This is a genomic window from Pseudomonas sp. PGPPP1, from assembly GCF_002255865.1.
In the GTDB taxonomy this organism is placed as follows: Bacteria; Pseudomonadota; Gammaproteobacteria; order Pseudomonadales; family Pseudomonadaceae; genus Aquipseudomonas; species Aquipseudomonas cremoris.
Map to the genome: position 1 here is coordinate 1 of NZ_NKIG01000036.1, position 57,372 is coordinate 57,372.

General features: G+C 59.3%; 47 protein-coding genes, 4 tRNA genes, 1 pseudogene and 1 riboswitch. Of the genes and pseudogenes, 38 read left to right on the forward strand and 14 right to left on the reverse strand.

The window, feature by feature from the left end:
* A pseudogene (locus CFE47_RS27385) lies at positions 1-326 on the reverse strand (ribonucleotide-diphosphate reductase subunit beta); the annotation flags it as partial.
* A gap of 485 nt (positions 327-811) precedes the next feature.
* A complete protein-coding gene (locus CFE47_RS27390; protein WP_026136438.1) occupies positions 812-1,081 on the reverse strand; it encodes a DUF2790 domain-containing protein in 270 nt (89 codons plus the stop codon).
* Positions 1,082-1,478: 397 nt separating this feature from the next.
* Between CFE47_RS27390 and acs the strand changes: the two genes are divergently transcribed.
* The 7 genes from acs (at position 1,479) to argR (ending at position 9,478) form a co-directional block, all read left to right on the forward strand.
* Complete coding sequence (acs, locus tag CFE47_RS27395; RefSeq protein ID WP_017734150.1) at positions 1,479-3,434, forward strand: acetate--CoA ligase; 1,956 nt, start codon at positions 1,479-1,481, stop codon at positions 3,432-3,434.
* A gap of 648 nt (positions 3,435-4,082) precedes the next feature.
* Positions 4,083-4,868, forward strand: coding sequence for an L-arginine-binding protein AotJ (aotJ, locus tag CFE47_RS27400; protein ID WP_185703161.1), 786 nt, complete (start codon positions 4,083-4,085; stop codon positions 4,866-4,868).
* Positions 4,869-4,959: 91 nt separating this feature from the next.
* A complete protein-coding gene (locus CFE47_RS27405; protein ID WP_010208305.1) occupies positions 4,960-5,649 on the forward strand; it encodes an ABC transporter permease in 690 nt (229 codons plus the stop codon).
* Complete coding sequence (locus tag CFE47_RS27410; RefSeq protein ID WP_141155841.1) at positions 5,646-6,344, forward strand: ABC transporter permease; 699 nt, start codon at positions 5,646-5,648, stop codon at positions 6,342-6,344. Before CFE47_RS27405 ends, CFE47_RS27410 begins: the two co-directional genes overlap by 4 nt.
* Position 6,345: 1 nt before the next feature.
* A complete protein-coding gene (locus CFE47_RS27415; protein ID WP_286841840.1) occupies positions 6,346-7,458 on the forward strand; it encodes a succinylglutamate desuccinylase/aspartoacylase family protein in 1,113 nt (370 codons plus the stop codon).
* 27 nt (positions 7,459-7,485) lie between these two features.
* The gene (locus CFE47_RS27420) at positions 7,486-8,250 is read left to right on the forward strand and encodes an ABC transporter ATP-binding protein (protein ID WP_005790637.1); all 765 of its coding nucleotides are present in this window, start codon (positions 7,486-7,488) and stop codon (positions 8,248-8,250) included.
* Between the two features lie 247 nt (positions 8,251-8,497).
* On the forward strand, positions 8,498-9,478 hold the full coding sequence (gene argR / locus CFE47_RS27425) for a transcriptional regulator ArgR (RefSeq protein WP_185703167.1): 981 nt from the start codon (positions 8,498-8,500) through the stop codon (positions 9,476-9,478).
* Positions 9,479-9,484: 6 nt separating this feature from the next.
* On the opposite strand, the gene CFE47_RS27430 is transcribed toward argR, so the two are convergent.
* On the reverse strand, positions 9,485-15,349 hold the full coding sequence (locus CFE47_RS27430; RefSeq protein WP_286841843.1) for a leucine-rich repeat domain-containing protein: 5,865 nt from the start codon (positions 15,347-15,349) through the stop codon (positions 9,485-9,487).
* Between the two features lie 280 nt (positions 15,350-15,629).
* Here CFE47_RS27430 and CFE47_RS27435 point away from each other — a divergent pair, with 280 nt between their 5' ends.
* The 7 genes from CFE47_RS27435 to astE all read left to right on the forward strand — a co-directional run bounded on the left by CFE47_RS27435 (position 15,630) and on the right by astE (position 23,454).
* Entirely contained in the window at positions 15,630-16,850 is a 1,221-nt protein-coding gene (locus CFE47_RS27435) for an aspartate aminotransferase family protein (protein WP_286841845.1), read from the forward strand.
* A gap of 184 nt (positions 16,851-17,034) precedes the next feature.
* Entirely contained in the window at positions 17,035-18,054 is a 1,020-nt protein-coding gene (gene aruF / locus CFE47_RS27440) for an arginine/ornithine succinyltransferase subunit alpha (RefSeq protein WP_027607766.1), read from the forward strand.
* A 53-nt stretch (positions 18,055-18,107) separates the two neighbouring features.
* Positions 18,108-19,133 carry an arginine N-succinyltransferase gene (astA, locus tag CFE47_RS27445; RefSeq protein ID WP_101272600.1) on the forward strand — a complete coding sequence of 342 codons (1,026 nt, stop codon included), beginning with the start codon at positions 18,108-18,110 and terminating at the stop codon, positions 19,131-19,133.
* Entirely contained in the window at positions 19,133-20,599 is a 1,467-nt protein-coding gene (gene astD / locus CFE47_RS27450) for a succinylglutamate-semialdehyde dehydrogenase (protein ID WP_286841849.1), read from the forward strand. Before astA ends, astD begins: the two co-directional genes overlap by 1 nt.
* A gap of 174 nt (positions 20,600-20,773) precedes the next feature.
* Positions 20,774-22,120 (forward strand): N-succinylarginine dihydrolase, encoded by a 1,347-nt coding sequence (gene astB, locus CFE47_RS27455; protein WP_286841851.1) that lies wholly within the window; start codon positions 20,774-20,776, stop codon positions 22,118-22,120.
* Positions 22,121-22,147: 27 nt separating this feature from the next.
* Positions 22,148-22,438: a hypothetical protein gene (locus tag CFE47_RS27460; protein ID WP_003214319.1), complete on the forward strand. Its 291-nt coding sequence runs from the start codon at positions 22,148-22,150 to the stop codon at positions 22,436-22,438.
* An 11-nt stretch (positions 22,439-22,449) separates the two neighbouring features.
* A complete protein-coding gene (gene astE, locus CFE47_RS27465; RefSeq protein WP_286841853.1) occupies positions 22,450-23,454 on the forward strand; it encodes a succinylglutamate desuccinylase in 1,005 nt (334 codons plus the stop codon).
* A gap of 132 nt (positions 23,455-23,586) precedes the next feature.
* Here astE and CFE47_RS27470 read toward each other — a convergent pair whose 3' ends face one another.
* Positions 23,587-24,096, reverse strand: coding sequence for a 6,7-dimethyl-8-ribityllumazine synthase (locus tag CFE47_RS27470; protein WP_101272595.1), 510 nt, complete (start codon positions 24,094-24,096; stop codon positions 23,587-23,589).
* 97 nt (positions 24,097-24,193) lie between these two features.
* A riboswitch (FMN riboswitch) is annotated at positions 24,194-24,363 on the reverse strand.
* A 190-nt stretch (positions 24,364-24,553) separates the two neighbouring features.
* Here CFE47_RS27470 and ltaE point away from each other — a divergent pair.
* The 8 genes from ltaE to mgtE all read left to right on the forward strand — a co-directional run bounded on the left by ltaE (position 24,554) and on the right by mgtE (position 32,295).
* On the forward strand, positions 24,554-25,558 hold the full coding sequence (gene ltaE / locus CFE47_RS27475; RefSeq protein ID WP_185703179.1) for a low-specificity L-threonine aldolase: 1,005 nt from the start codon (positions 24,554-24,556) through the stop codon (positions 25,556-25,558).
* Between the two features lie 146 nt (positions 25,559-25,704).
* Positions 25,705-28,338, forward strand: a complete 2,634-nt coding sequence (alaS, locus tag CFE47_RS27480; RefSeq protein ID WP_286841856.1) for an alanine--tRNA ligase — start codon at positions 25,705-25,707, stop codon at positions 28,336-28,338.
* Positions 28,339-28,433: 95 nt separating this feature from the next.
* The gene (locus tag CFE47_RS27485; protein WP_185703184.1) at positions 28,434-29,675 is read left to right on the forward strand and encodes an aspartate kinase; all 1,242 of its coding nucleotides are present in this window, start codon (positions 28,434-28,436) and stop codon (positions 29,673-29,675) included.
* A 175-nt stretch (positions 29,676-29,850) separates the two neighbouring features.
* Positions 29,851-30,039 (forward strand): carbon storage regulator CsrA, encoded by a 189-nt coding sequence (gene csrA / locus CFE47_RS27490; protein WP_009399024.1) that lies wholly within the window; start codon positions 29,851-29,853, stop codon positions 30,037-30,039.
* 62 nt (positions 30,040-30,101) lie between these two features.
* Positions 30,102-30,192 (forward strand) — tRNA-Ser (locus tag CFE47_RS27495).
* Between the two features lie 108 nt (positions 30,193-30,300).
* Positions 30,301-30,377, forward strand: a tRNA-Arg gene (locus tag CFE47_RS27500).
* Positions 30,378-30,449: 72 nt separating this feature from the next.
* Positions 30,450-30,526, forward strand: a tRNA-Arg gene (locus CFE47_RS27505).
* A gap of 326 nt (positions 30,527-30,852) precedes the next feature.
* Positions 30,853-32,295 carry a magnesium transporter gene (gene mgtE / locus CFE47_RS27510; RefSeq protein WP_135291620.1) on the forward strand — a complete coding sequence of 481 codons (1,443 nt, stop codon included), beginning with the start codon at positions 30,853-30,855 and terminating at the stop codon, positions 32,293-32,295.
* Positions 32,296-32,402: 107 nt separating this feature from the next.
* Here mgtE and CFE47_RS27515 read toward each other — a convergent pair whose 3' ends face one another.
* From CFE47_RS27515 to CFE47_RS27525, 3 genes are all read right to left on the reverse strand, one after another.
* Positions 32,403-32,729 carry an Arc family DNA-binding protein gene (locus tag CFE47_RS27515; protein ID WP_003193592.1) on the reverse strand — a complete coding sequence of 109 codons (327 nt, stop codon included), beginning with the start codon at positions 32,727-32,729 and terminating at the stop codon, positions 32,403-32,405.
* Between the two features lie 383 nt (positions 32,730-33,112).
* The gene (locus CFE47_RS27520; protein ID WP_286841863.1) at positions 33,113-33,292 is read right to left on the reverse strand and encodes a PA3371 family protein; all 180 of its coding nucleotides are present in this window, start codon (positions 33,290-33,292) and stop codon (positions 33,113-33,115) included.
* A gap of 11 nt (positions 33,293-33,303) precedes the next feature.
* Positions 33,304-33,531, reverse strand: coding sequence for a hypothetical protein (locus tag CFE47_RS27525; protein WP_185703188.1), 228 nt, complete (start codon positions 33,529-33,531; stop codon positions 33,304-33,306).
* 326 nt (positions 33,532-33,857) lie between these two features.
* Between CFE47_RS27525 and CFE47_RS27530 the strand changes: the two genes are divergently transcribed.
* Together CFE47_RS27530 and CFE47_RS27535 are read left to right on the forward strand one after the other, a co-directional pair.
* Positions 33,858-33,934 (forward strand) — tRNA-Arg (locus CFE47_RS27530).
* 268 nt (positions 33,935-34,202) lie between these two features.
* Entirely contained in the window at positions 34,203-35,591 is a 1,389-nt protein-coding gene (locus CFE47_RS27535) for an MFS transporter (protein WP_286841865.1), read from the forward strand.
* A 60-nt stretch (positions 35,592-35,651) separates the two neighbouring features.
* Here CFE47_RS27535 and CFE47_RS27540 read toward each other — a convergent pair whose 3' ends face one another.
* From CFE47_RS27540 to flgA, 4 genes are all read right to left on the reverse strand, one after another.
* Complete coding sequence (locus tag CFE47_RS27540) at positions 35,652-36,401, reverse strand: flagellar brake protein (protein WP_185703192.1); 750 nt, start codon at positions 36,399-36,401, stop codon at positions 35,652-35,654.
* A gap of 96 nt (positions 36,402-36,497) precedes the next feature.
* The gene (locus tag CFE47_RS27545) at positions 36,498-36,968 is read right to left on the reverse strand and encodes a flagella synthesis protein FlgN (protein ID WP_185703194.1); all 471 of its coding nucleotides are present in this window, start codon (positions 36,966-36,968) and stop codon (positions 36,498-36,500) included.
* 48 nt (positions 36,969-37,016) lie between these two features.
* On the reverse strand, positions 37,017-37,340 hold the full coding sequence (flgM, locus tag CFE47_RS27550; protein ID WP_286841869.1) for a flagellar biosynthesis anti-sigma factor FlgM: 324 nt from the start codon (positions 37,338-37,340) through the stop codon (positions 37,017-37,019).
* Positions 37,341-37,480: 140 nt separating this feature from the next.
* On the reverse strand, positions 37,481-38,245 hold the full coding sequence (gene flgA, locus CFE47_RS27555) for a flagellar basal body P-ring formation chaperone FlgA (RefSeq protein ID WP_286841871.1): 765 nt from the start codon (positions 38,243-38,245) through the stop codon (positions 37,481-37,483).
* A 90-nt stretch (positions 38,246-38,335) separates the two neighbouring features.
* Here flgA and CFE47_RS27560 point away from each other — a divergent pair, with 90 nt between their 5' ends.
* The 6 genes from CFE47_RS27560 to flgE all read left to right on the forward strand — a co-directional run bounded on the left by CFE47_RS27560 (position 38,336) and on the right by flgE (position 43,336).
* Positions 38,336-39,268, forward strand: a complete 933-nt coding sequence (locus CFE47_RS27560) for a chemotaxis protein CheV (protein WP_185703200.1) — start codon at positions 38,336-38,338, stop codon at positions 39,266-39,268.
* A gap of 43 nt (positions 39,269-39,311) precedes the next feature.
* Positions 39,312-40,139 (forward strand): protein-glutamate O-methyltransferase CheR, encoded by an 828-nt coding sequence (gene cheR / locus CFE47_RS27565; RefSeq protein WP_016979774.1) that lies wholly within the window; start codon positions 39,312-39,314, stop codon positions 40,137-40,139.
* A gap of 252 nt (positions 40,140-40,391) precedes the next feature.
* Positions 40,392-40,799 (forward strand): flagellar basal body rod protein FlgB, encoded by a 408-nt coding sequence (flgB, locus tag CFE47_RS27570; protein WP_010208346.1) that lies wholly within the window; start codon positions 40,392-40,394, stop codon positions 40,797-40,799.
* Between the two features lie 3 nt (positions 40,800-40,802).
* Complete coding sequence (gene flgC / locus CFE47_RS27575; protein WP_185703202.1) at positions 40,803-41,246, forward strand: flagellar basal body rod protein FlgC; 444 nt, start codon at positions 40,803-40,805, stop codon at positions 41,244-41,246.
* A 16-nt stretch (positions 41,247-41,262) separates the two neighbouring features.
* A complete protein-coding gene (flgD, locus tag CFE47_RS27580; protein ID WP_185703205.1) occupies positions 41,263-41,985 on the forward strand; it encodes a flagellar hook assembly protein FlgD in 723 nt (240 codons plus the stop codon).
* Positions 41,986-42,016: 31 nt separating this feature from the next.
* Positions 42,017-43,336: a flagellar hook protein FlgE gene (gene flgE, locus CFE47_RS27585; protein ID WP_286841876.1), complete on the forward strand. Its 1,320-nt coding sequence runs from the start codon at positions 42,017-42,019 to the stop codon at positions 43,334-43,336.
* Between the two features lie 251 nt (positions 43,337-43,587).
* On the opposite strand, the gene CFE47_RS27590 is transcribed toward flgE, so the two are convergent.
* Positions 43,588-46,485, reverse strand: coding sequence for a ribonucleoside-diphosphate reductase subunit alpha (locus CFE47_RS27590; protein WP_185703209.1), 2,898 nt, complete (start codon positions 46,483-46,485; stop codon positions 43,588-43,590).
* A 695-nt stretch (positions 46,486-47,180) separates the two neighbouring features.
* Between CFE47_RS27590 and CFE47_RS27595 the strand changes: the two genes are divergently transcribed.
* Together CFE47_RS27595 and CFE47_RS27600 are read left to right on the forward strand one after the other, a co-directional pair.
* Positions 47,181-47,906 (forward strand): response regulator, encoded by a 726-nt coding sequence (locus tag CFE47_RS27595; protein WP_286841878.1) that lies wholly within the window; start codon positions 47,181-47,183, stop codon positions 47,904-47,906.
* Positions 47,903-49,513 carry an ATP-binding protein gene (locus CFE47_RS27600; protein WP_286841880.1) on the forward strand — a complete coding sequence of 537 codons (1,611 nt, stop codon included), beginning with the start codon at positions 47,903-47,905 and terminating at the stop codon, positions 49,511-49,513. Before CFE47_RS27595 ends, CFE47_RS27600 begins: the two co-directional genes overlap by 4 nt.
* Positions 49,514-49,601: 88 nt before the next feature.
* Here the strand turns inward: CFE47_RS27600 and CFE47_RS27605 are convergent, their stop codons facing one another.
* A complete protein-coding gene (locus CFE47_RS27605) occupies positions 49,602-50,318 on the reverse strand; it encodes a 4'-phosphopantetheinyl transferase family protein (RefSeq protein ID WP_286841882.1) in 717 nt (238 codons plus the stop codon).
* 136 nt (positions 50,319-50,454) lie between these two features.
* Here CFE47_RS27605 and CFE47_RS27610 point away from each other — a divergent pair, with 136 nt between their 5' ends.
* From CFE47_RS27610 to CFE47_RS27620, 3 genes are read left to right on the forward strand one after another with little or no spacing between them, the layout of a single operon-like run.
* Entirely contained in the window at positions 50,455-50,763 is a 309-nt protein-coding gene (locus CFE47_RS27610; protein ID WP_286841884.1) for a hypothetical protein, read from the forward strand.
* An 18-nt stretch (positions 50,764-50,781) separates the two neighbouring features.
* On the forward strand, positions 50,782-51,459 hold the full coding sequence (locus CFE47_RS27615) for a response regulator transcription factor (protein WP_016973689.1): 678 nt from the start codon (positions 50,782-50,784) through the stop codon (positions 51,457-51,459).
* Entirely contained in the window at positions 51,456-52,802 is a 1,347-nt protein-coding gene (locus tag CFE47_RS27620) for an ATP-binding protein (RefSeq protein ID WP_286841887.1), read from the forward strand. Before CFE47_RS27615 ends, CFE47_RS27620 begins: the two co-directional genes overlap by 4 nt.
* Positions 52,803-52,843: 41 nt before the next feature.
* Here the strand turns inward: CFE47_RS27620 and CFE47_RS27625 are convergent, their stop codons facing one another.
* A complete protein-coding gene (locus CFE47_RS27625) occupies positions 52,844-53,842 on the reverse strand; it encodes an AraC family transcriptional regulator (protein ID WP_286841889.1) in 999 nt (332 codons plus the stop codon).
* Between the two features lie 340 nt (positions 53,843-54,182).
* Here CFE47_RS27625 and CFE47_RS27630 point away from each other — a divergent pair, with 340 nt between their 5' ends.
* From CFE47_RS27630 to CFE47_RS27640, 3 genes are all read left to right on the forward strand, one after another.
* A complete protein-coding gene (locus tag CFE47_RS27630; protein ID WP_185703223.1) occupies positions 54,183-55,514 on the forward strand; it encodes a dicarboxylate/amino acid:cation symporter in 1,332 nt (443 codons plus the stop codon).
* A 147-nt stretch (positions 55,515-55,661) separates the two neighbouring features.
* Positions 55,662-56,648: an XdhC family protein gene (locus CFE47_RS27635; RefSeq protein WP_286841890.1), complete on the forward strand. Its 987-nt coding sequence runs from the start codon at positions 55,662-55,664 to the stop codon at positions 56,646-56,648.
* Entirely contained in the window at positions 56,645-57,235 is a 591-nt protein-coding gene (locus CFE47_RS27640) for a nucleotidyltransferase family protein (protein WP_286841891.1), read from the forward strand. The genes CFE47_RS27635 and CFE47_RS27640 overlap by 4 nt, the downstream gene beginning before the upstream one ends.
* Positions 57,236-57,372 lie beyond the last annotated feature (137 nt).

Sequence of the window (57,372 nt, forward strand, 5' to 3'; positions counted from 1 at the left end):
TTCTGCCAGGCCCAGTCGTACTTGAACGGCACGAGTTGGTTGAGGTCGGCGCGGCAGTTGATCATGCGCTTTTCGTCAACGGCGACGCGGGCGGCGGAGCCTTCCAGCTCGGCGAGGCCTTCGGCGATGTCGAGTTTGTCGAGGGCGGCCTTGGCGCGGATGATCGCGGCGGAGTCGTTGGCGGTCACATTACGCGCTTCCAGCGCGGCAGCAGCGCCAGCACCGTCGAGGCGGTCCATGTTGGCTTCGGTGGCGTGGCCGGCGTTGGCGCCTTTGGTGGCTACTTCGCCTTCTTCTTCTTTGTCGAATTCGTCCCAGCTCAGCATGACGTGTCGTCTCCTGCGTGAGGGCTCAAAGGTGCCCGTGTGAAACCGGATGGTTGGGTGTTCACACGGCCCTGAGGCCGCGGTGGATCTTAAGGAATCGTTTGTTGCAGCTAGCGCACGCATTAAACGGAATTGGGTGTTCGGGTGCTCTGCGTGAGGCTTGAGGTGCGGAGCGGTAGGTGCTTGCTCCAGCGGGAGGCCTCAGGTCTGGCTCTTCATCCCAGTGTAAAGGGATGTTGCAGGCCCGATTTACCCGCGCATTATAGGGAAAAAATCAGCTTTGTGTTGTGACGGATGGTCACGGATCGCAGACAAAAAGCCTGCTTTTCAAGCCAAGTCACGGGTTTGTTGGGGTTGGCTGGAGGGACGAGCGGCAGGATTTTTTTCGAGGGAGCGCAGCGAGGGCAGGGGAGGGCCGGTTCTTTGCCGCAAGAACGATTTCTTGCGGCGAGTAAGGTCGGGTGTGGTGTTAACTAACGAAGTTGTTATCCGTTAGAGCAACCATTGCCCATCACATGGTAATTAAGAATATGACGCTGACCTTGGGAGTCTTCATATTCCATTTTTACCGGTACCACTTCGCAGACTTCTGGAATGCTGCTCATCGACAATACTTTGGCGACGTCCAAGTGGGTGCTGTAAGTGTAGTCCTCGACAATCGGGGCGTTGCGGCTAGCTACGTCAGTCGGGGCTTCGTCGGCCAGGGCGGCGGTGGCGCACAAGCTGCTGAGGGCCATAACTACTAAAGCTTTCATTTCTCTGTTTACCTTATTTAGGTCGAGTGGGGTCACGGGGCCCTTGTGAGGCCGCGTGTGTAACTTAAGAGTTGGGAAGTTCGGATTAACGTTGCCTTCGTGGGGGCTGTTGCGTTGTTAATCACAGTGTCGTGTTGACGGAGTTGATTTTAGGCGTGCGGGTTATATTCATATACCCGTGCTTTTGATAAACACTATTGGCGGTTTTTGTAACAATCCCGTGGTAAAGCTTTTTTCACAAAGCTGCAAAGCGCCGCAGCCTGCGGGCTAGAGCCGCAAACGCGGATGTTAGGGCAATTTGTAGGGGCTTGTTACTACCATCGTCGAATGGTTCTATGGGGCAGCCCCGGCTACAACAGGGCATACAAAAACAACTATTGTCACCGAGGTAAGAAAGATGAGTGCGGCTTCCCTGTACCCCGTTCGCCCCGAAGTAGCAGCCAACACGCTGACTGACGAGGCGACCTACAAGGCCATGTACCAGCAGTCGGTGGTCAACCCCGATGGCTTCTGGCGTGAGCAAGCCAAGCGCCTTGACTGGGTCAAGCCTTTCACCGCGGTGAAGCAGACCTCGTTCGACGACCACCATGTCGACATCAAGTGGTTTGCCGACGGCACCTTGAACGTTTCCTACAACTGCCTGGACCGTCATCTCGCTGAGCGTGGCGACCAGGCAGCCATCATCTGGGAAGGCGATGACCCTTCCGAAAGCCGCACCATCACCTACCGCGAACTGCACGAAGAAGTCTGCAAGTTCGCCAACGCTTTGCGCGGCCAAGACGTGCATCGCGGCGACGTGGTGACTATCTATATGCCGATGATCCCCGAAGCCGTGGTCGCCATGCTGGCGTGTACCCGCATCGGTGCGATTCACTCCGTGGTGTTTGGCGGTTTTTCGCCGGAAGCCCTGGCCGGTCGCATCATCGACTGTAAGTCGAAGGTAGTGATCACTGCTGATGAAGGCATCCGTGCCGGTAAGAAGATTCCGCTCAAGGCCAACGTCGACGACGCCCTGACCAACCCGGAAACCAGCAGCATCCAGAAAGTCATCGTGTGCAAGCGCACCAATGGCGCGATCAAGTGGAACCAGCATCGCGACATCTGGTACGAAGACCTGATGAAAGTGGCGGGCACCGTGTGTGCGCCCAAAGAAATGGGCGCCGAAGAAGCGCTGTTCATTCTTTATACCTCCGGCTCCACTGGCAAGCCTAAAGGCGTGCAGCACACCACCGGCGGCTACCTGCTCTATGCAGCGCTGACCCACGAGCGCGTGTTCGACTACCGCCCGGGCGAGATCTACTGGTGCACCGCCGACGTCGGCTGGGTCACTGGCCACACCTATATTGTCTACGGCCCGCTGGCCAATGGCGCGACCACGCTGCTGTTCGAAGGCGTGCCGAACTACCCGGACATCACTCGGGTCGGCAAGATCGTCGACAAGCACAAGGTCAACATCCTCTACACCGCCCCGACCGCCATCCGCGCGATGATGGCTTCCGGCACCGCCGCCTGCGAAGGCGTTGATGGCAGCAGCTTGCGTCTACTGGGTTCGGTGGGTGAGCCGATCAACCCGGAAGCGTGGGACTGGTACTACAAGAACGTTGGCCAATCCCGTTGCCCGATCGTCGACACCTGGTGGCAGACCGAAACCGGCGCCACCTTGATGAGCCCGCTGCCGGGCGCCCATGCGCTCAAGCCGGGTTCGGCGGCACGGCCATTCTTCGGTGTGGTGCCGGCGTTGGTGGACAACCTGGGCAACATCATCGAAGGCGCTGCCGAAGGCAACCTGGTGATCCTCGATTCGTGGCCAGGCCAGGCCCGTACCCTGTACGGCGACCATGACCGTTTTGTCGATACCTACTTCAAGACCTTCCGTGGCATGTACTTCACCGGTGACGGCGCTCGTCGCGACGAAGACGGCTACTGGTGGATCACTGGGCGTGTGGATGACGTGTTGAACGTGTCGGGCCACCGCATGGGTACCGCCGAGATTGAAAGCGCCATGGTCGCCCACCCGAAAGTCGCCGAAGCGGCGGTGGTCGGTGTGCCGCATGACATCAAGGGGCAGGGCATCTATGTGTATGTCACCCTCAAGAATGGCGAAGAGCCGAACGAGGCGCTGCGCCTGGAGCTGAAAAACTGGGTGCGCAAAGAGATCGGGCCGATTGCTTCGCCGGACGTGATCCAGTGGGCACCGGGCTTGCCGAAGACACGCTCGGGGAAAATCATGCGGCGGATTTTGCGCAAGATTGCCACGGCTGAGTATGACGGGCTGGGGGATATCTCCACCCTGGCAGACCCGGGTGTAGTGGCGCATTTGATTGAGACGCACAAGACCATGAATGTGGCGTAAGGCGGGTTGGTGATACAGAGCCCCATTCGGTGTGAGCCGGATGGGGCTTTTTTGTGGGATCTTGCAAGCAGTGGAGATCCCCTGTGGGAGATTCTATGTTGCAGTGCAAGCAAGCCCGCTCCCACATTTGGACTGCATTTCATAGCGAGGGCGGTGGTGGTATGACGAGCCTGCATAACCTTCAGGCCAATAAATATCGGTTTCTCTCGTAGGGCATTTCTGAATGTTACCGTTGTTGCCAAATGTGTAACCCAGCGCCCAAACATGAGGCGATGTGCTACACCTGTGCCCCGAGAAACCCCATTCCAGACGCTCCCAGAAATAAGATTAAACGCCAGACTTGCCGTGCTAGAAGGGTTTGCGAATAATAGGCCCGCAATTTGCAGCATCAACAGGTTTAATATCTTTTGTCTCTGCATAAAATTCAGAGGCTGTCAATGTGCTGGACCCGCTTTCTCGGTGCTTCTGTAAATTGTTGTCGCATTGAGGAAATATCGGCTTCCGGCCTGTCGTTAGAATGCCGATCACTCGCTCGTCGTCGCAGGTTTAACTTGTGTAGGACGCAGCACCGCAATTCGGTTTCCCTTAAGTCGCATCGTGGGCCATGGCTCATACTGCTGTTTTGCCCTATACCGATGGAGTCCCAAGATGAAGAAACTCGTGCTGTTGGGCGCCCTGGCGCTGTCCGTGCTGTCCATGCAGGCTTTCGCTGATGAGAAGCCCCTGAAGATTGGTATCGAAGCGGCTTACCCTCCGTTTGCCTCGAAGGCGCCGGATGGCAGCATCGTGGGCTTTGACTACGACATCGGCAACGCCCTGTGCGAAGAGATGAAGGTCAAGTGTGTATGGGTTGAGCAAGAGTTCGACGGCCTGATCCCTGCGCTGAAAGTGCGCAAGATCGACGCGATCCTGTCGTCCATGTCCATCACTGACGACCGCAAGAAGTCGGTGGACTTCACCAACCGCTACTACCTGAGCCCAGCACAGCTGGTGATGAAGGAAGGCACCGCCGTCAGCGACAGCCTGGATGAATTGAAAGGCAAGAAAATTGGCGTGCAGCGCGGTTCGATCCACGATCGCTTCGCCAAGGAAGTCCTGGCTCCTAAAGGCGCCACGGTTGTTCCTTACAGCTCGCAGAACGAAATCTACCTGGACGTGGAAGCCGGTCGCCTTGACGGTACCGTGGCTGACGCCACCCTGCTGCAAGACGGTTTCCTGAAAACCCCGGCCGGTAAAGGCTACGCGTTCGTGGGCCCACAGTTCACCGACGCCAAGTACTTCGGTGACGGCATCGGTATCGCGGTACGTAAAGGCGACAAGGCCGAGCTGGACAAGATCAACGCGGCCATCGCAGCGATCCGTGCCAACGGCAAATACAAGCAAATCCAGGACAAATACTTCGACTTCGATATTTACGGCGCTGACCCTAAGTAACTCGTCGCAGCTGTCTGTCCGCAATGGCGCAAGCAACAGAATTCCTGAGGTTTGCGCCATTTTTTCATCCCCCTTTTCGAGGACCTGAATCATGTTGAAAGGCTACGGGGCCGTCATCCTCGATGGCGCATGGTTGACGCTTCAGCTCGCCTTGTCGTCCATGGCCTTGGCCATTGTTCTGGGTCTGATCGGGGTCGCGTTGCGCCTGTCGCCGGTGCGCTGGTTGGCCTGGCTGGGTGACTTGTACTCCACAGTGATCCGCGGGATCCCTGACCTGGTGCTGATCCTGCTGATTTTCTACGGCGGCCAGGACCTGCTTAACCGCGTCGCGCCGATGCTCGGCTATGACGACTATATCGACTTGAACCCCTTGGCCGCCGGTATCGGCACCCTGGGTTTCATCTTTGGCGCCTACCTCTCGGAAACCTTCCGTGGCGCCTTCATGGCCATTCCCAAGGGCCAGGCCGAGGCCGGCCTTGCGTATGGCATGAGCAGTTTCCAGGTGTTTTTCCGGGTGATGGTGCCGCAGATGATTCGTCTGGCGATCCCCGGCTTCACCAACAACTGGCTGGTACTCACCAAGGCCACCGCGCTGATCTCGGTGGTGGGTTTGCAAGACATGATGTTCAAGGCCAAGCAGGCGGCAGATGCCACCCGCGAGCCTTTTACCTTCTTCCTCGCAGTGGCGGCGATGTACCTGGTGATCACCAGCGTGTCGTTGCTGGCCCTGCGTCATCTTGAGAAGCGCTACTCGGTAGGCGTAAGGGCGGCTGATCTATGATCTTCGACTACAACGTCATCTGGGAGGCCATGCCGCTGTACCTTGGCGGCCTGCTGACCACCCTGAAACTGCTCGCCATCTCGTTGTTTTTCGGCCTGCTCGCCGCCTTGCCCCTGGGCTTGATGCGTGTGTCCAAGCAGCCGGTCGTCAACGGCGCGGCCTGGCTCTACACCTACGTGATCCGCGGCACGCCGATGCTGGTGCAGTTGTTCTTGATCTACTACGGGCTGGCCCAGTTCGAAGCCGTACGTGAAAGCTTCCTGTGGCCGCTGCTGTCCAGCGCCACGTTCTGTGCGTGCCTGGCGTTTGCGATCAACACCAGTGCCTACACCGCCGAGATCATTGCCGGTAGCCTCAAGGCCACCCCTAATGGCGAGATCGAAGCGGCCAAGGCCATGGGTATGTCGCGCTACAAGCTGTACCGCCGCATCCTGTTGCCATCGGCCTTGCGCCGCGCGCTGCCGCAGTACAGCAACGAAGTGATCATGATGCTGCAGACCACCAGCCTGGCCTCCATCGTCACCTTGATCGACATCACCGGTGCCGCGCGCACGGTGAACGCCCAGTTCTACCTGCCGTTCGAAGCCTATATCACCGCCGGTGTGTTCTACCTGTGCCTGACCTTCATCCTGGTGCGCCTGTTCAAGTTGGCCGAGCGCCGCTGGCTGAGCTACCTGGCTCCACGGAAGCACTGATATGCAACGTATCGATCACCTGTTGCCCTGGGGCCACCTGGGCTGCGAGCGCCAGCTGAGCGTATTCCGTTTTGGCAAGGGCGAGCGCAAGGCCTATATCCAAGCCAGCCTGCACGCCGATGAGTTGCCCGGCATGCGCGCCGCGTGGGAGCTGAAGAAGCGCCTCGCTGAACTTGAAGAGCAAGGCGCCCTCAACGGCGTGATCGAGTTGGTGCCGGTCGCCAACCCGATGGGCCTCGGCCAGTTGCTGCAAGGCAGCCATCAGGGGCGTTTCGAGATCGGCAGCGGCAAGAATTTCAACCGTGACTTCGTTGAGTTGAGCGAGCCGGTTGCAGCGTTGCTCGACGGCAAGCTGGGGGATGATCCCCACGCCAACGTGCGCCTGATTCGCCAGGCCATGAGCGATGCCCTTGACGCGTTGCCCGCGCCAAGCAGCCAGTTGCAAGGCATGCAACGCATCTTGCTGAGCCACGCCTGCACCGCCGACGTGGTCTTGGACCTGCACTGCGACGCCGAAGCTGCGCTGCACATGTACGCGTTGCCGCAGCATTGGCCGCAGTGGCGCTCGCTGTCAGCGCACTTGAATGTGAAAGTCGGGTTGCTGGCGGAAGACTCCGGCGGCAGCTCGTTTGACGAAGCCTGTTCGCTGCCGTGGCTGCGTTTGTCCCGCGCGTTCCCCGAGGCGCAGATCCCGTTGGCGTGCCTGGCGACCACCCTGGAGTTGGGCGGGCAAGCCGATACGGGCCGCGATGAGGCGATCTTCCATGCCGAAGGCATCCTCGCGTTCCTCGCCGAACAAGGCTTGATCAAGGGCGAATGGCCCGCGCCGCAACACGAGCCTTGCGAAGGCGTGCCCTTCGAAGGCACTGAATTGCTGTTTGCACCCCACGCCGGGGTGATCAGTTACCTGCGTAAAGCCGGTGACTGGGTTGAAGCCGGCGAACCGATTTTTGAAGTGATTGATCCCCTGGAAGACCGCGTGAGCACTGTTTGCGCGGGCACGACCGGGGTGTTGTTTGCCGTTGAACGGCTACGTTATGCCCAAGCGGGTTTCTGGCTGGCCAAGGTGGCGGGGCGCGAAGCGCTGCGTCACGGGCGCTTGCTCAACGACTGACCACCTGTTTTTGTGAGAACCGACCGCATGTACAAACTTGAAGTCCAAGACCTGCATAAACGCTATGGCAGTCATGAAGTGCTCAAAGGTGTATCCCTGGCCGCCGCTGCCGGTGATGTGATCAGCATCATCGGTTCCAGTGGCTCAGGCAAAAGTACCTTTTTGCGCTGCATCAACCTGCTGGAGCAACCCCATGCCGGCAAGATTCTGCTCAACAACGAAGAGCTGAAACTGGTGGCCAACAAGGACGGCGCCATGAAGGCAGCCGACCCTAAACAACTGCAACGCATGCGTTCGCGCCTGTCGATGGTGTTCCAGCATTTCAACTTGTGGTCGCACATGACTGCGCTTGAAAACGTGATGGAAGCACCGGTGCACGTGCTGGGCATGTCGAAAAAAGAAGCCCGTGAAAAGGCCGAGCATTACCTGGCCAAAGTGGGCGTGGGCCACCGCAAGGATGCGTTCCCCGGCCACATGTCCGGTGGCGAGCAGCAGCGTGTGGCAATCGCCCGTGCCCTGGCGATGGAGCCGGAGGTGATGCTGTTCGACGAACCTACCTCGGCCCTCGACCCGGAACTGGTTGGCGAAGTGCTCAAGGTCATGCAGGACCTGGCCCAGGAAGGCCGCACCATGGTGGTGGTGACCCACGAAATGGGCTTCGCCCGTGAAGTGTCGAACCAGTTGGTGTTCCTGCACAAAGGCATCGTGGAAGAACGTGGCAACCCGCGTGAAGTGCTGGTGAACCCGCAGTCCGAGCGTTTGCAGCAGTTCTTGTCCGGTAGCTTGAAATAATCAAGGCTGCTTTTGTGCACTGAATTAGTGCATGCTCCACAGTCTTGAAGTCGACCTCAATCCCCTGTGGGAGCGGGCTTGCTCGCGAATGCGATCTATCAAATACAGATGTATTGACTGACACGCCGCATTCGCGAGCAAGCCCGCTCCCACATTTGGATCTTCATCGACTTAAGGATTTGTGCTCGATTACGGGCTAGCATTGGCCTTTGTCTTCATTACTGTTACTGGCTTCGGATAGCACTCCATGACCGCCCACAAAATTGGTTTCCTGATTTGGCCCAGCACAAAAGCACTCACGCTTGCGCTGGCTGAGGAGGCCTTGCGCGTTGCCCAGCGGGTGCATCCGGACGTGGTCTACGAGTTGTCGTTCCTGCTCGCCGAACCTGCCACCGAGGGCGCCTGGCAACTGCCGGGTGAACCGTGGGCCGGCAAGCTGGAAGGTTTCCAGAAGCTGTTCCTGCTGGCGGACGAACCACCGACGGCTATTGCCTCCCAGCTCAGTACTGCCCTCAAGCAACTGGTGCGCGCCGGGTGTGTGATCGGCGGTTTGTCGGCGGGTGTGTACCCGCTGGCCCAACTCGGCTTGCTCGACGGCTACCGCGCCGCCGTGCATTGGCGCTGGCAGGACGATTTCGCCGAACGCTTCCCCAAGGTCATCGCCACCAGCCATCTGTTCGACTGGGACCGCGACCGCCTCACCGCCTGCGGTGGCATGTCGGTACTCGACCTGCTGTTGGCGGTGCTGGCCCGTGATCACGGCGCCGAACTGGCCGGTGCGGTCTCCGAAGAACTGGTCGTGGAGCGCATCCGCGAAGGCGGCGAACGCCAGCGCATTCCCCTGCAAAACCGCCTGGGCTCCAGCCATCCCAAGCTGACCCAGGCCGTTCTGCTGATGGAAGCCAATATCGAAGAGCCGCTGACCACCGACGAAATCGCCCAGCATGTTTGCGTGTCACGACGACAACTCGAACGCATCTTCAAGCAATACCTCAACCGTGTCCCCAGCCAGTATTACCTGGAGCTGCGCCTGAACAAGGCCCGCCAGATGCTGATGCAAACCAGCAAGTCGATCATCCAGATCGGCCTGTCGTGCGGCTTCTCCTCAGGGCCGCACTTCTCCAGCGCCTACCGCAACTTCTTCGGCGCCACCCCGCGCGAAGACCGCAACCAGCGCCGCAGCAGCAGCCCGTTCGAGCTGTCGTCGGTACCCGCCGAGCGCGGCTGAGCCGGATTATTCCTCCTCGGGGCGCGGTGAGGGGGGCTGTATCGGTTCGTTCTGTTCATCGAGTGCGACTTCAATCACCTGAAAATCGATGCTTGTGCGCAGGTAGTACTCCCTCAAGCGAGCCAGGCTTTGCGCCGAAAGTGGGTTGCCGCGCAAATCGGAATCATCGTGAAACGTCGGCATCATTTCGAGAATATCGGCGGGTATCTCGCGGATGTCGTTGTGGCTGAGGTCCAGGGTTTGCAGTTCGGTGAGCTGGAACACACCGTGGGGGACGTGCTGGATGCGTGTTTGACGCAAATGCAGGGACGTCAGTTGGCTCATGCCACTCACATCAGGGGTATTTCCCAGTGGGTTATGGCTCAAATCCAGGAACTCTACGGAACCAAGGTCGGATATCGAGCGTGCAGTATCGGCCGTCAGGCTTATGCCGCAGTTCGATAGCTCCAGGCTGGTCAACGTGGGCAGGCTGAATAGAGCGCGTGGCAACTGCCCCAGTGAGCATCGGCTCACGGACAGCGTCTGCAGCTTGGGGAAACACCTGAGGAGGCCATCAAGGGTGGTGAGTGCGCCATCTGCTGTCAGGTCAAGCCGCGAGATGTGTTCGAAGCGCGCAGTCAGCTGCGGCAGTGCCCCCATGATTGGGGCATCGAGAATCAGGGCGTGGGTGAGCTCATCATCGAGACTCTCTTCATCTTCGGGGCTTTCCCGCCGCCAGGCCTGCTTCAGCAAGGTTTTGACGTTACGTCGGTGTAACCGTTGTTCGGCCTGGGCTGTTTCGTCCAGCGGGACGTCAAGAATGGGATGCCGCTGCGGCACGTTGTCTATCCAGTTTTCAAGGTCGGTTTCCAACTGGCGGTATTCGGCGTCGAGCCGTATCAGGTGCGGCAGGACCTCACTCATCGTGCCCGGCAGCCTGAAAATGAAGCGATCCGCTTCGCTGGCCAAAAGGCTGGGGTATAGCTGCTGCACCCGTTCACGCAGCGAGGTGGGCAGTTGGGCATTGAAATATTCACCGGTGCGTTGGCAATTCTGCTTGATGCGTTCCAGGGTCGCATCGGACAGTGGGTTGCCGGCAATGTTGAAATCGTACGTAGCGGGCGCCGGTAAGCGGAACGTGGCGTCGGGCAATTCGCGGATTGCATTGTGGCTCAGATTCACGCTCATGCGTCGCGTGGGAGTGAGCAAACCTTGCGGCACCTCTCGCAGTCCTGTGTCTTGCAGAGAGACCAATGCAAGGTCGGGGAGCCCGCGCAAGTCCAAGGGTCTTTCCAGCGTATTGTGATCAAGGTTCAAGTACTGCAGGCGCGTCCGGCTCTCTAACGCACGCTGGCTGGCGACCGACAGCTTGATGCCACAACGTGAAAGACCCAAATGGGTCAGCCCCGGTAAGTCGAAGACAGCGAGTGGAATATCGCCCATTACGGTGTTCTGGATGTTGAGAATATTCAGCATCGGGAAGCTTTTGAGGAAAAGGCCAAGATCAAATGGGCCGCCATTGCCCTCGATGTTGATGTAGCCGATGTGTGCAAACCTGGCGCTTAGCGTCGGCAATTCCCCGACCAGCATTTGTGGCACTGTCAGTGCGTGAATGAAGGGCGTATCTGGCGCAATCTCGCGCCGCCACGTGCGCTCCAATAGCTGTTGCAGGGCGTTGCGCCTGGCCTGTTCCAGCGGCGACAGTCGCTCCTCCAGTGACCAATGGGCAAGCTCCTGCTGTAGTGTCTCCAGCTCGTCGGTCAGGCGCGCCAGTTCGCGTTTGCCGGCTTCGATGTCGCCGGGCAGCGAAAAAACTACCCGATTCAGTTCATCGTGGCTCAGTGATGGGTACAGTCTTCGTGCGTCTTGTTGATCTACCGCCAGGGCTTCGATTTCCCAACTGCTGCCATGGACCTGAAAGTAGCGTTTTACTTGTTCCAGGCTCGCTCGAGAGAGCGGGTTGCCGGATAGATCAAAGCGTTGGCTGGCCGTTGATGACATCTCGAACATGGCCTCAGGCAGCTCTTGGATACGGTTATCACTCAAGAAAGCGGTCTCAAGTTCCGGGAGGGTCAGCAGGCCTGGCGGCAGGCGGTCGATGCCGGTATTGGACAGGTCCAGGTCCAGCAAGTCGGTCATTGAGGCGATATCGGGTATCAGCCCCAGTGGGTTGCGATGCAGGTTCAGGCCGCGCAGGCGATGCATCGATGCCAGTCGCGCACGGCTCGCGGGGTTCAGGGTGATGTGGCAATTGTCCAGGTTCAGTATGTTCAGGTCCGGTAAGGTATGGAGGTCATCAGGTAACTGGCCAAGGTGAATATCTCTAATCTCCAGGTGGCGCACGCGGCGGAATAAAGGCAGCAACGCCTCGACGCCCTGGGTGCCATCGGTGCCGACCACTGCTAGCAGACTCACGTGGTCGAAGTTGGCGTTCAGACGCGGTAATTCCCCGAGGATCGGAAGGTCAATCCGCAACGTATAACCGTCGCGGTCAGGGTCTTCAAAGTAGTCATCAACGTCCGTTTCGCGACGCCAGCACTGTTGAATTCGATCTGCAATCAGTGCGCGATTCTGCCGGTCATATTGGCGTCTTCGGGCGCGTAGCGGCGTTTGCGTGGTTGGATGATGTGTAGGCGTATCCCGTTGCCAGCCGTACAGGTCAAGTGCCAATTGTCGATATTCGTCGTCCAGCGCCGTGAGTCGAGCGTCGGCACCTCCAGGTTGATGGGCCAGACCGTCGACAAAAGCCTGAACCTCTGGGTCGGAAAAGCGCGGGTAGAGCGCTCGCGTGCGCTGTTGCAGGGTCAGCGGTGGGCCGGCGTTGACCTGTTCGGCGGGGTAGCCGTTGTCATTGCCGAGCAGGCGCTGGGTCTCGAAAGGTAGCGGGTCGCTATGGTCGGGCTTGAGCAGGGTGCGCAGTTCATCACGTGGCAGTGGGCGCTGACGTAAGCGGTGACGCAATTCGGCAGCCTGGTGAATCTCAATGCGCAATGCCTCGCGCTGGGCACCGGGAAGGGCGTGCAGCACCGCAGTGTACAGATCGGTTTCACCGTGCAGCGGGCCGTTGGCGTCGTGGGGCACATAGCGGCCTTGTTCGGTGCGTACCAGCAGACGCCGAATCGGCGCAGTGTCAGGGCCGATGGTGTTCCAGAGGTCGCCCGCTTTATTAAAGTGGCGCGCCTCAAGGTGTATCTGGTCCGACCAGCCTGGTTGCAACCTCAGCGAGTTGAGGGCCAAGCGGTCGGTGTCAAGGCTGCGCGTCGCTTCAAGATGCTGGCCCTCATAGGCACGGTTGATGCGCAATTCGTCCATGACGCTATGGGCCAGTTGGTCCAGGTGCTCGGGTGTCTGGCGCAGGTCCAGCTCTTGTAGGTCGGCGCCGCTGGCTCGCCGCAAAAGACTGTCGGCGATGCTCGCTGGCAGGCCCGGCGCGATGTGTTGCATTTGTTGGGTGAGTGGCTCGCGCGTGTATTGCAATGGAGCGTAGCGCGAATCGAACAGCGCGCCCCGTTGGCTTTCAGCGATATCGGCGAGTTTTTTACGCAGGTGACGTGTGCGAGCTTCCAGGCTCAGCTGCGGGTCGCTGGCGCGCTCGCCAAACTGCGCGGTGATTTCATCAGGGCTCAAGGCACTGAGGACGGTTTTGAGCAGGTCGCCACTTTTCAGTTGTTCTTCGTGGATGCGCACACTGGGCTTTTCGGGGTCACCAAAGTTCCAGGTGACCTCGCCGCGTTCGTTGAAAAACGCTAAGCCTTTTGACTTGGGCCAGTAACCGTAACTGGTCAACAGTTGCAACTGGTCCTGCGGGTCGACGGCGTGATACACGGCAGGGTCGTCGCTGCGCAGGTTGTCGATCAGTTGCTGAAGTTCACGGTCGATTTTCAGGCGTGCCAAGGTGTCGCTGAGCAGCGGCGGGGTTGGTTCGCTGTTGACGTGGATTCTGCGCAGCGCGCCCTCTGTTACGCCGCTGATGTCCTGGGCCAGCTCGCGGTCGGCGGCGACTAGCGCTTGCGCCGTGTGGCCCAGTCTTTCCAGCAATGTTGAGCGATCCCACTGTTGGGGGTACTCGAGCTCCGTGTGCCAGGCGCCCGTGCCGTTATGGCGCACGTCGGGCTTGAAGGCGTCGGGGCGAGAGGGGTGTTTGATGCGGTAGTAGCGACTGTCGAGGGGTTTTTCCACGGCGTACAGTTTGCCGTCCAGTGTCAACATCGACTCGCCGTTGATCACGTGCAAGCCCTGTTCGTTGAAGCCCAGGCGCGCGTACGCGTCATAGGGTTGTTGGTAGGGCTTGAGATCAGGTTTCCAATAGCGGTGGCTTCCGTTCGCCAATTTCACAGGCTTGAAACGGTCGATAAAGGCCAGTACGTCCTTGGGCAATACTTTGCGCAGCTCGGTCACACCGATGGTGGTGCCAGCAACAAAGGTGCCCAACTGTACGCCCGCCTCGACCACCCCGACAAAGTGGCCGATCGCTTCTTGGCCTTCGCCTTCGGCCCAGTCGATGATGCCTTCGAAGACTTCATCCAGCAGTTGATACGCCATATAACCCAACATCAACTCGCCAAGGCCAGGCACAAACGGGGCCACCACCTGCACGACGGCATTGAGGATCGCCGAGGCCACGTTGGCGAAGGAGTCCCACAGCGCCCAACGTGCCGCGCGGTCGGCATTTGCTGTGGATACCGCGAGAGTTCGGGCGTCGTTCAGCAGTTTGTCGAGTTTTTGCTGATAGAGGTACTGCCATGGGTTGCCAGCAATCGGGGTGGCAACGAACTGCAGCTTGGGATCACTCGTAGGTTCCTTGCGCCAGGGCGCCAGCCCACTTCCCGGTTCAGGCGGATGGAAGGTGATTTTCGCCAGGCGCTGGCTCAAACCGGCGAAGAACGCGCCACGCCGGTCGTGGTCGACAAAGCGGCTGAAAAAAACCTGGTAGTCCTCGTCGCGCAATTGGCGTACCAGCTTCTGTTTAAACGCCAGGGGCGAGGCGTATTGCTTGATCGGGTGGGCTGGGTCATCCGGTATATAGGCCACCAGGCGTTGGGCGTTGCGTGAGGTTTCCAGGTTGGGCGCAAACAGCAGGATGCCGGTAAGCGGGGCGTCCATCACGCTCAACCTGTGACACAACAAGGGGGCGCCGTCGAGCGTCACGTTGTGCTCGTCTTTTATCAAGGCTTCAATCAGCGGGCGCACCTCATTGTCGATATCGCCGCTGATCGTCGCTAACTGCAATGAGGCTCGCAGCTGGGCTTTCTGGCTGGCATCGATCTTGTGTTGCAGCACTGCGGCAGACACCGGTTCGTCCATGCCCAATTGCGTGCGCAGGTACTTGGTATAGCGGGCGCCGATGTCCAGCTCACGGCAGAGGCGGGTGAAGGCGGTGATGGAGATTACCTGGCGAATGGCTGGCAACGTGTCGAACTGGCCAGCGCTATAAGGTTGGCTAATGTAGGTGGAGGCTGGCTCGTAGGCGTTGTCTTGGGTTTCGTTGTAGTCGAAGTTATGCAGGGCTGCGTCGAGCAGGGAGACGGTCCAGGTGCGTGCGCCACCGGTTTGAATTGAAAACCACGGTACGGTCTGCGGGATATATAGACGCAGGTAGACGGATTCGCTGTTCAGGTCGAGGCTGAAGCGGTTGAGTAGTGCGTCCTCCAGGATCGGTTTGGCAAAGGTCTTGGCGTCTTGCAGCTTTTCCAGGGCACTATCGACGCGGTTCTGCGCTTGCCAATGGGCGGCGTTCAGTTGATGCAGTTCGGTGCGTTGGGCTGCGGTGCCTGCCAGCACCCGTGGCGCCGTTTGTTTCAGTGCTTCACGCTTGCCGGGGCTGGCCTGGCCCAACCAGTGCGGTACGGCGGTCGTGAGGGGCTGGTAATGGTGGTCGGGGCGTGTGGTCATTGGACTCGTCTCTGAATACTCGGAAAGAGCCTCAGTAGATCAAGCGGTGCACAGTTGAAGTGGCTAGATAGTTAAGGCGTTTGACCCTGCCGCAAACCCCCTGCGCAGTTTAAACTGCGCCATTGCGACGGTAATTGTCGCATTGGCGTAAACCCGCCAAAAACGTGGGTTTGCGCTATAAGAAGTTGTCGCTTGGCGACAAGGCCGCACTGAAAACTGTCCTTACAATCCCTGCATCGCCCGCCAGTTCCAGGCAGGCGTTCCTCTTCAGGAGACTCCGATGTCCGTTGAGCAAGCCCCGGTGCAACGTGCCGATTTCGACCAGGTCATGGTTCCCAACTACGCACCTGCCGCATTCATCCCCGTGCGTGGCGAAGGTTCGCGCGTTTGGGACCAGGCGGGTCGCGAGCTGATCGACTTTGCCGGCGGCATCGCGGTCAACGTATTGGGCCATGCCCACCCGGCTCTGGTCGGTGCGCTGACCGAACAGGCCAACAAGCTGTGGCACGTCTCCAACGTTTTTACCAATGAGCCGGCCCTGCGCCTGGCCCACAAGTTGATCGACGCCACTTTTGCCGAGCGCGTGTTCTTCTGCAACTCCGGCGCCGAGGCCAACGAGGCCGCGTTCAAGCTGGCCCGTCGCGTTGCGTTCGACCGTTTCGGCACTGAGAAGTACGAGATCATCGCAGCTCTGAACAGCTTCCACGGGCGTACCCTGTTCACCGTCAACGTCGGTGGCCAGTCCAAGTACTCCGATGGCTTCGGTCCTAAAATCACCGGCATCACCCACGTGCCTTATAACGACCTGGCTGCGCTGAAAGCCGCTGTGTCGGACAAGACCTGCGCCGTAGTACTGGAGCCGATCCAGGGCGAAGGCGGCGTACTGCCGGCTGAACTGGCTTACCTGCAAGGTGCACGCGAACTGTGCGACGCGAACGACGCGCTGCTGGTGTTCGACGAAGTACAAACCGGCATGGGCCGCAGCGGCCACCTGTTCGCCTACCAGCATTACGGCGTCACGCCAGACATCCTTACCAGCGCCAAAAGCCTGGGCGGCGGTTTCCCGATTGCAGCGATGCTCACCACCGAAGCGCTCGCCAAGCACCTGGTGGTCGGCACCCACGGCACCACCTACGGCGGCAACCCGCTGGCGTGTGCAGTGGCCGAGGCGGTGATCGACGTGATCAACACGCCAGAAGTACTGGCCGGTGTGAACGCCAAGCACGACCTGTTTAAGGCGCGCCTGGAACAGATCGGCAAGCAATACGGCATCTTCACCGAAGTGCGCGGCATGGGCCTGTTGATTGGTTGCGTATTGAGCGACGCGTTCAAAGGCAAGGCCAAGGACGTGTTCAACGCGGCCGAGAAAGAAAACCTGATGATCCTGCAAGCCGGTCCGGACGTGGTGCGTTTTGCGCCGAGTTTGGTGGTGGAGGATGCGGACATCAAGGAAGGCCTGGATCGTTTTGAGCGTGCTGTGAAGGCGTTGACGCAAGCCTGATGGACCGCTCGGCGCCGGATGATCGGCGCCGAGCACAAATTTTGTATGCCGGACTCCTCGGTTGGAGCTGTGAAGATCAAATGTGGGAGCGGCGGTTCGACGCTCCCACAGTTGATCTCACTGGTTTCAAGTTTATGTCCGGCATTTTTTCCTCTATGAGTTTTTCGAGTTAAGGAGTGACACCATGCTGGTGATGCGCCCCGCGCAAATGGCTGATCTGGGCGAGGTACAGCGTCTGGCTGCGGACAGCCCGATTGGTGTCACCTCCTTGCCGGATGATGTGGAGCGCCTCAGCGACAAGATCGCCGCCAGCGAAGCTTCCTTCGCCGCCGAGGTGAGTTTCAACGGTGAAGAAAGCTATTTCTTCGTGCTCGAAGACACCGAGACCGGCAAACTCGCCGGCTGCTCGGCCATCGTCGCGTCCGCGGGCTATTCCGAGCCTTTCTACAGCTTTCGTAACGAGACCTTCGTGCACGCCTCCCGCGAGCTGAAGATCCACAACAAGATCCACGTGCTTTCCCAGTGCCACGACCTTACCGGCAACAGCCTGCTCACCAGTTTCTACGTGGTGCCGGAGCTGGTCGGTTCGCCTTGGTCGGAACTCAATTCCCGTGGCCGCCTGCTGTTTGTCGCCAGCCACCCCGAGCGCTTTGCCGACTCGGTGGTGACCGAGATCGTCGGCTACAGCGACGAGAACGGTGACTCGCCGTTCTGGGACGCCATCGGTCGCAACTTCTTCGACCTCAATTACGCAGCCGCCGAGCGCCTGTGTGGGCTCAAAAGCCGCACCTTCCTTGCCGAGCTGATGCCGCATTACCCGATCTACGTGCCATTGCTGCCGGACGAAGCCCAAGAGGCGATGGGCCAGGTGCACCCACGGGCGCAGATCACCTTCGACATCCTGATGCGCGAAGGCTTCGAGACCGACCATTACATCGACATCTTCGACGGTGGCCCGACGTTGCACGCGCGGGTTTCGGGCATTCGCTCGATTGCCCAGAGCCGCGTGGTGCCGGTGAAGATCGGCGAGATGGCCAAGGGTGTTGGCCGCCAGTACCTGGTGAGCAACGCGCAGTTGCAGGATTACCGCGCGGTGATGCTGGAACTGGACTACGCGCCCGGCAAACCGGTGACTCTGGACCTGGCGGCCGCCGAAGCCCTGGGCGTTGGCGAAGGCGCAAGTGTGCGTTTGGTCGCGGTTTAAAGAATTGAGTGTCGCGGGTGGCTGCCAAACAGCGGCCCGTCTGAGGAGATAGCATGATCGTTCGTCCCGTACGCAGCAGCGATTTACCGGCCCTGATTGATCTGGCGCGCAGCACCGGCACCGGCCTCACTACGTTGCCGGCCAACGAAGAGCGCTTGACGCACCGGGTAGGCTGGGCCGAAAAAACCTTCCGCGGCGACGCCGGGCGCGGCGATGCCGACTACCTGTTCGTGCTGGAAAACGACGAAGGCCGTGTGGTGGGGATTTCCGCTATTGCCGGTGCCGTTGGCCTGCGTGAGCCTTGGTACAACTTCCGGGTGGGCCTGACGGTCAGCGCCTCCCAGGAACTGAATATCTACCGTGAGATTCCGACGCTGTTCCTGGCCAACGACCTCACCGGCAATTCCGAGCTGTGCTCGTTGTTCCTGCACGCCGATTACCGCACCGGCCTCAATGGCCGCATGCTGGCCAAGGCACGCATGTTGTTTATCGCAGAGTTCCCGCAACTGTTCGGCAACAAGATCATTGCCGAGATGCGCGGTGTGTCCAACGAAGCCGGGCGCTCGCCCTTCTGGGAAAGCCTGGGCCGCCATTTTTTCAAGATGGAATTCAGCCAGGCTGATTACCTCACGGGCGTGGGCAACAAGGCATTTATTGCCGAGTTGATGCCGAAGTTTCCGCTGTATAGCTGCTTCCTCTCCGAAGACGCACGCAACGTGATCGGCAAGGTCCACCCAGACACCGAGCCTGCGCTGAGCATGCTCAAGAGCGAGGGGTTCAGCTACCAGGGCTATGTCGACATCTTCGACGCGGGCCCAGCAGTGGAGTGTGAGACCAGCAAGATTCGCGCGGTGCGTGATAGCCAGTCGCTGGTACTGGCCATCGGCACGCCGGGGGACGACGCCACGCCGTTCCTGATCCATAACCGCAAGCGCGAGGAGTGCCGCATCACGGCCGCTCCGGCCCGCCTGGCGGCAGGCACGCTGGTGGTCGATCCACAAACCGCCAAGCGCCTGCAACTGGTCGTAGGTGATCAAGTGCGTGCCGTACCGTTGTCCGCTGCTCGGGAGTCGAAGTAATGAATTCGTTGTACATCGCAGGTAGCTGGCTGGAAGGTCAGGGTGAGCTGTTCGAATCGCGCAATCCGGTGACTCAGCAGGTGCTGTGGGCGGGCAATGGCGCCACTGCCGAACAAGTCGAGTCTGCCGTGCAGGCTGCGCGTCAAGCGTTCCCGGCCTGGGCCCGCCGCTCGTTGGAAGAACGTATCAGCGTGCTGGAAACCTTCGCCACTACCCTGAAAAAGCGTGCTGACGAAATCGCCCGCTGCATCGGCGAAGAAACCGGCAAGCCGCTGTGGGAGTCGGCAACCGAAGTCACCAGCATGGCCAACAAGATCGCGATCTCGGTGCAAAGCTACCGTGAACGTACTGGCGAGAAGAGCGGCCCCCTGGGCGACGCCACTGCCGTGTTGCGTCACAAGCCCCACGGTGTAGTGGCAGTGTTTGGCCCGTACAACTTCCCGGGTCACTTGCCCAACGGGCATATCGTCCCGGCGTTGCTGGCGGGTAATACCGTGCTATTCAAACCGAGCGAGCTGACGCCGAAAGTCGCCGAGCTGACTGTGCAATGCTGGATCGAAGCCGGCCTGCCTGCGGGTGTGTTGAACCTGCTGCAAGGTGCGCGGGAAACCGGAATCGCGCTGGCGGCCAACCCAGGAATCGACGGGTTGTTCTTCACCGGTTCCAGCCGCACGGGCAATCATTTGCACCAGCAATTCTCCGGGCGTCCGGACAAGATCCTGGCGCTGGAAATGGGCGGCAATAACCCGCTGGTGGTTGATGAAGTGGCCGATGTGGATGCGGCGGTCTACACCATTATCCAATCGGCGTTTATCTCCGCTGGCCAGCGTTGCACCTGTGCTCGACGTCTTCTGGTGCCGGAAGGGGCATGGGGCGATGCGTTGCTCGCAAGATTGGTCGCGGTCAGTTCAACGATTGAAGTGGGCGCGTTCGACCAGCAACCGGCACCGTTCATGGGCTCGGTGATTTCCCTGGCGGCTGCCAAAGCCTTGATGGACGCCCAGGAATTGATGCTGGCCAACGGCGCCGTGGCGCTGCTGGAAATGACCCAGCCGCAGGATCAGGCCGCGCTACTGACGCCAGGCATCATCGATGTGAGCGGCGTGACCGAGCGCGAAGATGAAGAGCTGTTCGGCCCGTTGTTGCAGGTGATTCGCTACGCTGATTTCGAGGCCGCGATTGTCGAGGCCAACAACACCCAGTACGGGTTGGCTGCAGGTTTGCTGTCGGACTCCGAGGCGCGTTACCAACAGTTTTGGCTGGAAAGCCGTGCCGGTATCGTCAACTGGAATAAACAGCTGACTGGTGCGGCGAGTACTGCGCCGTTTGGTGGGGTAGGGGCCTCGGGCAACCACCGCGCCAGTGCCTATTACGCGGCGGATTATTGTGCGTACCCGGTGGCTTCGTTGGAGGCTCCGAGCCTGGTCTTGCCAGCGACGCTGACTCCCGGTGTAACACTCAAGTGAAGGTGCTGCCGATCTAATGTGGGAGCTGGCTTGCCTGCGATAGCATCTCCTCGGTCCAACTGAAAGACCGAGTCGCCCGCATCGCAGGCAAGCCAGCTCCCACAATTGATCGGGTATACAGATATAGATCTGCAGTTAATGCCTATAAAAACAGATGTTCGTGGAGCCTCGCCGATGAAATCCTATGAAGTCAATTTTGACGGTCTAGTGGGGCCGACCCATAACTACGGCGGTTTGTCCTTCGGCAACGTCGCGTCCCAGAGCAACAGCCAGCAGCATTCCAACCCCAAGGAAGCGGCGTTGCAGGGCCTGCAAAAGATGAAGGCCCTTACGGACATGGGCTTTGTGCAAGGTGTGCTGGCGCCGCAGGAACGCCCGGACGTGGCCGCCTTGCGCAGCCTCGGTTTCAGCGGCACCGACGCGCAGGTCATTCAGCAGGCAGCGAAGGAAGCCATGCCGCTGCTGGTCGCCAGTTGCTCCGCGTCGAGCATGTGGGTGGCCAACGCCGCTACCGTGAGCCCGAGCGCCGACACCTTTGACGGCCGCGTGCATTTCACCGCCGCCAACCTCAATTGCAAATACCACCGCAGCATCGAGCATCCGACCACCAGCCGTGTGCTAGGGGCGATGTTTGCTGACGCGAAGCACTTCGCCCATCACGCCGCGTTGCCGGCAGTGGCGCAGTTCGGCGACGAAGGTGCAGCCAACCACACGCGTTTCTGCCGTGAATACGGCGAAGCGGGCGTCGAGTTCTTCGTGTTTGGCCGCAGTGCGTTCGACCCCCGTTACCCAGCGCCGCAGAAGTACCCGGCACGCCAGACCCTCGAAGCTTCCCAGGCCGTTGCCCGCCTGCATGGCTTGAAGGAGTCCGGTGTGGTCTACGCCCAGCAGAACCCAGCGGTGATCGATGCCGGCGTGTTCCACAATGACGTAATCGCCGTGGGCAATGGCGAAGTGTTGTTCTACCACGAGGACGCGTTCCTCAATACCGAGCAGATGCTTGCTGAATTGCACGGCAAGTTGGGCAAATTGGGCGGTAACTTCCAATCCGTCTGCGTGCCCCGTGCCCAGGTCAGCGTTGAAGACGCAGTGCGGTCCTACCTGTTCAACAGCCAATTGCTAAGCCGCGCCGACGGCTCGATGCTGCTGATCGTGCCGGAAGAATGCCGAGCCAACGAACGCGTGTGGCATTTCCTGCAAGGCTTGACCGCGTCCGGCGGGTTGATCCGTGAAGTGAAAGTCTTCGACCTCAAGCAAAGCATGCAGAACGGTGGCGGCCCGGCGTGCCTGCGTTTGCGTGTTGCGTTGAATGAAACGGAACTGGCGGCGGTGAATCCAGGCGTTATCATGACCGCGCCGTTGTACGAAACACTGACTCAGTGGGTAGGCAAGCATTACCGCGACAGCCTTCGCGAAAGCGACCTGGCTGACCCGCAGTTGCTGCTTGAATGCCGGACGGCATTGGATGAACTGACGCAAATCCTTAAACTGGGCTCGGTTTATCCTTTCCAGATCAATTAACCAACGCCGCACGGCTGAGAACTATTTATGACCACCGACACCCTCAAACTGATTCTTGAAGACACCGACGGCACCCAGCTGGAAACCTCCTGCACCCGCGTCGCCGTGGTCTGGCAGGGCAAGGAAATCTGGATCCAGCACGACGGCCGTGGCCAACTGCTGATCGGTGTGGACGTGGAAGAAGGCGACGCCGAGTACGCCAACCTGCTGATGCGCCCACTGGCCACCAACCTGATGAGCCTGCAATTGGAAATGGAACCGGCCGACGTTGAAGGTGACGACGACGATCACGTTCACGGCCCAGGCTGCAACCACTAAGGAAGCTGCTTATGCTCGCCCTCGGCAAACTGCTTGAACTGACCCTCGCCGGTCGCGAACCGGCGCAAAAAATTCAACTGACTGTCGACGGCGTGCAGATGCGCTGGCTCAGCGAGGGCGCACTTGAAGTGCGCCCGCCGCAGGGCCGCGATAATGGCGGCGACTTGCTGCTGTCGTCCGGCATCCATGGCAACGAAACCGCGCCGATCGAACTGCTCGACCGCTTGTTGCATGGCATTGCCCGTGGGGAGATCAAACCCCGCAACCGTATTCTGTTCCTGTTCGGTAATCCCGAGGCCATGCGCCGCGGCGAGCGTTACCTCGAGCTGGATGTCAACCGGCTGTTCAATGGCCGTCACGAACAAAACATCGGCCCGGAGGCCATGCGCGCCGCCGAGCTTGAGCAACTGGCTCGTAGCTTTTTCAGCCTGCCCGACCGTTCGCGCCTGCATTACGACCTGCATACGGCCATTCGTGGCTCGAAGATCGAGCAGTTCGCCCTGTACCCGTGGAAGGCCGGTCGCCAACACTCCCGTCGCGAACTGGAGCGCTTGCGCGCCGCTGGCATGGAAGCCGTACTGCTGCAGAACAAGACCTCCATCACCTTCACCGCGTTTACCTACGAGCAACTGGACGCCGAGGCCTTCACCCTGGAGTTGGGCAAGGCGCGGCCGTTCGGGCAGAACCAGGGCGTAGACGTATCGCGCCTGGAAACCCGCCTGAAGCAAATCATCGAAGGCAGCGAGCCTGAGACCGACACACTCGACGGTCTGAAGTTGTTCGCGGTTGCACGGGAAGTCATCAAGCACAGCGATGCCTTCCTCTTGCACTTGCCGGCGGACGTGGAAAACTTTTCTGAACTGGAAAAGGGCTATCTGCTGGCCGAAGACGTGGCCAAGACCCGTTGGGTGATCGAGGAGGAGGGTGCGCGCATCATCTTCCCCAACCCGAAGGTCAAGAATGGTTTGCGTGCGGGCGTATTGATTGTGCCGACCACAGATGCTGGCCTGGCGTAGATCTCAACGTTTTACGCTATCCAATGTGGGAGCGGGCTTGCTCGCGAAGGCGGTGTATCAGTCAACCTTTTCAGTGACTGACACTCCGTAATCGCGGGCAAGCCCGCTCCCATATTTGTTTCGCGGTGTTATTTAGACGGCTACAGCGCGCGGCTCGCTACGGCGGATCGCGCGGACTTTGTGCAGGGTATCTGCGCAAGTCTTGGCAGCTTCCTGACCCTTGTGCACAAAGTGATCGTGGAAGAACGCATGATGCTCGCTGCCCGCGTGGAAGTGATGCGGCGTCAGCGACACCGAGAACACCGGCACTTCAGTTTCCAACTGCACTTGCATCAGGCCGCTGACCACCGATTGGGCCACGAACTCGTGGCGGTAGATACCACCGTCCACCACCAGCGCGGCGGCAACGATACCGGCGTAACGACCGGTCTTGGCCAGCAGTTTGGCGTGCAGGGGCATTTCAAAGGCACCGCCGACTTCGAAGAAATCGATGTCCGATTCCTGGTAGCCCTGGGCGATCATTTCGGCGAGGAAGCCTTTACGGGATTGGTCGACAATATCCTTGTGCCAGCAGGCCTGGATAAACGCGACACGCTCGCCGTGATGGTTTTTGCTTTTGCTGTCGATTGCGGTGGGTTGCATGTTCTGACTCCTGTTTAAGAAAAAAACAGGGCGTTATGAATCGAATGGGATTTAAGGGTACGCCTGCCCGAATCGGCGCGCGGCCCTTAGGTGCCAATCCCGTTCTCTCTTCATCCGGACTATGACCGTCGGCCCCGGGATCACACCGGGTCTGCTGACCTTGTCGCCGTCCTGCGTGAGCAGTTCGAGGCGCCAAGCGCTCGCGGGCTATACACGTTGCGTGTAATTACCGCCGGTGGGGAATTGCACCCCGCCCTGAGAACGTTGCCGCCAGAACCCTGGCGGCGGAGAGTTTTTAACACGGTTTTTCCAAAACTGCACGATCGTCGTATCGATAAGCTATATCGGTTTGTTTGGTTGGTATTCGATTGAATGCGCAGGGGGCTTGATATTCCGTGGCTTTGCCCGCAGTAATCACTCTGAAAAGGAACTTACTGACCCCCAAGAGGCTTGTTTCATGTCTGTGATCGACCTGCGCAGCGACACCGTGACCCAACCCACCCCCGGCATGCGTGACGCCATGGCCGCTGCCGCCAGCGGCGATGACGTGTATGGCGAAGACCCTAGCGTCAACCATCTGGAGGCTGAACTGGCCAAGCGCCTGGGGTTTGCCGCTGCGTTGTTCGTGCCCACCGGCACCATGAGCAACCTGCTGGCGTTGATGGCCCACTGTGAGCGCGGCGAGGAATACATCGTCGGCCAACAGGCCCACACCTACAAATACGAAGGCGGTGGTGCGGCGGTGCTCGGTTCGATCCAGCCGCAGCCGCTGGAGGTGCAGGCCGACGGCTCGCTGGACCTGGACCACGTGCTCGCTGCTATCAAACCCGACGATTTCCACTTCGCTCGCACTCGCCTGCTGGCACTGGAAAACACCATGCAGGGCAAGGTGTTGCCACTGGAATACCTGGCCAAGGCGCGAGCGTTTACCCGTGAACACGGCCTGGCATTGCACCTGGACGGCGCGCGGATCTACAACGCGGCGGTCAAGCTGGGGGTGGATGCGCGGGAAATCGCCCAGCATTTCGACTCGGTGTCGGTGTGCTTGTCCAAGGGCTTGGGCGCGCCGATTGGCTCGGTGCTGTGCGGCTCGACGGCGCTGATCGCCAAGGCGCGCCGCCTGCGCAAAATGGTCGGCGGCGGTATGCGTCAGGCCGGCTCCCTGGCGGCGGCCGGGTTGTACGCCCTGGACCACCAGGTGCAGCGCCTGGCAGACGACCACGCCAACGCCCAATGGCTGGGGGATGAATTGCGCAAAGCCGGCTTTGAGGTGGAGCCGGTGCAGACCAACATGGTCTACGTGCAGATCGGCGATCAGGCCCAGGCGCTGAAAGCCTTCGCCGCCGAGCGCGGGATCAAGTTGAGCGCCGCGCCACGCCTGCGCATGGTCACGCATTTGGATGTCAACCGGGCACAGATCGAGCAGGTGCTGGCGACATTCGTCGAATTTTCACGCAAATGACCGTACAGACCGTCTAATTGAACCGCTCTATCGCATAAACACGCTGTACCACCGACAAAGGGCCGATATAATGCGGCCCTTTGCCGTCGCTCCGTCTGATGATGTTGCGCACTGGCCTTTGGCCGCAGCCTCCGTGGAAGAACCTAATGAAAAGCGCAGAAATCCGTGAAGCCTTCCTTCGCTTCTTCGAAGAGCAAGGTCACACCCGTGTAGCCTCCAGCTCCTTGATCCCAGGCAATGACCCAACCCTGCTGTTCACTAACGCGGGGATGAACCAGTTCAAGGACTGCTTCCTGGGCCAGGAAAAACGCGCGTACACCCGTGCTACCAGCAGCCAGAAGTGCGTGCGTGCAGGCGGCAAGAACAGCGACCTGGAAAACGTCGGTTACACCGCCCGCCACCACACGTTCTTCGAAATGTTGGGTAACTTCAGCTTTGGCGACTATTTCAAGAAAGATGCGATTACCTTCGCCTGGACCTTCTTGACCGGCGTGTTGAAGCTGCCCAAGGAAAAGCTCTGGGTCACCGTCTACGCGACGGACGACGAAGCGTATGACATCTGGACCAAAGAAATCGGCGTACCCGTCGAGCGCATGATCCGCATCGGCGACAACAAAGGCGCTCCGTACGCGTCCGATAACTTCTGGACCATGGGCGATACCGGCCCGTGCGGCCCTTGCACCGAGATCTTCTACGACCACGGCGCCGACATCTGGGGTGGCCCACCGGGCTCGCCGGAAGAAGACGGCGACCGTTACATCGAGATCTGGAACAACGTCTTCATGCAGTTCAACCGCACCGCCGATGGCGTGTTGCATCCGCTGCCAGCGCCGTCGGTCGACACCGGCATGGGCCTGGAGCGGATCAGTGCGGTGATGCAGCACGTTCACTCCAACTACGAAATCGACCTGTTCACCAACCTGCTGAGCGCGTCGGCTGCCGCCATTGGCTGCGCCAATGAAAACCAGTCCTCGCTCAAAGTAGTGTCCGACCACATTCGTTCTTGCGGCTTCTTGATCGCCGACGGCGTGCTGCCATCGAACGAAGGCCGTGGCTACGTGCTGCGCCGTATCATCCGTCGCGCCTGCCGCCACGGTAACAAACTGGGCGCCACTGGCAGCTTCTTCTACAAGATCGTTGCTGCGCTGGTTGCCGAGATGGGCGAAGCCTTCCCGGAACTCAAGCAGCAGCAAGGCAACATCGAGCGCGTGCTCAAAGCCGAAGAAGAACAATTCTCCAAGACCCTGGAACACGGCCTGAAAATCCTCGAGCAGGACCTGGCCGAGCTCAAAGGCACCGTGGTGCCTGGCGACGTGGTGCCTGGCGACGTGGTGTTCAAGCTGTACGACACCTACGGTTTCCCGATGGACCTGACTGCCGACATCGCCCGTGAGCGCGAGCTGACCATCGACGAAGCCGGTTTTGAGCGTGAGATGGAAGCCCAGCGCGTGCGCGCCCGCTCCGCCAGCTCCTTTGGCCTGGACTACAACACCCTGGTCAAGGTTGATGTGCCGACCGAGTTCACTGGCTACAACGCCACCGTGGGTTCGGCCAAGATCGTTGCTATCTATAAAGACGGCAAGTCGGTCGACGTATTGAATGAAGGCGAAGAGGCGGTTGTGGTCCTGGACCAGACGCCGTTCTACGCCGAGTCCGGCGGCCAGGTTGGCGACTGTGGTTTCTTGAGCTCGAAGTCCGGTCGTTTTGAAGTTCGCGATACCACCAAGACCGGCGGTGCGTTCCTGCATCACGGTGTCTTGGTGCTGGGTAATCTGACCATCGGTGCGCCGGTAGACACTCAGGTTGATGCTGATGTACGCCACGCCACTGCGTTGAATCACTCGGCCACCCACTTGCTGCACGCTGCATTGCGCCAAGTACTCGGTGAGCACGTCCAGCAGAAAGGCTCGTTGGTCGACAGCCAACGCCTGCGTTTCGACTTCAGCCACTTTGAAGCGATCAAGCCGGAGCAGATCAAGGCCCTGGAAGACATCGTCAACGCCGAGATTCGCAAGAACACGGCGGTACAAACCGAAGAAACCGATATCGAGACCGCCAAGGCCAAGGGCGCCATGGCGCTGTTCGGCGAGAAGTACGGCGACAGCGTGCGCGTGCTGAGCATGGGCGGCGATTTCTCGGTGGAACTGTGTGGCGGTATCCACGCCAACCGTACCGGCGACATCGCTTTGCTGAAGATCATCAGTGAAGGCGGCGTGGCCTCCGGTGTGCGTCGTATCGAGGCGGTGACAGGTGCTGCGGCCCTGGCCTACCTCAATGCAGCCGAAGAACAACTCAAGGAAGCGGCCAGCCTGGTCAAGGGCAGCCGCGACAACCTGATCGACAAGCTGTCGGCTGTGCTGGAGCGCAACCGTACGCTGGAGAAACAGCTGGAGCAGTTGCAGGCCAAGGCTGCCAGCGCGGCAGGCGACGATCTGTCCGCCTCTGCGGTGCACGTCAAGGACGTGAAAGTCCTGGCGGCACGCCTGGATGGTCAGGACGGCAAGGCGCTGTTGGCGCTGGTCGATCAGTTGAAGAACAAGCTCGGCCGCGCAGTGATCCTGCTCGGCAGTGTCCATGAGGATAAGGTCGTTCTGGTTGCCGGTGTAACCAAGGACCTGACTGGCCAACTCAAGGCCGGTGATTTGATGAAGCAAGCCGCTGCGGCAGTGGGCGGCAAGGGTGGTGGTCGTCCGGACATGGCGCAAGGCGGTGGTGTAGACGCTGGTGCCCTGGACGCGGCCCTGGCCCTGACCGTGCCATTTGTCGAGGCAGGTATTTAAGGCACCGTTAACCGGCCCGTGGTCTAGTCGCGGGCCGGTGTGGTGTTGGTTGATTGGATAATAGGCGCCCCTTTACGGGCTGAGGCGGCTTAGAAATGGCTTTGATCGTACAGAAATTTGGAGGCACCTCGGTTGGTTCTGTCGAAAGAATCGAACAGGTAGCCGACAAGGTTAAGAAATTCCGCGATGCTGGCGACGACCTGGTGGTGGTGCTGTCGGCCATGAGCGGCGAGACCAATCGCCTGATCGATCTGGCCAAGGCAATCAGCGGTGATCAACAGCCGCTGCCGCGTGAGCTGGATGTGATTGTGTCCACGGGTGAGCAGGTGACCATCGCCTTGCTGGCCATGGCGCTGAACAAACGTGGCGTGCCGGCGGTGTCCTACACTGGCAGCCAGGTGCGCATCCTTACCGACAGCTCGCATACCAAGGCGCGCATTCTGCAGATTGACGATCAGAAAATTCGTACTGATCTGCAAGCAGGCCGCGTGGTAGTTGTAGCGGGCTTCCAGGGTGTGGACGAGCACGGCAACATCACGACCCTGGGACGTGGCGGTTCGGACACCACCGGCGTGGCACTGGCAGCGGCTCTCAAGGCTGATGAATGCCAGATCTACACCGATGTGGACGGCGTCTACACCACCGACCCGCGTGTTGTGTCCGTGGCCCAGCGCCTGGACAAGATCACCTTCGAAGAGATGCTGGAAATGGCCAGCCTCGGTTCCAAGGTGCTGCAGATCCGTGCGGTGGAATTCGCCGGCAAGTACAACGTTCCGCTGCGCGTATTGCACAGCTTCAAAGAGGGTCCGGGCACCCTCATTACTATTGATGAAGAGGAATCCATGGAACAGCCGATCATTTCCGGTATCGCATTCAACCGTGATGAAGCCAAGCTGACTATCCGTGGCGTGCCAGACACCCCGGGCGTGGCTTTCAAGATTCTGGGCCCTATCAGCGACGCGAACGTTGAAGTCGACATGATCGTGCAGAACGTTTCGCACGATAACACCACCGATTTCACCTTCACCGTGCACCGCAACGAGTACGATGCGGCTCTAAAGATCCTGGAGAACACCGCCAGCGAGATTGGTGCCCGTGAAGTGGTCGGCGATACCAAGATTGCCAAGGTGTCGATCGTAGGCGTTGGCATGCGTTCCCACGCCGGCGTTGCGAGCCGCATGTTCGGCGCGCTGGCCAAGGAAAGCATCAACATCCAGATGATCTCCACCTCGGAAATCAAAGTCTCGGTGGTGATTGAAGAGAAGTACCTGGAGCTGGCTGTGCGGGCGTTGCATACGGCTTTTGAGCTGGACGCTCCGGCTCGACAGGGCGAGTGATGTAATGCCAGGAAGGCGCGGTTTACCGCGCCTTTCCTTTTTTTGTAGGGCGCATGTTCTTTTGCGTGGGCTCGACAATACTTAGGCGTGTAGGGCTATGGCCATTGGCTTGTAGGTCGAACGCCTTTTTTTTGCAGACTGTTGTTCCTGAAATGAAATGCGTGAGGAGAAAGGTATGCTGATTCTGACTCGTCGTTGCGCAGAAAGCCTGATTATCGGTGATGGCGAAATCACCGTGACCGTGCTCGGCGTCAAAGGCAATCAAGTGCGTATTGGGGTTAACGCTCCGAAAGAGGTGGCGGTCCACCGCGAGGAAATCTACCTGCGGATCAAGAAAGAGAAGGACGAAGAACCAACCCTTTAATTTTTATCGTTTTTTATGTTTGCAAACGGGGATGAACGTGGTTAATATACGCCCCGTGTTGCGGAGAGCTGGCCGAGTGGCCGAAGGCGCTCCCCTGCTAAGGGAGTACACCTCAAAAGGGTGTCGGGGGTTCGAATCCCCCGTTCTCCGCCATTATTTGCTTAGTACGTTGCAATCTGGTTTTTTCGTTAAGTGGTTGAAATTAAACGAAAAAATAGCTTTACATAGAGATTGAACGGCCTATAATGCGCGGCAACAAATGCACTCGTAGCTCAGCTGGATAGAGTACTCGGCTACGAACCGAGCGGTCACAGGTTCGAATCCTGTCGAGTGCACCATTTAAGAGTCAGTTGCAGCAATGCAGGTGACTTGGCTTCAACCAGTTGTGACCTGGTCTAAAAACACAATCTGCACTCGTAGCTCAGCTGGATAGAGTACTCGGCTACGAACCGAGCGGTCACAGGTTCGAATCCTGTCGAGTGCACCATACAAACAAAAAGCCCGCCTAGTGCGGGCTTTTTGCCGTCTGGGTTTTATGTTTTTCTCCTACCTATGTGTTTTCCTTCCGGGCTGTGTCGTCGCAGTTCATAGATGCAGCCAATGCTCAGCTTTGTCTCGCAAGCGCTTGTTCTTTCCAGTTTTTTGACGTTTAAAGCGCGCGCAGCGTGTATCATTGCGCCCGTCAGCCCCGCCGGGGCTTGTGGAATACCTCCATGGACTTACCCAGTAGTGACTCAGTACCCCGTTTTACCAATCATGAATTGACTGATTGATCCTTCCGGCGTGCCCCGCTGCTGGGAGTGGAGTTCGCCTATGACCGAAGTAGAAGTAAAGAAAACACAAGAAAGCCTGCAGGATCGCCTGGCTCAAGTCATCGAGCTGCTGCAGCGCCAGCGCGTGGTCGAAGACCTTACGCACCGCCAGGATGGCCCGAATAACAACCTGGTCGAAAACCTGGTTCACCGGCAAAACCTCGTCGAGTTGCAACGCAAGCTCGATGACCTGCACTCCGCCGACGTCGCCTATATTCTCGAAGCCTTGCCGCTGGATGATCGACTGACCCTATGGCAGTTGGTCAAGGCTGATCGTGACGGCGACATTCTCCTAGAAGTATCTGACTCAGTCCGTGAAACGCTGATCGCCGACATGGACGATCACGAGCTCTTGGCTGCGGCCAAGGAGATGGACGCCGACGAACTCGCTGACTTGGCTCCTGAGCTGCCGCGCGACGTCGTGCACGAGCTGATGGAAGCCCTCGATGGCCAGCAGCGTGAGCGCGTACGCTCCGCACTGTCCTATGACGAGGATCAGGTCGGCGCCCTGATGGACTTCGAGATGGTCACCATCCGAGAAGACGTCAGCCTGGAAGTCGTCTTGCGTTACCTGCGTCGACTTAAAGAGTTGCCAGGTCATACCGACAAGCTGTTTGTGGTCGATTACGAAGGCATCCTCAAGGGTGTGCTGCCGATCAAGCGTTTGCTGGTCAACGATCCGGATAAAAAAGTTGCTGACTTGATGGCCAGCGACACTGTGAGCTTTCACCCGGATGAAGATGCCTACGAGGCCGCCCAGGCGTTCGAGCGTTATGACTTGATTTCGGCGCCCGTGGTCGACAAGAACGGCAAGTTGATCGGCCGTCTGACCATCGATGAAATGGTCGACCTGATTCGTGAAGAGAGCGAGACCGAAGTTCTCAACATGGCGGGTCTGCGTGAAGAAGAAGATATTTTCGCATCGGTCTGGCGCTCGCTGCATAACCGTTGGGCGTGGCTGGCCGTTAACCTGATTACTGCGTTTATTGCTTCGCGGGTGATCGGGTTGTTTGAAGGTTCGATCGAGAAGCTGGTGGCGCTGGCGGCACTGATGCCGATTGTGGCCGGGATCGGCGGTAACTCGGGTAACCAGACTATTACCATGATCGTACGTGCCATGGCGCTGGATCAGGTAAGCACCGCCAATTCATCGCGCTTGCTGCGCAAGGAGCTTGCGGTAGGCCTGATCAACGGTCTTGTGTGGGGTGGGGTGATTGGTGTTGTGGCCTATTTGCTGTACGGCAGTTGGTCCCTTGGCGTCGTGATGACGGCTGCCATGACCCTCAACCTGCTCTTGGCGGCGTTGATGGGGGTGCTGATCCCTATGACCCTGGCCCGCCTGGGCCGTGATCCGGCAATGGGCGCCAGTGTGATGATTACCGCCATGACCGACAGCGGTGGCTTCTTTATCTTCTTGGGCCTGGCGACGATCTTCCTGCTCTGATTCATTCCGGCGGGGGCAGATCTGTCCCCGCATCTCCCGGCATTCCCTTCCCAAATTCCATGCAAAAAAAAGCCAGCACGTGGCTGGCTTCGGCTTTCAATTGCAGATCAATTGGCTTCTGCGGCCGCCTCAACGTCGTGCGCGATAAGCGAGACGAGAGCATTTTGCTGGCGGTGGGAGAGCTGACGAAAACGCTGCAGCAGTTCGCGTTCGTGCAGTGACAGCTCGGGGCTGTCCAGGCGCATGCTCAACTCTTCGCCCAGCGCACCTTCCTGAATAAGGCTCTGTTCCAGGCGTGCGATGATTTCGGAGTTCATGCTTCGGTGATGATTGCGAGCCACCTCGGCAATGCGTTCCCGCATTCCGTCTGGCAGACGTACGACGAACTTGTCAGCCGTACGGCTGGAATAAATTGCCTGTTTCAATGGGCGCATATATTTAACCGGTTAGTTCAGGGGAGCGGTTTTTGGAATTGGCCGCAAGATGTGTGTTAGGACAAGGTTCGCAGCCAAATGTTCAACCTGAATTGCAAAGAGGCCGCATCATGCCTCAGATTTGCCATTTCCTTGGCGTCAATTCTGTGACAAATATTGAACTGCCTAAAGGCTTTATGCCAGCACTCATTTGCATTTTTGCGGACTGGTTGGAAAACTTTTCTACGAGTGATTCCGTAGGGGAACTTCCAGCAAGTCCTGGCCACCACAGGGGTTTAGGCCCGCTATCCTATAGCAAAGTGGCCTTTTGCCCGCAGTTTTAAGACTAGTGGCATTTTGCCGATTTGCGAGGGCGAGGCGACATAAGGTCGGGAGGGGAGGGGTTAACGCAAAACCGGATCGAATTTGATTCGGCGACCCACGATTAGCGTGAGCAACAACAGGCTGGCGGATACGCCTGATGCAATGAGTGCGGTGGTTTGCTCGCCTTCAGAGCTAGCGCTCAGGCCGAAAATGCCGGTGGCGAGGGTCAGGCATAGAAACAGCCAGGCAGATTTGGTCATGAGTGGTTTCCTCAGAAAACCCAGTGTTCAGAGACGGGCGCAGCTTGATCGCCTTGAGTCAGGCGTACCTGCGATTGCACGTTTGGGGTCATCACTGCCAGCTGCGGGCGTTGTTGCAGGTGGTGTGGCACGGCCTGGCTGATCTGTGCGGGGTCATTCGTACCAGTCGTTTGAAAGTGAAACGTCACCAATGCAGCCAGGGCTACGGCATTGAGGCTCAACAGAAGGGCACTGTTCATGGTCATGTTCTCCGCTTGACGCCGTGGCTGAATGGGTCTTGTAGGAGAGGTATTGCAGGTCTTGTGCCAATCTATATATTCAATAAAATCAATGCCTTGAGTCTACTTTAAACGCTCTCTAGGTTGCAATTTGCAATGCTGGCATTTTAGGGGAGTGCATTTTGCACGATGGCGCCATGTGCCTGTGTTTACTGGGCAAAACCCGGATCGTCACAGGAGGGGTCGACCTACATTCAAAAAGCCAACGGACGACATGACAAAACCCACCTTGGCCGTTAACATGCACGCCGTCCGTCGCAGCGCCCTTGGCTTGGTGGCTGTCATTTGTCCCAGTAGCTCAATTGGATAGAGCATCCCCCTCCTAAGGGGAAGGTTGGCCGTTCGAACCGGCCCTGGGACACCAGATTCAAAGCCCCGCACAGAATATTCTGGCGGGGCTTTTTTGTGGGCGTTCAATGGGACGGGTCGAACCTTGCCGGTGTTCAGGGTTCACAGCAGGTGCGCGGTGTATTTATCGCCATTTGTGTACCTTGCAAGCAGTCGGGTAGCGTCTGAGCTGTTAAGCAAAATAATCCCCGGAAACAGCATTTGCTGCCTGTCCGGACCCTGCCACCCCGGACTATCATGCCGATAGCCCTGTCTCTCACCGCAAGGAGCCGCTCGGAACGCCGATGCGCCAGATCTGGAAATCTTTTCGAGCCCTTTATTTCGCCTCCTTGATGATGCTGATCGGCTCCGGCCTGCTCAGTACTTACCTGGCCTTGCGCCTGGCGGCCGACCATGTCGACAGTCTGTGGGTAGGTGCGCTGATGGCGGCCAACTACTTTGGCCTGGTGCTGGGTGGCAAGATCGGGCACCGCCTGATTGCCCGGGTCGGGCATATTCGTGCCTACGCCACGTGTGCCGGGATTGTCGGTGCGGCAGTGCTGGGCCACGGCCTGATCAACTGGCTGCCGGCCTGGATTGTGCTGCGGATGATTGTCGGCCTGGGGATGATGTGCCAGTACATGGTCATCGAGAGCTGGCTTAACGAGCAGGCGGACGCCAAGCAGCGTGGCGTGGTGTTCAGCGGCTATATGATTGCCTCTTACTTGGGGTTGGTGCTGGGGCAATTGATCCTGGTGATGCATCCCCAACTCGGCCTCGAACTGCTGATGTTGGTGGCACTGTGCTTTGCGTTGTGCCTGGTGCCGGTGGCCATGACCCGGCGTATTCACCCGGCGCCGCTGCATCCTGCGCCAATGGAGCCGCGCTTCTTTATAAAGCGCGTGCCGCAGTCGTTGAGTACGGTGTTGGGTGCGGGGCTGATCGTGGGCTCGTTCTACGGTTTGGCGCCGCTCTATGCATCGCAGCAAGGGCTGACGACGGAGCAGGTAGGTCTGTTCATGGGTAGCTGTATTTTTGCCGGATTGTTGGTGCAGTGGCCGCTGGGTTGGCTGTCGGACCGTTATGACCGCGCGCTGCTGATTCGCTGCTTTGCCCTCTGCCTCGCGGTGGCGGCGTTGCCGTTGGCGGTACTGACACAGGTGCCGCTGGAAGTGCTGTTTGTGGCTGGCTTCGTGTGTTCCCTGGTGCAGTTTTGCCTGTATCCGCTGGCAGTGGCGTTCTCCAACGACCACGTAGAGGGTGACCGCCGGGTGTCGCTCACGGCCATGTTGCTAGTGACCTATGGCGTGGGTGCCAGTGTCGGGCCGTTGCTGGCAGGTGTGGTCATGAAGATGTTTGGCAGCCACATGCTGTATGCGTTTTTCAGTGTGTGCGCGTTGATCCTGGTGTGGCGCATTCGGCCAAAAGCGGTGACCAACCTGCATCAGGTGGACGATGCACCGCTGCATCACGTGGCGATGCCCGACAGTATGTCCAGCTCTCCGTTGGTGGCTGCGCTTGATCCTCGGGTGGATGAGCAGGTGGTGCAAGACCAGATGCAAACCACCGCGCCAGAAGCTGAGGACGAACCGGAGCAATCGCCGGTGGAGTCGCCGGCCGCCGAAACTGAGCGTGAACCCGAGCATCCAGATCCGGACGACCACCCCCACGACTTGAGCAGGGCGCGCCCCTGAATGCAAAAACGGGCAGATCCCATCAGGATCTGCCCGTTTTTTTTGTCGCGATCTTTAGCTTTAAAAATCGTCGTCTTTGTCGAAGCGTCGTGCTTCACGCTGCAGTTGGTACACGAATCGCTCGACCTGGCGTTGTACCAGGCCACTCATATTGTGGAAGCGAACACCCGCAAAGGTGGTGTTGATCTTCTCTTCGAAGTGCAGGTAACGCAGTTCGACAGATGTGGTCATGCTGCCAAAGGGCAGGGCGGCGATAAAGCGGTCGTAGACCTGGCCCAGTTGCAGGCGCTCGGAGATATCCCCTTCAAAGCGCAGTTTGCAGCCGGTGGCGGATATATCCAGCAGCTTGCCAGCAATGGGAGCCTTTAGTTTCTCGCCGCCTATTTCGATATTGACCAGTTGGGCCAGCTTCAGGGCTGCGCGGAAGGCGTTGCGGCGCTGATGGTAGACCACCTCGTCGGGCATGCTGCCGGTATAGATGCGGTGACCGTCTTTTTCGCTGACGGTCATGGTGCCGCTGCTTTCCCAGGCAACGCGTACGCCTTCGTGGAAGCCTTCGATGCGGAAGGGTTCGCCGTTCTCAAGGTGGCGTTCGCCGTCGCGGGGGATCATCTCATCCAGGGCCACTGTACCGCTGTCGCGATCAACGTCCACCAGGTAACTCTGGAAGCGCTGGCTGCGTTCATGGAAGGTAATGATCAGCGGGTCATGGCTTTCTTGCAGCATCCGCAAGGTGCTGGCGATTTCCAGAGGCGTGGTGAGGACCTTGGGTGGCTGCGGTGCATCTTCCGCATTAAGGGCGTTGAACACGGTTCTTCCATCTCCAGACAAAATACAACTACACGCAAGAGCCAGCATTTTGCCAGCATGTAACACGCCTTGGATAGGCCGCGCTGTAAACGGGTGTCAGGCTTGGCTGCGGGTGCTTGGTTTGACCAGGCGTGAGGTGGAGCCTTGGGCGTTATACAGCGCCGGAGGCTCTCCGCCGTGAAGTATACGCAACTGGTTGGCGGTCGTAGCTTGCTGAATCTGGATCGACTGACCGTTGAGCAGGTTGGCTTCCTGGCACTGGGCGAGCAAAAGGTTGAGTTCTTTGCTCTGTGCCAGCAATTGATCGCCGACCGAGGAGTGACTGGCCAATTGCGCCAGACCGTCGTGGTCTGCCGGCAGGCCGAGGCTGATGAGGATCTGGCTGCGTTTTTTGCCGTGCTGTTCAAGCAGGACAATCAGCGACTGCTTGCGCGCCAGAATGTCTTCCAGCAGAGGCATGTCACGGCCGTAAAGCGCCAAGGATTCTTCCTTGAGCAGCTCAAGCAAGTGTTGGGTCGGCGCTAGATCATCAATGATCAGTTGAAGCAGATTTTCGTCGTGATGCATGGCTGGCCTTGGGGTTTAAGCGTCCAAAAGCCCGGCGCAGGCCTTTGCCTAGCGCTCGGCTTCGAAATTAAGCAGCTTGCTGGCTACACGGTTGCTGTCGACTTTATAGCTGCCATCAGCGATAGCCTGTTTCAACTCGGCCACGCGGGCTTTATTGACAACCGGTTGATCGCGCAGCGAGTCAGTGACCTTCTGCAACTGTTGAGCCTCATTGCTCAGGTGTACGGATTCCCCGCTCTGGCTGGCGCTGGCCTGTTCTGCCTTGACGGGCAGGGCCTGTGGCTTGGCCTCTACGCTGTCCTTGGCACCCGTGGTGCGCGTACTGCCGGGCAAAGCCTGGGAATTATTTAAACGGCTGAAATCGATGACCATGATAAAAAACCTCTGGGTATTTGGACGCTTGCCATGTTTTCGGCCATACCCGGACAAACTTTAGGCTCGATTGACAATAAACTGCACAGGCCGACATCCAGTCGACAGTGTAGGAAAAGCTGGCGCCCGATACCAGTAGTCTATAAAGCCACCTCGACTTGGCCAGGTGCTGTCACCCGTGCCTTGATCACGCGATTGGAATTAAGGTTCTTCACGCGGATCTGCTCACTCATGCCGCCGTTGGACAGCGCTTCCCCCGGCATTTTCACGTTCAGCGCGCCGCTGCTGGCGGAAATCACCACTTGATCACCCTTGCGAATGACTTCGGCCTGCTCCAGATGCACCAGCGTGATGACTTGGTCGGTGACCACTGGTCGGGTCAATTTTTGCCCGACAGCCTGGTCCAGTGACGTCAAATAGCCCTGGTTGATCATGCTGATGTCTCGCTCACGCAGCACAACATCGTCGAAACCGATGATGCCGGTGCGTTTCAGCGGACGAGCCACAACCACTACATCGCGAAACAGCTTCACCTGCGCCGGCACAAACACGGTCCAGGGGGACGCGCCCTCGCAGCGTACTTTCACCGTCACGCGGCCGATGGGTTGGGCGGGGCTTTCCAGGGACGCTGTCAATTCCTTGTCGCACATTGGCATGCGCAGGCGTGGGTCCAACTGGCTGACCTGGATTTCATAACGCCCAGGCGTCTGGGTGGTCGCCAGATAATCTTCTACAGTGAACTCAAGAAAGCCCTGAGTGACGCCGATAAGTAGATCAGGCAAGGTGACGTTGTCTGCGCGGGCCGTGGTGCCGAGGCTCAACGCGAGCAACGCCAGCGGTGCGCAGAGCAATCTACGGTACCGTGGTAATTGAAGGCGTCGGGAAACTGTCGTTTTAATATCCATAGCCAACAAATAGCAAAGCTCGTGCCGTTTAGTGTTGGGGGCGCGCTGTCCTCTAGGTATGGCTCAAGGTTTTAGCGTAGGAGTAAAGGCATGGCAGGTGTAATGGATTCAGTAAACCAGCGCACACAGCTGGTAGGGCAGAATCGCCTGGAGTTGTTGCTTTTTCGCCTGGACGGCAAGCAGTTATATGGCATCAACGTGTTCAAGGTGCGGGAGGTGCTGCAATGCCCCAAGCTGACGATCATGCCCAAATCCAGCCCGGTGGTGTGCGGCGTGGCCAATATCCGCGGTGCGACCATTCCGATTCTTGATCTGGCGCTGGCCACTGGCTCGCCCGCGTTGCAGGATCGCCAGAATCCCTTCGTGATCATCACTGAATACAACACCAAGACCCAGGGTTTCCTGGTGCGCTCGGTGGAACGTATCGTCAACATGAACTGGGAAGAAATTCATCCACCACCCAAGGGCACTGGCCGCGACCACTACCTCACGGCGGTGACGCGCGTTGATAACCAATTGGTGGAAATCATCGATGTGGAGAAGATCCTCGCCGAAGTCGCTCCCACCTCGGAATCGATTTCCGTGGGCGTGGTGGATGCCGAGACCGCACACAAGGCGATCTCCCTGCGCGTGCTGACGGTGGATGACTCGTCGGTGGCCCGCAAGCAGGTAACCCGTTGCCTGCAAACGGTCGGCGTCGAGGTTGTAGCCCTCAACGATGGTCGCCAGGCGTTGGATTACCTGCGCAAGTTGGCGGACGACGGCAAAAAGCCGGAAGAAGAGTTCTTGATGATGATCTCCGACATCGAAATGCCGGAAATGGACGGTTACACGCTCACGGCCGAGATACGTAACGATCCACGCATGCAAAAATTGCATATCATCCTGCATACTTCGTTGTCGGGTGTATTCAACCAGGCGATGGTCAAGAAGGTCGGTGCCGATGACTTTTTGGCCAAATTCCGGCCGGATGACCTGGCAGCCCGGGTAGTCGACCGGATCAAGGCAGCAGATCACGGCTAGGGGGATTTCCCCTGGCGGTCACACGATTTAAGAGGCGGTATCATTGTCTACGGGTAATTTGGATTTCGAACAATTCCGGGTCTTCCTGGAAAAAGCCTGTGGCATATTGCTCGGTGAAAACAAGCAGTACCTGGTATCCAGCCGTCTCAACAAGCTGATGGAACAGCAGGGCATCAAGTCGTTGGGCGAATTGGTCCAGCGTATCCAGGGCCAGCCGCGCAGCGGGCTCAAGGAAATGGTGGTGGATGCCATGACCACCAACGAAACCCTGTGGTTTCGCGATACCTATCCCTTTGAAGTGCTAAAGAGCAAGGTGCTGCCGGAAGCCATCAAGGCCAGCCCGGGCCAGCGCCTGCGCATCTGGTCGGCGGCCTGTTCTTCGGGGCAGGAACCGTACTCGATCTCGATGTCCATCGATGAGTTCGAACGGACCAACATGGGGCAGTTGAAGGCTGGCGCGCAAATCGTTGCCACCGACTTGTCCGGCACCATGCTTACCAACTGCAAGACCGGCGAGTACGACAGCTTGGCGCTGGGCCGAGGTCTGTCCCAAGAGCGTCTGCAACGTTACTTCGATCCGAAAGGGGCCGGGCGTTGGGCGGTCAAGGCGCCGATCAAGAGTCGCGTGGAGTTCCGTTCGTTCAACCTGCTCGACAGCTATGCCAGCCTGGGCAAGTTCGACATGGTGTTCTGCCGCAACGTGCTGATCTATTTCTCGGCCGAGGTGAAAAAAGACATCCTGTTGCGCATCCACGGCACTCTCAAGCGTGGTGGCTATTTGTTCCTCGGCGCTTCTGAAGCGCTGAACGGTCTGCCGGATCATTACCAGATGGTGCAGTGCAGCCCTGGGATCATCTATCAGGCTAAGTAAGTCGAGTTCACTCGGTCAAAAAATGTGGGAGCTGGCAAACCAGCTCCCACATTTTTTTTGCGGCAATCCTTCCTCGGGCGGCAATCCCCCATTGCCGCTTTACTGGCGCCACGCGGAAACACGTTGCCGCTTTTCTGGCATTGCCGCCGGCAATCGCCCCTCAAGCCCTTTAAATTCGGGCCCTCCATAAACTGGCACACACCTTGCTATAACCCTGTTAATGAAAAGCAGGTCAGCCTAAAGGTTTCCGCCATGAGCATCAGCTTCGATAAAGCGCTCGGTATCCACGAACAAGCCCTGGGCTTCCGCGCCCAGCGTGCCGAAGTCCTGGCCAACAACATTGCCAACGCCGACACCCCGAACTACAAGGCTCGGGACTTGGACTTCTCCGCCGTGCTCGCCGCACAGCAGGACAAGACCAAGAACGGCACCTTCGCCTTGAACATGACCAACAGCCGTCATATCGAAGCGCAAGGCCTGAGCAATGGTGACGAGTCGTTGCTGTACCGCACGCCGATGCAGCCGTCGATCGACCAGAACACCGTCGACGCCCAGTTGGAGCAATCGGCCTACGCCGAGAACTCGGTGAACTTCCAGGCCAGCTTCACCCTGCTCAACAGCAAATTCAAAGGGCTGATGTCAGCCCTGCGTGGAGAGTAAGCCATGTCCCTGTCCAGTGTTTTCAATATTGCCGGTAGTGGCATGAGCGCTCAGACCACCCGTCTGAACACCGTCGCCAGTAACATCGCCAACGCCGAAACCGTGTCTTCGAGCATTGACCAGACTTACCGCGCTCGTCATCCCGTGTTCGCCACCATGTTCCAGGCTGGCCAGAACGGCGGCAGCGATTCACTGTTCCAGGACCAGGGTAATGCCGGTTCCGGTGTGCAGGTGCTTGGCGTGGTCGAAGACCAGAGCAACCTCGAAGCCCGTTACGAGCCCAACCATCCCGCCGCGAACGAAAAGGGTTATGTCTACTACCCCAACGTCAACGTGGTCGAGGAAATGGCCGACATGATTTCCGCCAGCCGTTCGTTCCAGACCAACGCGGAAATGATGAACACCGCCAAAACCATGATGCAGAAGGTCCTGACCCTGGGTCAGTGATAAGGGGCACCGAATAATGGCCATTGTTGATACCTCATCAACCAACACCGCGGTCCAGGACCTTTTCAACAGCAAGGTCAAGACTGCGACCGACAACGTCGCTAGCGCTTCCAGTGCCGCCACGGGTAACCAGTCGCTGGGCAAGGACGCGTTTCTGCAACTGCTGGTGACTCAGCTGAAAAACCAGAACCCGCTGTCGCCTCAAGACAACGGTGCATTCGTGGCCCAGTTGGCGCAGTTCAGCAGCCTGGAAGGCATCAACACCCTGAACGACTCGGTGAATGCGATTTCCAGCAACTTCAGCTCGTCGCAAGCGCTGCAGGCTTCGTCGTTGGTGGGTCGTTCGATCATCACCCAGACCGACAAGGCCCTGGTGGATACCAGCAAGAGCATGACCGGGTCGGTGGCGGTGACGTCGGCAGTCGGCAACGTCTCCATCAAGATCACCGACAAAGACGGCAACGTGGTGCGCACCATCGACATGGGTGCCCAGAACGCCGGGAATTCGGACTTTATCTGGGACGGCAAAAACGACGCGGGTGAGGTTGCTCCAGCGGGTACCTACACCTTCGCGGCCACCACCAAGAATGACAAGGGCGACGCGGTTGCCCTGGCCACCTCGCTGCCAGCCACGGTCACCAGCGTGACCTTGAGCAAGACCGGCGGCGAAATGTTGCTGAACCTGGCAGGCGGCATGGGCAGCGTCAAGCTGTCGCAAATTCAGACTATCGGTACATAGAGCCGGCTAAATACGGCAGAGGGAGAGAAACATGTCTTTTAACATCGGCCTTAGCGGCCTCTATGCGGCCAACAAACAACTGGACGTGACCGGCAACAACATCGCCAACGTCGCGACCACTGGCTTCAAATCGTCCCGTGCGGAATTCGCCGACATCTACGCGGCGTCCAAACTGGGCACCGGCCAGAACAGCATCGGTAACGGTGTGAACCTGGCGGCAGTGTCCCAGCAGTTCACCCAAGGTGATGTGAACAACAGCGGCGGTATCCTGGACATGGCGATCCAGGGCGGTGGCTTCTTCGTGCAGAAGGCTAGCGACGGCTCGCTGGAGTACACCCGTAGCGGTGCTTTCCGTGCCGACAAAGACGGCTACATCACCAACAACACCGGTACTTCGCGCCTGCAAGGTTATGCGGCAGACGAGAACGGTAAAATCGTCAAGGGTGGCCTGGTCGACCTGCAGCTGAACTTGGCGAACCTGCCGCCGAAGGCATCCACCAAGGTGGATTCCACCAGTAACCTGAACTCCTCGGATCTGCCGATCGATCAGACACTCCACCCGTTTGATCCAACCAAGACCGACAGTTTCAACACCCAGTACTCCACCACGCTCTACGACACCCAGGGCAATGCCCACTCGATGGTGCAGTACATGGTCAAGACGGGTTCCAATACCTGGGATTCCTACACGTTGATTGACGGTCGTAACCCGGACGGCTCGGCGATCAGCGGCGCCGATCCTAGCGACCATACGGTGCCTGTGCCGTCCACCTTGACCTTTGATGGTTCCGGCAAACTCACCAAAATCGTGGGTGCCAACGTCACCGGTACCACGATGACCATTGACGATTGGAAGCCGGGTAGCATGGTCAATGGCACCTGGACGAGCAATGGCGCTGATGCCAACAAAGACGGGATTGCCGTCAACATGGGCAACATCACCCAGTACAACTCGGCCAGCTACCGTAACCCTCCGGTCACCGATGGCTACGCCACCGGCCAGATCACTGGCCTGAAAATCGACGGCAGCGGCGTGCTGTTCGCCACGTTCAGCAACCAGCAGAGCAAGGCCATCGGCCAGATCTCTCTGGCCAGCTTCAACAACGAACAGGGCCTGCAGCCAGCCGGCGGCACTACCTGGAGAGAGACTTTCGCCTCGGGTCAGCCAGGCTTTGACAGCCCGCAAGCGGGTACCCTGGGTTCGATCGTGGCCAACTCCCTGGAGAACTCCAACGTCAACCTGACCAACGAGCTGGTGGACCTGATCAAGGCCCAGAGCAACTATCAGGCGAACGCCAAGACCATCTCTACCCAGAGCACCATCATGCAGACCATCATCCAGATGACCTGATGCGGTAGCGCTCCACAAGAAGCCCCTCACACGAGGGGCTTTTTTGTGGGCGTGTAGTGAGCGGGCTTGCCCCGCGCTGGGTGGCGAAGCCGCCCTAAACCCAGGCAACTCGGTCTTCCTAAAACACTGCGGCGGTCTTATTGGGGCGGCTCCGCCACCCAGCGCGGGCAAGCCCGCTCACTACAGTGCGGGCAAAAGAAAACCCCCGGCAAACCCAAAGGGCTTGGCGGGGGTTCGTTTACCAGCTCAGCTTATTGGCAAGCTTCGCAATCCGGCTCGTCAATTGCGCAGGCCTTTGGCACTGGCGCCGGGCCGGCTGGAGCGGCGAGTACCGAGTCATCACCGTGGTTGCCGCCGCTGGAAACAGCGTTCAGCTTACCGGTGTTGATGGTCGATTTCTCGGTGCTGGTCGCAGCCAGGGCACGGAGGTAGTAGGTGGTTTTCAGGCCACGGTACCAAGCCATGCGGTAGGTCACGTCCAGCTTCTTGCCCGAAGCGCCGGCGATGTACAGGTTCAGGGACTGAGCCTGGTCGATCCACTTCTGACGACGGCTGGCGGCGTCAACGATCCACTTGGTGTCCACTTCGAAGGCAGTCGCGTAGAGCTCTTTGAGTTCTTGCGGGATGCGTTCGATCTGCTGCACGGAACCGTCGTAGTACTTCAGGTCGTTGATCATGACCGAGTCCCACAGGCCGCGGGCCTTGAGGTCGCGAACCAGGTACGGGTTGATCACGGTGAATTCGCCCGACAGGTTCGATTTCACATACAGGTTCTGGTAGGTCGGTTCGATCGACTGCGATACGCCGGTGATGTTGGCGATGGTGGCGGTCGGTGCGATGGCCATGATGTTGGAGTTACGAATACCTTTTTGCACACGGGCACGTACCGGTGCCCAGTCCAGGGTTTCGTTCAGGTCAACGTCGATGTACTTCTGGCCACGGGCTTCGATCAGGATCTGTTGCGAATCCAGCGGCAGGATGCCCTTGGACCACAGCGAACCCTGGAACGTCTCGTAGGCACCGCGCTCGTCGGCCAGGTCGCAGGAAGCCTGGATCGCGTAGTAGCTGACCGCTTCCATGGACTTGTCGGCGAACTCGACCGCAGCATCCGAACCGTAAGGAATGTGCTGCAGGTACAGTGCGTCCTGGAAGCCCATGATGCCCAGGCCCACTGGACGGTGCTTGAAGTTGGAGTTCTGCGCCTGTGGCACCGAGTAGTAGTTGATGTCGATAACGTTATCGAGCATGCGAACGGCGGTGTTGACGGTGCGTTCCAGCTTGGCGGTGTCCAGCTTGCCGTTGACGATGTGGTTCGGCAGGTTGATCGAGCCCAGGTTGCAAACGGCGATCTCGTCCTTGTTGGTGTTCAAGGTGATCTCGGTGCACAGGTTCGAGCTGTGGACCACGCCCACGTGCTGCTGCGGGCTGCGCAGGTTGCACGGGTCTTTGAAGGTCAGCCATGGGTGGCCGGTTTCAAACAGCATGGACAGCATTTTGCGCCACAGGTCTTTGGCCTGGATGGTCTTGAACAGCTTGATCTTGCCAGGGTACTGAGCCAGGGCTTCGTAGTACTCGTAGCGCTCTTCGAAGGCCTTGCCGGTCAGGTCGTGCAGGTCCGGAACTTCGGATGGCGAGAACAGGGTCCATTGGCCGTCATCGAAGACGCGCTTCATGAACAGGTCAGGGATCCAGTTGGCGGTGTTCATGTCGTGGGTGCGACGACGGTCATCACCGGTGTTCTTGCGCAGCTCGATGAACTCTTCAATGTCCATGTGCCAGGTTTCCAGGTAGGCACACACAGCGCCTTTGCGCTTGCCACCCTGGTTCACGGCTACAGCGGTGTCGTTCACCACTTTCAGGAACGGTACAACGCCCTGGGACTTGCCGTTGGTGCCCTTGATGTACGAACCCAGTGCGCGCACCGGGGTCCAGTCGTTACCCAGGCCGCCAGCGAATTTGGACAACATGGCGTTGTCGTGGATCGCGTGGTAGATGCCCGACAGGTCATCCGGCACGGTGGTCAGGTAGCAGCTGGACAGCTGTGGACGCAGGGTGCCAGCGTTGAACAGGGTCGGGGTCGACGACATGTAGTCGAAGGACGACAGCAGGTTGTAGAACTCGATGGCACGGTCTTCTTTGTGCTTCTCTTCGATCGCCAGGCCCATGGCCACGCGCATGAAGAACACTTGCGGCAGTTCGAAGCGGATACCGTCCTTGTGGATGAAGTAACGGTCGTACAGGGTCTGCAGGCCCAGGTAGGTGAACTGCTGGTCACGCTCGTGGTTGATTGCCTTGCCGAGTTTTTCCAGGTCGAAGGTGGCCAGGACAGGGTTCAGCAATTCGAATTCGATACCCTTGGCGATGTAGGCAGGCAGGGCCTTGGCGTACAGGTCAGCCATTTCGTGGTGGGTGGCGCTTTCGGCGACTTTCAGGAAGCCCAGGCCTTCGGCACGCAGGGTGTCCATCAACAGGCGCGCGGTCACGAACGAGTAGTTCGGCTCACGCTCAACCAGGGTACGGGCGGTCATCACCAGGGCGGTGTTGACGTCGGTCAGGGCCACGCCGTCGTACAGGTTCTTCAGGGTTTCGCGCTGAATCAGGTCACCGTCGACTTCTTCCAGGCCTTCGCAGGCTTCGGTGACGATGGTGTTCAGGCGGCCCAGGTCCAGTGGTGCAAAGGTACCGTCGGCCAGGGTGATGCGGATCGATGGGTGAGCTTGTACCGCCGCTTCTTCCGCTGGAGTGCGTACAGCGCGTTCCTTGGAACGGGCGTCACGGTAGATCACGTAGTCGCGGGCTACTTTCTGCTCGCCGGCACGCATCAGGGCCAGTTCGACCTGGTCCTGGATTTCTTCGATGTGGATGGTGCCGCCCGAAGGCATGCGACGCTTGAAAGTTGCGGTGACTTGTTCGGTCAGGCGGGCAACGGTGTCGTGGATGCGCGACGAGGCAGCAGCGGTGCCGCCTTCAACTGCAAGAAACGCTTTGGTGATGGCGACGGTGATTTTGTCATCGGTGTAAGGAACGACAGTGCCGTTACGCTTGATCACACGCAGTTGGCCGGGTGCAGTGGCGGACAGATCCAGGTTCGAATCAGCGGCCTGCGGCACGGAGCCTTGCGGGTTCTCGCGAGTTGTGTCGGTTTGCATGGGGGGTTGTCTCCACATTCTATATTTATTTGGGCACCATCACGGTGCCCACCGTTCCGTCCTGAAGCACTTACAGCAGGCCTGGGCCTGGCATAACAACTTCGGGACAGGAGGAAGGGAGCTGTTCGCGCCGCTTCCATGCCGAAGTCTTCGGTTCGGGGCTGAAAAAGCCCTTGGCCGTATTCCTGATGGGTGACAGTTGCCAGGTTCAAGCACTGCAACACCCGTACCGTTTTGCGCTGTAGGAGCTGGAAAACGGCTGCCATCCGCGTGCGCGGTTTGGGCTTTGAAAAAATGCTTTGGTTCAACCAAACGGGAGCAAGAAAGGGCTTGAGTTTCTTGTCTGATCTGTGTTTGGTTTTTCGCTTAAAACCCTACATGTAGGGTTTTTTTAGCGCCGAGGTACAAGATAATGCGTTTTGGGGGGCTTAGCAACGCACTACCTGTGGATAACGCTGTGGGTAAAATGTGTATGAATCGTGGAACACCCGTGTAGGCCGCATTACTGCTGGATTCGGCCGTTTGTCACCGAATATTCCAAGATAAAAACAGCCGGTTGGATTTTTGAGGGCGCGAACCCTATCACAAAAAAACGCGATCACCGAATGGATTTCCTGGCTTGTGCTAGAGGGGCGGCGCATGGCTACAATCGGCCTCAGTTATGCCCTCAAAACATTACAAATAAGGTATGGCCCGTGGAGCAAGAAGCCTGGCAGGTATTGATTGTCGAAGATGACCAGCGACTCGCCGAGTTGACCCGCGACTATCTGGAGAGCAACGGCCTGCGGGTATCGATAGAAGGCGATGGGGTGCTGGCAGCCGCGCGTATCATTGCCGAGCAACCAGACCTGGTAATCCTCGACCTGATGCTGCCCGGCGAAGACGGCCTGAGCATCTGCCGCAAGGTACGCGAGCGCTATGACGGCGTGATCCTGATGCTCACCGCCCGCACCGACGACATGGACCAAGTGCTTGGCCTGGACATGGGCGCCGACGACTACGTATGCAAACCCGTGCGCCCGCGCCTGTTGCTGGCGCGCATTCAGGCCCTGTTGCGGCGCAGTGAACCGGCGGAGCCGGCCACCGTGGAAAGCCAGCGCCGCCTGCAATTCGGCCCGCTGGTGGTGGACAACGCCCTGCGCGAGGCCTGGTTGCACGAGGGCGGCATCGAGCTGACCAGCGCCGAATTCGACCTCTTATGGCTGTTGGTGGCAAACGCCGGGCGCATCCTGTCCCGCGAAGAAATCTTCATCGCCCTGCGCGGCATCGGCTATGACGGCCAGGACCGCTCCATCGATGTGCGCATCTCGCGCATTCGTCCCAAGATCGGCGACGACCCGATCCACCCTCGCCTGATCAAGACCATTCGCAGCAAAGGTTACTTGTTCGTCCCCGAAGCCGCCGCCGACATGCCACTGTGAACTCGATCTTCCTGCGCATCTATGGCGGCATGTGCGCGGCGCTGATCCTGGTGGCGCTGCTCGGCGTGTTGGCCCTGCACCTGCTCAATGAGGTGCGCAGCGGCCAATACCGCGAGCGCCTGGCCCACGGCACGTTCGCCTTGATGGGCGATAACCTGCAGCCCATGAGTCCCATCGAACGCCAACGTGCCTTGGCGGTGTGGGAGCGGTTGCTGGGGATTCCCCTGGAGCTGCGCAGCCTTACCGATGCTCAGCTAGACCTCAGCCAGCGCACCCGCTTGCAACGCGGCCAGGTGCTGGTGGAGCAGACCGGGCCCCACGCGGCGCGGGTGCTGCGTTTGGTCAGCGAGCGAGAGCAACTCGTGCTGACGGGCGAAGTGCAGCAAATCAGTGAGCAACTGGCACGGGCAACTATTTACCTGCTGGCCGATGAGTTGGTGCGTTTCCCGGTGGCGGAGCAGCCGCAACGCCTGGCGGACCTCAAGGAAGCCAAGGGGTTTGGCTTTGAGATGCACCTGATGACCCTAGATCAGGCTGATATGGATGACGACCAGCGTCGTCGCGTATCGGAGGGTGACACGGTGATGGCCCTGGGCAAGGGTGGCGATTCGATCCGCGTGTTTGCCGGCATGGTCGGCACACCGTGGGTGCTGGAGATCGGTCCGCTGTTTCAAATGAACCCGTACCCGGCGCAATGGCTGATCCTGATCGCCTTGATCGGCCTGACCCTGATCGGCTTGATCGTCTATCTATTGGTGCGCCAACTGGAGCGCCGGCTCAGAGGCTTGGAAGCCGCCGCCACGCGCATCGCCAAGGGCAACCTCGAAGTGCGCGTCCCCGCTCGTGGTGCCGACTCGGTGGGGCGCCTGGCTGCCGCGTTCAATGGCATGGCCGAGCACTTGCAGCAGTTGCTGGCCATCCAGCGCGAATTGGTCCGGGCCGTGTCCCACGAATTGCGCACCCCGGTGGCACGTTTGCGTTTTGGCCTGGAGATGATCGGCGACGCCGCCACTCCCGAGGCCCGGCATAAATATATGGAAGGCATGGACAACGATATCCAGGACCTGGATGGCCTGGTGGACGAAATGCTTACTTATGCGCGTCTGGAGCAAGGTGCGCCGGAGCTTAATTTCCAGCGGGTCGACCTCAATGCACTGCTCGATCAAGTGATCGATGAGTTATCGCCATTGCGCCCGCAGGTCTCGGTCACCCGAGGCATTTGCTTGTCTTCGGCGCATTGGGACGATGCCTGGGTCGACGCAGAACCGCGCTACCTGCACCGTGCCCTGCAAAACCTGGTGAGCAATGCGATGCGCCACGCCCAGGGCCAGGTGTTGATCAGTTACCAGGTGGGCCAGGTGCGTTGCCGCATCGACGTGGAGGACGACGGCCCCGGCGTGCCGGAAAGCGCTTGGGAACGCATCTTCACGCCCTTCCTGCGTTTGGACGACAGCCGTACCCGCGCTTCGGGCGGTCATGGCCTGGGGTTGTCGATCGTGCGGCGGATAATCTATTGGCATGCTGGGCGGGCGTTGATCAGCAAGAGCAATAACCTGGGTGGGGCGTGCTTCAGCTTGAGTTGGCCTCGGGATCAGGAGAAACCCTGATTCCGCTTTCGCGAGCAAGCCCGCTCCCACATTTTGATGTGTGAATACAGTTAAATGTGGGAGCTGGCTTGCCTGCGATAGCGGTCTATCAGGCGCTGATGGCCACCAAGCTCAACAACTGCCCATCCGCCACCGCAAACTGCCCCACCAACTCCGTGCCATCACGCCACTCGCTGGATAAGTCCGTGAGCAATCGCAATCGCACCACCCCTGACTCAGACCACTCCACCACCTCGGCATGCTCAAAGTAGAAGCGCTTCTGCACGATGGGGTAGAGGGCCTTGAACAGACTCTCCTTGGCTGAAAACGTCAGCGTCACCAGCAGCGCCATCTGCTCGCGCGGTATCAAGGCCATACGCTGCATTTCATCGGCCGTGAGAATTTCCCCCGCCAAGCGCTCGGCCCGCTCCAGGCTCAGCACATTCTCCAGGTCCATGCCCAGCCCGCGCCACTGCGCCTTGTGCCCGACAATCGCCGCCGCATGCCCGGTGCTGTGGGTGATGGAACCGCTGATATGCCCAGGCCACACCGGTGCACGGTCTTCGCCGATGGCGGGGATGAAGTCCAGATGATCGAGTTGTTGCAGCGCGGCGCGCGCGCATAACCGACCGGCCAGGAACTCCGCCTGACGCTTGGCCACCGAACGCTGGATGCTGGCCGGCGGCGGTACGGCGGTGCGCTGGAAATCGCCCTCTGCCAGCAAGGCAGGATCAAAGCGCGTGCTGAGAAACACCGTGCCCGGCAAAGCGGTAGGCAACGGCCAATGGGCGTCAAGTGGGGTGCAGCAGGCGGGTAGGGGAGTCATGGGGGATAGTTTGCCGAGTTGCTGCGCCAGAGGCTAGCCCGCAACGGTTCAGCTGAGGTTCAGAGCCTGTTCAGGGGGAGTTCAGGGGGCGCTGCGTAGTCTGGCCTCAACAGCCAAATGCACCGAGGCAAGCACCATGACTGCGATCAAAAAGCTGATGTTGGCGTTAACCATGCTCAGTGCCACCGCTGGGGTCCAGGCCTCCGATAGCGACTTTGCTGCATTCGGTAGCCAGAAAACCAAGAAATCCAGCACGTTGATCCAGCGTGTCAGCGTTGAAGATGCCGGCAGCCAGCCGACGCCATGGGGCCAGTCGCTGGGCCTCACCGCGCCACAGCCAGCCTATCGCGCCGGTTATGAACACCTGACTGGCCAGTACAATGGCATTAAACTGCGCCCGCAAGACCTGCAGGGCCGCTATGATATCCCTCTGTCGGACAGTTGATTTGCTTTGGAGAGCCTTATGAAATTGCTGGTGGTGGAAGATGAAGCGCTGCTGCGTCATCACCTGTTGACCCGCCTGACCGACAGTGGGCATGTGGTCGAGGCCGTGGCCAATGCCGAGGAAGCCCTGTACCAGACCGGCCAATTCAACCACGACCTGGCGATCATCGACCTGGGCCTGCCCGGCATGGGCGGCCTGGACCTGATCCGCCAACTGCGCACCCAGGCCAAGACGTTCCCGATCCTGATCCTCACCGCACGCGGCAACTGGCAGGACAAGGTCGAAGGCCTGGCTGCCGGCGCCGACGACTACGTGGTCAAGCCCTTCCAGTTCGAAGAGCTCGAAGCGCGGATGAACGCCTTGCTGCGCCGCTCCAGCGGGTTTACCCAATCGACCATCGTTGCCGGGCCCTTGCTGCTGGACCTCAATCGCAAGCAGGCGTCCCTCGACGAACAGCCTTTGGCGCTGACTGCCTACGAATACCGCATCCTCGAATACCTGATGCGTCATCACCAACAAGTGGTCGCCAAGGACCGTTTGATGGAACAACTCTACCCCGATGACGACGAGCGCGATCCGAACGTCATCGAAGTGCTGGTCGGCCGTTTGCGTCGCAAACTGGAAGGCCCTGCAGGGTTCAAGCCGATCGATACCGTGCGTGGCCTGGGCTACCTGTTCAATGAGCGCTGCCGTTGATTCGCTCGCTACGCGTGCGCCTGATGCTGGCGGCCGCCACGCTGGCCGTACTGTTTATGCTGGGTTTGTTGCCGGCCATGCAGGGTGCGTTCAGCCTGGCGTTGCAGGATTCCATCGAGCAGCGCCTGGCATCGGACGTCACCACGTTGATCTCCGCTGCGCGGGTGGAAAACAACCGCCTGTTGATGCCGGCGCAGTTGCCGGACGAACGCTTCAACCTCACCGATAGCCGGCTGCTCGGCTATATCTACGACCGCGAGGGCCACCTGGTATGGCGCTCGCGGGCGACCAAAGAAGAAAACATCAACTACAAGCCGCGCTACGACGGGCGCGGTAATGAATTTGCGCGGATCCGTGAAGCGAACGGCCAGGAATTCTTCGTCTATGACGTCGAGGTCAAGCTGCTTGGCGGCAAGAGCGCGGCGTTCAGTATCGTTGCCCTGCAACCGGTGCGTGAATACCAACTGACCCTGGAAGGCCTGCGGGAAAACCTCTACCTGGGTTTCGGCGCGGCCTTGCTGGTGCTGCTGACCTTGCTGTGGCTGGGCCTGACGTGGGGCCTGCAAGCCTTGCGGCGCCTGAGCCAGGAGCTTGACCAGATCGAAGGCGGCACCCGTGAAAGCCTTTCCGAAGAACACCCCCGCGAACTGCTGCGCCTCACCGGTTCCCTTAACCGCCTGTTGGCCAGTGAGCGCGAGCAGCGGGCGCGCTACCGCGATTCCCTCGACGACTTGGCCCACAGCCTGAAAACCCCGCTCGCCGTGTTGCAGGGCGTCAGCGAGGACATGGCCCAGCGTCCCGAAGACCGCGACCAGGCCTGGGTGCTGCAATCGCAGATCGAGCGCATGAGCCAGCAGATCAGCTACCAGTTGCAGCGCGCCAGCCTGCGCAAAAGTGGCCTGGTGCGCCATCAGGTGCGCCTGGAACCGGTGCTGCAAAGCCTGTGCGATACGCTGGACAAGGTTTATCGCGATAAACGCGTCACCGTTTCCTTTGACTTGCCGCCAGAGTGTGATGTGCCGATTGAGAAGGGCGCCTTGCTGGAATTACTCGGCAACCTGCTGGAAAACGCCTACCGCCTGTGCCTGAGCGAGGTGCGTATTCGCCTGGTCGAAAGCCTGGAAGGGACTGAGTTGTGTATCGAGGATGACGGCCCCGGTGTGCCGCCGGATCAGCGTGCGCGGATACTGCAACGGGGTGAGCGGTTGGACCGCCAGCATCCGGGGCAGGGGATCGGGCTGGCGGTGGTCAAGGACATTATTGAAAGCTACGGCGCGCGACTGACTTTGGGGGATTCGCCGTTGGGTGGTGCTGCCTTCAAGATTCACTTTCCGGCTGTTTGATCTTCATTGGTCATGCTGGCCCTATCGCAGGCAACGCACCCCTAACTCTCCTGGGCCCGATACGCCCCCGGCGTCACCCCCGTCCATTTCTTGAACGCCCGATGAAACGCCGACGGTTCGGAAAACCCCAACTGCTCGGCAATCTCCTGCAACGACAAATCCGCCCGCCCCAAATGATAGATGGCGATGTCCCGCCGCAGCTCATCCTTGAGTGCCTGAAAACTGGTGCCTTCCTCGCGTAAATGCCGGCGCAGGGTCTGTGGGCTGATGTGCAGGTGCTGGGCGACGGCGTCCAGGTCGGGCCAGGGCGTGCGGTCACGGCTTAGCAGGCGGCGCAGTTGGCTGCTCAGGCTGTCACCTTCATCCGGCCGGGACAGCAGGTCGGCGGGAGAGCGTTCAAGGAAGTGCTTGAGGGTGCGTTCGTCCTGCAACAGCGGCAGGCTCAGATAGCGGGCGGGAAATACCAGGCTGCTGTTCGGCGCTCCGAATACCTGGGTACAGGGAAACAGCAGGTCATATTCACTGGCATGCGTTGGCATCGGGTAGCTGAAGGTGGCCTGATGCAGGCGGATACGCTGGCCGATCAACCAACTGCCGAGGCGGTGCCAGATCACCAACAGGCATTCACTGAGGAAGTGATCCGGGTCCCACAGTTGGGAGTCGTCCAGGCTCAAGCGAGCCATTTCGCCTTCTCTTGTCAGCTGCCAGCGCGGGCCTTGTGGGAATAGGCTATAAAATAATAAGCCGCGCTCCAGAGCCTTCTCCAAGGTGCGGCAGTGGATCAGCGCGTGGCACATCATGGCGAAGGTGCCGCGTTTGCTCGGGCCTTCGGCAAACCCCAGGTATTCGTCGTCCAGCGCCAGCCAAAGCATCTGCAACAGCCGGGTAAATTGCTCGGGCGCGATGCGCGCACGCGGTTCTGTCAGTAGCTCTGGGGGGATACCCACCTGTTGCAGCAGACCTGAATAGTCGTAACCCGCCCGGCGCGCACCGCCGAGGGCAGCCCGGGCGTAGTGACTGGCGATGGTGCGTTCACGCATGCGAAGGCCTCTTCCATGGAAAGGCCGATGGTAGTCATCACCGCAGAGAGCGACAAGGCGGATATCCGCCAAATTGTAGGACGGGATTGGAAGGGTGGGCGGAAATCCGCCACCCTATTTGGCGTTTCGCGGGGCGGCCGGAAAGCCTTGGGCCTGATGCCTAAAGGCTTTCAGGGTTTTTCAGCAAAGTGGCACGGCGTTTGCGATACAGATTACAGCGCAGGCTTGGATCCTAGAGGCTTCGCAAACAACAAATCCCTCCAGTGCAGGAGGGTTCGCAATTCAAGTGTCGTGGGCAATGGCGGATCTTTGCCACACGGGACGATTGAGGAATTTTGCAATGACGACTCGTCAGCCAATCTACAAATCCCTGTATTTCCAGGTGATCGTTGCAATCGTTATCGGTATTTTGCTCGGTCACTTCTACCCGCAGACCGGCGTGGCCCTCAAGCCACTGGGTGACGGCTTTATCAAGCTGATCAAAATGGTCATCGCCCCCATCATCTTCTGCACCGTTGTCAGCGGCATCGCTGGCATGCAAAGCATGAAATCGGTCGGCAAAACCGGCGGCTACGCGCTGCTGTACTTCGAAATCGTATCGACCATCGCCCTGCTGATCGGCCTGATCGTGGTCAACGTCGTGCAACCGGGCGCCGGCATGCACATTGACGTTGCCACCCTGGACGCCTCTAAAGTCGCTGCCTACGTGACTGCCGGTGCAGACCAGAGCATCGTTGGCTTCCTGCTCAACGTGATCCCAAACACCATCGTCGGCGCTTTCGCCAACGGCGATATCCTGCAAGTGTTGATGTTCTCGGTGATCTTCGGTTTTGCCCTGCACCGCCTGGGTGCCTACGGCAAGCCGGTACTGGACTTCATCGATCGCTTCGCCCACGTGATGTTCAACATCATCAACATGATCATGAAGCTCGCGCCACTCGGTGCCCTGGGCGCCATGGCGTTCACCATCGGCGCCTACGGTGTAGGTTCCCTGGTGCAACTGGGCCAGTTGATGATCTGCTTCTACATCACGTGCCTGCTGTTTGTGCTGGTGGTGTTGGGCGGTATCTGCCGCGCTCACGGTTTCAGCGTGTTGAAGCTGGTTCGCTACATCCGTGAAGAGCTGCTGATCGTCCTGGGTACTTCCTCCTCCGAATCCGCACTGCCACGCATGCTGATCAAGATGGAGCGTCTGGGTGCGAAGAAATCCGTAGTAGGCCTGGTAATCCCGACTGGCTACTCCTTCAACCTCGACGGTACGTCGATCTACCTGACCATGGCTGCCGTGTTCATCGCCCAGGCGACAGACACTCACATGGACATCACCCATCAGATCACCCTGCTGCTGGTGCTGCTGCTGTCCTCCAAAGGCGCTGCGGGTGTGACCGGTTCGGGCTTCATCGTACTGGCTGCTACCCTGTCGGCCGTAGGCCACCTGCCGGTTGCCGGCCTGGCGCTGATCCTGGGTATCGACCGCTTCATGTCCGAAGCCCGCGCACTGACCAACCTGGTGGGTAACGCCGTTGCCACCATCGTTGTGGCCAAGTGGGTCAAGGAACTGGACACCGACAAGCTGCAAAGCGAGCTGGCGTCTGGCGGTACCGGTATCTCCGAGACTCGTCAGGAAGATGACCTGGGCGTAGCCGAAGGCCCGGCGCCTGCCATCAAGTAATACGCTGCTGGCGTGAACTAACGCCCAAGCGACTCCACAAACGCCCCGACTTGTTCGGGGCGTTTGCGTTTCTGGCGGCTGACGTTGAATTCTTTTACTTTAAAGCCAGTCGAACTTTCATTCGTTGCAACGCTTGCGAGAGGTGGTATGGACAGTGTGGATCTGAACGTCCTGCGCAGCGTGTTGGAGTGGCGCCGCGCCGGGCAGCAAGTGGTGTTGTACAGCGTGGTCCAGACCTGGGGCAGCGCACCGCGCCCGCCGGGGGCGATGCTGGCCCTGCGCGGCGATGGGGTGGTGATCGGTTCGGTGTCCGGCGGTTGCATTGAGGATGACTTGATCGCCCGCCTGCAGGACGGACGATTGCCCGAAGATGGGCCGCCGGTGCAGTTGGTGACCTATGGCGTTACCCGTGACGAGGCTGCGCGGTTTGGCCTGCCGTGTGGCGGCACCCTGCGACTGACCGAAGAGCGCGTTGTCGAGTGGGAATGGGTGTCCGAGTTGTTGGCACGCTGTGAAGCCCATGAGATTGTCGCTCGAGAGTTGGACCTGGCCAGCGGTAACGTCACCCTCAGCAGCGCGAGCAAGACCGACGTGGTGAGTTTTGACGGAGCGCGTCTGCGAGCGATCTACGGCCCACGCTGGCGCCTACTGCTTATCGGCGCCGGGCAGCTGTCGCGCTACGTGGCAGAAATGGCGCGCCTGCTGGATTTCGAGGTGTTGATCTGCGACCCGCGTGAAGAGTTTGTCTACGGCTGGGAAGAACAGCACGGCCGTTTTGTGCCGGGTATGCCCGATGAGGCGGTGCTGAACATCCAGACCGACGAACGCACGGCCATCGTCTGCCTGACCCATGATCCAAGGCTGGATGACATGGCGTTGCTCACCGCGTTGAATTCTTCAGCGTTCTACATCGGTGCCCTGGGTTCGCGGGTCAACACCCAGAAACGTCGGGAAACCCTCACGGCGCTGGGGTTGTCCGCCGAGGCGATTGCGCGTCTGCATGGGCCGATTGGCCTGCATATCGGCAGTCATACGCCGGCGGAAATCGCGTTGTCGTTGATGGCGGAAATTGTCGCGATCAAGAACGGCGTGGCACCGATGCAGAAAAAGCCGTTGCCGGTAGTAGCGCCGTGACTGTCACGGCGATTGTGCTGGCGGCGGGGCAGGGCAGTCGTTTCCGCGCAGAGGCGGGGGCGGACCAGGACAAGCTGCTGGCTGATTGTGTCGGCCTGGATGGCGTGACGAGGCCGGTGATCGAACAGGTATTGAGGCATTTGCCTGCAGGCGTTGTCAGGCGCTGGTTGGTGACCTCGCCGGAGCGCTCTGGTGTGATTCGATTGGCTCGAGCGTATGACTGCGAGGTCTTGCTGCTGGAATCGGCCGGAATGGGCGACAGCATCGCGGCGGCGGTTGCGGCCAGTGGTCCGGCGGATGGCTGGCTGGTGGTGCTGGGGGATATGCCGTTTGTTCGGCCGTCGAGTATGGAGCGGGTGATTGAGGGGCTGGAGGAAGGCGGGATCAGCGTGCCGATGTATGGCGGTCAATACGGGCATCCGGTGGGATTTGGTCGGGCGCTGGGGCCTGGGTTGATCGCGCTGAGCGGTGATCGTGGAGGGCGGTCGTTGTTTGCGCAGGCGCCGGTCAGCGAGGTGCTGGTTGAAGATCCCGGTGTGCTCTGGGATGTGGACGTGCCGCAGTCCTTGAATTTTAAGCCGATCTAAATGTGGGAGCTGGCTTGCCTGCGATAGCGGTATGTCAGCTAAAAACCTGTCACTGATACACCGTCATCGCAGGCAAGCCAGCTCCCACATTTGAATGTATTTCAGATATTGGAATCAGTATCTGCCCCATAAAAAAG

What these genes read in the sequence shown, in the direction of transcription:
- flgA (WP_286841871.1), bottom strand. Translation starts at nt 38,245, where the DNA reads ATGGATATTAAAACGACAGTTTCCCGACGCCTTCAATTACCACGGTAC.
- CFE47_RS27605 (WP_286841882.1), bottom strand. Translation starts at nt 50,318, where the DNA reads ATGACTCCCCTACCCGCCTGCTGCACCCCACTTGACGCCCATTGGCCG.
- CFE47_RS27470 (WP_101272595.1), bottom strand. Translation starts at nt 24,096, where the DNA reads ATGCAACCCACCGCAATCGACAGCAAAAGCAAAAACCATCACGGCGAG.
- CFE47_RS27610 (WP_286841884.1), top strand. Translation starts at nt 50,455, where the DNA reads ATGACTGCGATCAAAAAGCTGATGTTGGCGTTAACCATGCTCAGTGCC.
- CFE47_RS27545 (WP_185703194.1), bottom strand. Translation starts at nt 36,968, where the DNA reads ATGCATCACGACGAAAATCTGCTTCAACTGATCATTGATGATCTAGCG.
- CFE47_RS27535 (WP_286841865.1), top strand. Translation starts at nt 34,203, where the DNA reads ATGCGCCAGATCTGGAAATCTTTTCGAGCCCTTTATTTCGCCTCCTTG.
- CFE47_RS27630 (WP_185703223.1), top strand. Translation starts at nt 54,183, where the DNA reads ATGACGACTCGTCAGCCAATCTACAAATCCCTGTATTTCCAGGTGATC.
- CFE47_RS27525 (WP_185703188.1), bottom strand. Translation starts at nt 33,531, where the DNA reads ATGAACAGTGCCCTTCTGTTGAGCCTCAATGCCGTAGCCCTGGCTGCA.
- CFE47_RS27515 (WP_003193592.1), bottom strand. Translation starts at nt 32,729, where the DNA reads ATGCGCCCATTGAAACAGGCAATTTATTCCAGCCGTACGGCTGACAAG.
- CFE47_RS27415 (WP_286841840.1), top strand. Translation starts at nt 6,346, where the DNA reads ATGCAACGTATCGATCACCTGTTGCCCTGGGGCCACCTGGGCTGCGAG.
- CFE47_RS27420 (WP_005790637.1), top strand. Translation starts at nt 7,486, where the DNA reads ATGTACAAACTTGAAGTCCAAGACCTGCATAAACGCTATGGCAGTCAT.
- CFE47_RS27635 (WP_286841890.1), top strand. Translation starts at nt 55,662, where the DNA reads ATGGACAGTGTGGATCTGAACGTCCTGCGCAGCGTGTTGGAGTGGCGC.
- flgD (WP_185703205.1), top strand. Translation starts at nt 41,263, where the DNA reads ATGGCCATTGTTGATACCTCATCAACCAACACCGCGGTCCAGGACCTT.
- CFE47_RS27560 (WP_185703200.1), top strand. Translation starts at nt 38,336, where the DNA reads ATGGCAGGTGTAATGGATTCAGTAAACCAGCGCACACAGCTGGTAGGG.
- csrA (WP_009399024.1), top strand. Translation starts at nt 29,851, where the DNA reads ATGCTGATTCTGACTCGTCGTTGCGCAGAAAGCCTGATTATCGGTGAT.
- alaS (WP_286841856.1), top strand. Translation starts at nt 25,705, where the DNA reads ATGAAAAGCGCAGAAATCCGTGAAGCCTTCCTTCGCTTCTTCGAAGAG.
- aruF (WP_027607766.1), top strand. Translation starts at nt 17,035, where the DNA reads ATGCTGGTGATGCGCCCCGCGCAAATGGCTGATCTGGGCGAGGTACAG.
- CFE47_RS27430 (WP_286841843.1), bottom strand. Translation starts at nt 15,349, where the DNA reads ATGACCACACGCCCCGACCACCATTACCAGCCCCTCACGACCGCCGTA.
- CFE47_RS27485 (WP_185703184.1), top strand. Translation starts at nt 28,434, where the DNA reads ATGGCTTTGATCGTACAGAAATTTGGAGGCACCTCGGTTGGTTCTGTC.
- astD (WP_286841849.1), top strand. Translation starts at nt 19,133, where the DNA reads ATGAATTCGTTGTACATCGCAGGTAGCTGGCTGGAAGGTCAGGGTGAG.
- CFE47_RS27615 (WP_016973689.1), top strand. Translation starts at nt 50,782, where the DNA reads ATGAAATTGCTGGTGGTGGAAGATGAAGCGCTGCTGCGTCATCACCTG.
- CFE47_RS27625 (WP_286841889.1), bottom strand. Translation starts at nt 53,842, where the DNA reads ATGCGTGAACGCACCATCGCCAGTCACTACGCCCGGGCTGCCCTCGGC.
- CFE47_RS27460 (WP_003214319.1), top strand. Translation starts at nt 22,148, where the DNA reads ATGACCACCGACACCCTCAAACTGATTCTTGAAGACACCGACGGCACC.
- CFE47_RS27520 (WP_286841863.1), bottom strand. Translation starts at nt 33,292, where the DNA reads ATGACCAAATCTGCCTGGCTGTTTCTATGCCTGACCCTCGCCACCGGC.
- flgC (WP_185703202.1), top strand. Translation starts at nt 40,803, where the DNA reads ATGTCCCTGTCCAGTGTTTTCAATATTGCCGGTAGTGGCATGAGCGCT.
- astB (WP_286841851.1), top strand. Translation starts at nt 20,774, where the DNA reads ATGAAATCCTATGAAGTCAATTTTGACGGTCTAGTGGGGCCGACCCAT.
- flgM (WP_286841869.1), bottom strand. Translation starts at nt 37,340, where the DNA reads ATGGTCATCGATTTCAGCCGTTTAAATAATTCCCAGGCTTTGCCCGGC.
- CFE47_RS27410 (WP_141155841.1), top strand. Translation starts at nt 5,646, where the DNA reads ATGATCTTCGACTACAACGTCATCTGGGAGGCCATGCCGCTGTACCTT.
- astE (WP_286841853.1), top strand. Translation starts at nt 22,450, where the DNA reads ATGCTCGCCCTCGGCAAACTGCTTGAACTGACCCTCGCCGGTCGCGAA.
- aotJ (WP_185703161.1), top strand. Translation starts at nt 4,083, where the DNA reads ATGAAGAAACTCGTGCTGTTGGGCGCCCTGGCGCTGTCCGTGCTGTCC.
- CFE47_RS27390 (WP_026136438.1), bottom strand. Translation starts at nt 1,081, where the DNA reads ATGAAAGCTTTAGTAGTTATGGCCCTCAGCAGCTTGTGCGCCACCGCC.
- argR (WP_185703167.1), top strand. Translation starts at nt 8,498, where the DNA reads ATGACCGCCCACAAAATTGGTTTCCTGATTTGGCCCAGCACAAAAGCA.
- acs (WP_017734150.1), top strand. Translation starts at nt 1,479, where the DNA reads ATGAGTGCGGCTTCCCTGTACCCCGTTCGCCCCGAAGTAGCAGCCAAC.
- astA (WP_101272600.1), top strand. Translation starts at nt 18,108, where the DNA reads ATGATCGTTCGTCCCGTACGCAGCAGCGATTTACCGGCCCTGATTGAT.
- CFE47_RS27590 (WP_185703209.1), bottom strand. Translation starts at nt 46,485, where the DNA reads ATGCAAACCGACACAACTCGCGAGAACCCGCAAGGCTCCGTGCCGCAG.
- CFE47_RS27405 (WP_010208305.1), top strand. Translation starts at nt 4,960, where the DNA reads ATGTTGAAAGGCTACGGGGCCGTCATCCTCGATGGCGCATGGTTGACG.
- mgtE (WP_135291620.1), top strand. Translation starts at nt 30,853, where the DNA reads ATGACCGAAGTAGAAGTAAAGAAAACACAAGAAAGCCTGCAGGATCGC.
- flgE (WP_286841876.1), top strand. Translation starts at nt 42,017, where the DNA reads ATGTCTTTTAACATCGGCCTTAGCGGCCTCTATGCGGCCAACAAACAA.
- ltaE (WP_185703179.1), top strand. Translation starts at nt 24,554, where the DNA reads ATGTCTGTGATCGACCTGCGCAGCGACACCGTGACCCAACCCACCCCC.
- flgB (WP_010208346.1), top strand. Translation starts at nt 40,392, where the DNA reads ATGAGCATCAGCTTCGATAAAGCGCTCGGTATCCACGAACAAGCCCTG.
- CFE47_RS27435 (WP_286841845.1), top strand. Translation starts at nt 15,630, where the DNA reads ATGTCCGTTGAGCAAGCCCCGGTGCAACGTGCCGATTTCGACCAGGTC.